The 57,671-nt window shown below is 63.4% G+C and carries 40 protein-coding genes and 1 tRNA gene (2 of these 41 cut by a window edge); 18 read left to right on the plus strand and 23 right to left on the minus strand.

Annotated elements, in window-relative coordinates:
- Both HB860_RS05085 and HB860_RS05090 read right to left on the minus strand, forming a co-directional pair.
- Positions 1 to 1,012 carry the 5' portion of a YdcF family protein gene (locus HB860_RS05085; protein ID WP_247625962.1) on the minus strand. The gene continues 92 nt to the left of window position 1, outside the view, so only the first 1,012 of its 1,104 coding nucleotides appear in the window; it begins with the start codon at positions 1,010 to 1,012; its stop codon lies off the left edge, out of view.
- Between the two features lie 149 nt (positions 1,013 to 1,161).
- Complete coding sequence (locus HB860_RS05090; RefSeq protein ID WP_247625934.1) at positions 1,162 to 2,055, minus strand: LysR family transcriptional regulator; 894 nt, start codon at positions 2,053 to 2,055, stop codon at positions 1,162 to 1,164.
- Positions 2,056 to 2,155: 100 nt separating this feature from the next.
- Here HB860_RS05090 and HB860_RS05095 point away from each other — a divergent pair, with 100 nt between their 5' ends.
- Positions 2,156 to 2,644 carry a DMT family transporter gene (locus tag HB860_RS05095; protein ID WP_247625935.1) on the plus strand — a complete coding sequence of 163 codons (489 nt, stop codon included), beginning with the start codon at positions 2,156 to 2,158 and terminating at the stop codon, positions 2,642 to 2,644.
- A gap of 10 nt (positions 2,645 to 2,654) precedes the next feature.
- Complete coding sequence (locus HB860_RS05100; protein WP_247625936.1) at positions 2,655 to 3,089, plus strand: DMT family transporter; 435 nt, start codon at positions 2,655 to 2,657, stop codon at positions 3,087 to 3,089.
- Positions 3,090 to 3,364: 275 nt separating this feature from the next.
- Here HB860_RS05100 and HB860_RS05105 read toward each other — a convergent pair whose 3' ends face one another.
- The 9 genes from HB860_RS05105 to HB860_RS05150 form a co-directional block, all read right to left on the minus strand.
- Positions 3,365 to 3,607, minus strand: a complete 243-nt coding sequence (locus HB860_RS05105) for a DUF3297 family protein (protein WP_005332143.1) — start codon at positions 3,605 to 3,607, stop codon at positions 3,365 to 3,367.
- Positions 3,608 to 3,765: 158 nt separating this feature from the next.
- Positions 3,766 to 4,026, minus strand: a complete 261-nt coding sequence (locus tag HB860_RS05110) for a hypothetical protein (RefSeq protein WP_161653670.1) — start codon at positions 4,024 to 4,026, stop codon at positions 3,766 to 3,768.
- 201 nt (positions 4,027 to 4,227) lie between these two features.
- A complete protein-coding gene (locus HB860_RS05115; RefSeq protein ID WP_247625937.1) occupies positions 4,228 to 5,565 on the minus strand; it encodes a hypothetical protein in 1,338 nt (445 codons plus the stop codon).
- A 1,153-nt stretch (positions 5,566 to 6,718) separates the two neighbouring features.
- The gene (trpA, locus tag HB860_RS05120) at positions 6,719 to 7,525 is read right to left on the minus strand and encodes a tryptophan synthase subunit alpha (protein WP_247625938.1); all 807 of its coding nucleotides are present in this window, start codon (positions 7,523 to 7,525) and stop codon (positions 6,719 to 6,721) included.
- Positions 7,522 to 8,715 (minus strand): tryptophan synthase subunit beta, encoded by a 1,194-nt coding sequence (gene trpB, locus HB860_RS05125; RefSeq protein WP_206220411.1) that lies wholly within the window; start codon positions 8,713 to 8,715, stop codon positions 7,522 to 7,524. Before trpB ends, trpA begins: the two co-directional genes overlap by 4 nt.
- Before the next feature lie 96 nt (positions 8,716 to 8,811).
- The gene (gene trpCF / locus HB860_RS05130; protein ID WP_247625939.1) at positions 8,812 to 10,299 is read right to left on the minus strand and encodes a bifunctional indole-3-glycerol-phosphate synthase TrpC/phosphoribosylanthranilate isomerase TrpF; all 1,488 of its coding nucleotides are present in this window, start codon (positions 10,297 to 10,299) and stop codon (positions 8,812 to 8,814) included.
- Positions 10,296 to 11,309, minus strand: a complete 1,014-nt coding sequence (gene trpD, locus HB860_RS05135; protein WP_247625940.1) for an anthranilate phosphoribosyltransferase — start codon at positions 11,307 to 11,309, stop codon at positions 10,296 to 10,298. Before trpD ends, trpCF begins: the two co-directional genes overlap by 4 nt.
- A 9-nt stretch (positions 11,310 to 11,318) precedes the next feature.
- Positions 11,319 to 11,918 (minus strand): aminodeoxychorismate/anthranilate synthase component II, encoded by a 600-nt coding sequence (locus tag HB860_RS05140; protein ID WP_005323478.1) that lies wholly within the window; start codon positions 11,916 to 11,918, stop codon positions 11,319 to 11,321.
- An 80-nt stretch (positions 11,919 to 11,998) separates the two neighbouring features.
- Positions 11,999 to 13,636: an anthranilate synthase component 1 gene (locus tag HB860_RS05150; protein ID WP_247625941.1), complete on the minus strand. Its 1,638-nt coding sequence runs from the start codon at positions 13,634 to 13,636 to the stop codon at positions 11,999 to 12,001.
- A 421-nt stretch (positions 13,637 to 14,057) separates the two neighbouring features.
- On the opposite strand from HB860_RS05150, the gene rnm reads away from it, so the two are divergent.
- From rnm to HB860_RS05185, 7 genes are all read left to right on the plus strand, one after another.
- Positions 14,058 to 14,939, plus strand: coding sequence for an RNase RNM (rnm, locus tag HB860_RS05155; RefSeq protein WP_247625942.1), 882 nt, complete (start codon positions 14,058 to 14,060; stop codon positions 14,937 to 14,939).
- Between the two features lie 129 nt (positions 14,940 to 15,068).
- Positions 15,069 to 15,689: an L-threonylcarbamoyladenylate synthase gene (locus HB860_RS05160; protein ID WP_010673702.1), complete on the plus strand. Its 621-nt coding sequence runs from the start codon at positions 15,069 to 15,071 to the stop codon at positions 15,687 to 15,689.
- Positions 15,682 to 16,563 (plus strand): segregation and condensation protein A, encoded by an 882-nt coding sequence (locus HB860_RS05165; protein WP_247625943.1) that lies wholly within the window; start codon positions 15,682 to 15,684, stop codon positions 16,561 to 16,563. The genes HB860_RS05160 and HB860_RS05165 overlap by 8 nt, the downstream gene beginning before the upstream one ends.
- 35 nt (positions 16,564 to 16,598) lie before the next feature.
- On the plus strand, positions 16,599 to 17,171 hold the full coding sequence (scpB, locus tag HB860_RS05170) for an SMC-Scp complex subunit ScpB (RefSeq protein ID WP_247625944.1): 573 nt from the start codon (positions 16,599 to 16,601) through the stop codon (positions 17,169 to 17,171).
- Positions 17,172 to 17,281: 110 nt separating this feature from the next.
- On the plus strand, positions 17,282 to 18,205 hold the full coding sequence (gene rluB, locus HB860_RS05175) for a 23S rRNA pseudouridine(2605) synthase RluB (RefSeq protein WP_139439557.1): 924 nt from the start codon (positions 17,282 to 17,284) through the stop codon (positions 18,203 to 18,205).
- A gap of 259 nt (positions 18,206 to 18,464) precedes the next feature.
- Entirely contained in the window at positions 18,465 to 19,337 is an 873-nt protein-coding gene (gene tesB / locus HB860_RS05180; protein ID WP_247625945.1) for an acyl-CoA thioesterase II, read from the plus strand.
- Between the two features lie 28 nt (positions 19,338 to 19,365).
- Positions 19,366 to 19,737, plus strand: coding sequence for a glyoxalase superfamily protein (locus HB860_RS05185; protein ID WP_247625946.1), 372 nt, complete (start codon positions 19,366 to 19,368; stop codon positions 19,735 to 19,737).
- 44 nt (positions 19,738 to 19,781) lie between these two features.
- On the opposite strand, the gene HB860_RS05190 is transcribed toward HB860_RS05185, so the two are convergent.
- The 3 genes from HB860_RS05190 to HB860_RS05200 form a co-directional block, all read right to left on the minus strand.
- Entirely contained in the window at positions 19,782 to 20,960 is a 1,179-nt protein-coding gene (locus tag HB860_RS05190) for a dicarboxylate/amino acid:cation symporter (protein WP_139439560.1), read from the minus strand.
- Positions 20,961 to 21,078: 118 nt separating this feature from the next.
- Positions 21,079 to 21,747: a class I SAM-dependent methyltransferase gene (locus tag HB860_RS05195; protein ID WP_247625947.1), complete on the minus strand. Its 669-nt coding sequence runs from the start codon at positions 21,745 to 21,747 to the stop codon at positions 21,079 to 21,081.
- A 99-nt stretch (positions 21,748 to 21,846) separates the two neighbouring features.
- The gene (locus HB860_RS05200) at positions 21,847 to 22,488 is read right to left on the minus strand and encodes a TetR family transcriptional regulator (protein ID WP_139434716.1); all 642 of its coding nucleotides are present in this window, start codon (positions 22,486 to 22,488) and stop codon (positions 21,847 to 21,849) included.
- A gap of 152 nt (positions 22,489 to 22,640) precedes the next feature.
- Here HB860_RS05200 and HB860_RS05205 point away from each other — a divergent pair, with 152 nt between their 5' ends.
- The 4 genes from HB860_RS05205 (at position 22,641) to HB860_RS05220 (ending at position 29,099) form a co-directional block, all read left to right on the plus strand.
- On the plus strand, positions 22,641 to 23,834 hold the full coding sequence (locus HB860_RS05205) for an efflux RND transporter periplasmic adaptor subunit (RefSeq protein ID WP_247625948.1): 1,194 nt from the start codon (positions 22,641 to 22,643) through the stop codon (positions 23,832 to 23,834).
- Between the two features lie 17 nt (positions 23,835 to 23,851).
- Positions 23,852 to 27,001: an efflux RND transporter permease subunit gene (locus HB860_RS05210; protein WP_202046698.1), complete on the plus strand. Its 3,150-nt coding sequence runs from the start codon at positions 23,852 to 23,854 to the stop codon at positions 26,999 to 27,001.
- The gene (locus HB860_RS05215) at positions 26,994 to 28,409 is read left to right on the plus strand and encodes an efflux transporter outer membrane subunit (protein WP_139434722.1); all 1,416 of its coding nucleotides are present in this window, start codon (positions 26,994 to 26,996) and stop codon (positions 28,407 to 28,409) included. The genes HB860_RS05210 and HB860_RS05215 overlap by 8 nt, the downstream gene beginning before the upstream one ends.
- Before the next feature lie 300 nt (positions 28,410 to 28,709).
- Entirely contained in the window at positions 28,710 to 29,099 is a 390-nt protein-coding gene (locus HB860_RS05220) for a hypothetical protein (RefSeq protein WP_247625949.1), read from the plus strand.
- A gap of 170 nt (positions 29,100 to 29,269) precedes the next feature.
- Here the strand turns inward: HB860_RS05220 and HB860_RS05225 are convergent.
- Positions 29,270 to 29,345 (minus strand) — tRNA-Thr (locus HB860_RS05225).
- Between the two features lie 86 nt (positions 29,346 to 29,431).
- On the minus strand, positions 29,432 to 30,172 hold the full coding sequence (locus tag HB860_RS05230; protein WP_139434773.1) for a phosphatase: 741 nt from the start codon (positions 30,170 to 30,172) through the stop codon (positions 29,432 to 29,434).
- A 463-nt stretch (positions 30,173 to 30,635) separates the two neighbouring features.
- Here HB860_RS05230 and HB860_RS05235 point away from each other — a divergent pair, with 463 nt between their 5' ends.
- From HB860_RS05235 to HB860_RS05250, 4 genes are all read left to right on the plus strand, one after another.
- Complete coding sequence (locus HB860_RS05235) at positions 30,636 to 31,289, plus strand: TetR/AcrR family transcriptional regulator (protein WP_025327582.1); 654 nt, start codon at positions 30,636 to 30,638, stop codon at positions 31,287 to 31,289.
- A gap of 47 nt (positions 31,290 to 31,336) precedes the next feature.
- Complete coding sequence (locus HB860_RS05240) at positions 31,337 to 33,661, plus strand: acyl-CoA dehydrogenase (protein WP_247625950.1); 2,325 nt, start codon at positions 31,337 to 31,339, stop codon at positions 33,659 to 33,661.
- Positions 33,662 to 33,824: 163 nt separating this feature from the next.
- Positions 33,825 to 36,887 carry an efflux RND transporter permease subunit gene (locus HB860_RS05245; RefSeq protein ID WP_247625951.1) on the plus strand — a complete coding sequence of 1,021 codons (3,063 nt, stop codon included), beginning with the start codon at positions 33,825 to 33,827 and terminating at the stop codon, positions 36,885 to 36,887.
- A gap of 15 nt (positions 36,888 to 36,902) precedes the next feature.
- Positions 36,903 to 37,946, plus strand: coding sequence for an efflux RND transporter periplasmic adaptor subunit (locus HB860_RS05250; RefSeq protein ID WP_247625952.1), 1,044 nt, complete (start codon positions 36,903 to 36,905; stop codon positions 37,944 to 37,946).
- 64 nt (positions 37,947 to 38,010) lie between these two features.
- Here HB860_RS05250 and pyk read toward each other — a convergent pair whose 3' ends face one another.
- Positions 38,011 to 39,450 (minus strand): pyruvate kinase, encoded by a 1,440-nt coding sequence (gene pyk, locus HB860_RS05255; protein ID WP_139744459.1) that lies wholly within the window; start codon positions 39,448 to 39,450, stop codon positions 38,011 to 38,013.
- Positions 39,451 to 39,611: 161 nt separating this feature from the next.
- Positions 39,612 to 40,466 carry a MurR/RpiR family transcriptional regulator gene (locus HB860_RS05260; RefSeq protein ID WP_167402227.1) on the minus strand — a complete coding sequence of 285 codons (855 nt, stop codon included), beginning with the start codon at positions 40,464 to 40,466 and terminating at the stop codon, positions 39,612 to 39,614.
- A gap of 348 nt (positions 40,467 to 40,814) precedes the next feature.
- On the opposite strand from HB860_RS05260, the gene glk reads away from it, so the two are divergent.
- Positions 40,815 to 41,783, plus strand: coding sequence for a glucokinase (glk, locus tag HB860_RS05265; RefSeq protein ID WP_139434784.1), 969 nt, complete (start codon positions 40,815 to 40,817; stop codon positions 41,781 to 41,783).
- A 203-nt stretch (positions 41,784 to 41,986) separates the two neighbouring features.
- On the opposite strand, the gene HB860_RS05270 is transcribed toward glk, so the two are convergent.
- The 5 genes in view from HB860_RS05270 to HB860_RS05290 are tightly spaced (at most 15 nt apart) and all read right to left on the minus strand, a layout consistent with a single transcriptional unit that may run on beyond the window.
- On the minus strand, positions 41,987 to 44,086 hold the full coding sequence (locus HB860_RS05270; protein WP_247625953.1) for an HlyD family efflux transporter periplasmic adaptor subunit: 2,100 nt from the start codon (positions 44,084 to 44,086) through the stop codon (positions 41,987 to 41,989).
- Positions 44,086 to 45,426, minus strand: a complete 1,341-nt coding sequence (locus HB860_RS05275; protein WP_247625954.1) for an efflux RND transporter periplasmic adaptor subunit — start codon at positions 45,424 to 45,426, stop codon at positions 44,086 to 44,088. Before HB860_RS05275 ends, HB860_RS05270 begins: the two co-directional genes overlap by 1 nt.
- Positions 45,419 to 46,189, minus strand: a complete 771-nt coding sequence (locus HB860_RS05280; RefSeq protein ID WP_247625955.1) for an efflux RND transporter periplasmic adaptor subunit — start codon at positions 46,187 to 46,189, stop codon at positions 45,419 to 45,421. Before HB860_RS05280 ends, HB860_RS05275 begins: the two co-directional genes overlap by 8 nt.
- Positions 46,173 to 47,702 carry a TolC family protein gene (locus HB860_RS05285; protein WP_247625956.1) on the minus strand — a complete coding sequence of 510 codons (1,530 nt, stop codon included), beginning with the start codon at positions 47,700 to 47,702 and terminating at the stop codon, positions 46,173 to 46,175. Before HB860_RS05285 ends, HB860_RS05280 begins: the two co-directional genes overlap by 17 nt.
- Positions 47,703 to 47,717: 15 nt before the next feature.
- Positions 47,718 to 57,671: the 3' portion of a VCBS domain-containing protein gene (locus HB860_RS05290; protein WP_247625957.1), read on the minus strand. It continues 1,194 nt past the right edge of the window; the window shows 9,954 of its 11,148 coding nt (coding positions 1,195–11,148); the start codon falls outside the window, past its right edge; it ends in the stop codon at positions 47,718 to 47,720.

A 57,671-nucleotide genomic window follows, 5' to 3' on the forward strand; every position in this document is an offset into this window, starting at 1 on the left:
CCTTGGCCAGGGCGGAGAGGGGCTTGTCCGGGTAGGCGACGCTGTCGATGCGGATATTGGCCGGGCCGCTCTGCCAGCAGGCGATTTCCAGCAGGGTCTGACCCCGGCGCACGTGGCTCGCCGAGCTCACCAGGGTGGCGTATTCAATCTCGTGGCGGGCGAGGGCATAGCCGCTGTAGAGGGCGTTCTCCACCGTGCTGGTGGCGTAGTTCTCCTCGATGATGCGGGAGCGGTCGATGCCCTTTTTCGCCAGCCAGTCCGCCATCAGCTTGCCCTCGGTCTGGCGGTTCTGGGGCACGCCGCCGGTGAGGATGACGAGGGCCGCCGGATCGGCCTGGGCCAGGGCGCGGGTGGTCTCGAGGCGCCCCAGCAGGATCTCGTGCATGGAGCCATCGGGATTGAGGGCATAGCCCAGGGTGACGATGGCGCGGCGCCCCTTCTTCTCGCCCCGTCCCTGACGCTCCTTGAGGGGGGTGGCGACCACCCGGTCCACGGTGGCGAACAGCCGCTGCAAGTCGGCGGCGCGACCGGCGTTGAGCTCGCCGACCCGCTTGAGGTAGCCATCGGACTTGGCCTGATCGCCCTTGAAGCGCTGCCAGGTGGCGAGATAGGTGTTGATGTCCAGATCGTCCGGCGCGGCGGTGAGGGCCTGCTCGAACAGGGCGATGGCCCTCTCCACGTTGCCGTTGTAGATCTGGGCGTTGGCCGCAGAGATGAGCAGATCGGTGCGATAGGGCTCGAGCTGGTGCGCCTCCAGCAGCAGGGTGGTCACCTGCTCCATGTTGCTCGGCATCTTGGCGGTGAAGCCCGCATCCGAGACCCGGGCGGGGGAGTGGAAGATGCGGGCGGCGTCCGCCAGCAGCTGATCCACCACCTGGCGCTTGCTGATGTACTGCTCGTAATTCTGCTCCTTTTGCAGGGAGCGCACCGGGGCGGCCCAGGCATCGGATGCGACAAAGAGTGGCAGCGCCAGCAGGCTGGTGAGGGTCAGGGCAATCGCGGTTTTCTTCATCATGGGGCTCCCCCTGGGGTGAGGGGCGCGATACCGTGGCTCGTCCCCTGAATGCTTTTCCAATAAAAACAGATGCTTGGTTTGCTGCCTACTCTACTCCCTTCCCGATGAAAAAAACGTGAACCCTTCCGGTTATCCCGATGGCGCCCTCAGCGCAACCCCAGCCGCTCCTGCAGGAAGGCCAGCCAGGCCTCCACCTTGGCGGGCAGGTGGCGGCGCCTGGGATAGACGCACCAGATGCCGTGCTCGGGCAGGGCATGGTCCGGCAGCACGGGCACCAGTCGGCCGGCGGCGAGATCCCGCGCCACGATGAAGTCCGGCATGTTGCCGATGCCGAGCCCCGCCAGCAGCGCGGTGTGGATGGCATCGCTGTTGTTGACCTCGAAATTGCCCCTGGGGGTGATGGCCACTTCCCCCTCGGGCCCGTGCAGCCGCCACTGGGTGCCGCCGCGAAACAGGGAGTAGAAGAGGCAGTTGTGGCGCTCGAGATCGGCCGGGGTGCGGGGCGTGCCGGCCTGCGCCAGGTAGGCAGGGGCGGCGCACAATGTGCTGAGACAGGGGGCGAGGCGGCGGGCGACCAGGCTCGAGTCCTCCAGCTCGCCGATGCGCACCGCCACGTCGAACCCCTCGGCCACCAGATCCTGCTGGGCATCGCTCATCTCGAGCTGCAACTGCACCTCGGGGTGGAGGGCGAGAAACTCGGGGACAAGGGGGGCGATGTGGCGCCGGCCATAGACCATGGGCACAGTCACCCGCAGCAGGCCGCGGGGGGCCGATTGCAGGGCGCCGATGGCATCTTCCCCGTCGCTGGCCAGGCGCACCGCATGGCGCACCGTCTCGAAGTAGCGCTCCCCCGCCTCGGTGAGGGTGAGGGAGCGGGTGGTGCGATAGAGGAGCTGGCAGCCGAGGGCCTGCTCGAGCTGGCTCACCTTCTTGCTCAGCACCGACTTGCTGAGACCGAGCTGGCGGGCGGCGCCGGAGAAACTGCCCGACTCCACCACGGCGACGAAGGCCGGGAGCAGGGCGAAGGCATCCTGGTTCATGCTGTTCTCAATATGGAAACAATGTTGTTCCAGCAGCGTAGATTATCCCCAAATCAAAAACAATTTACCCTGCTCGTCAGTTCAACCAAGGAACAACCCCATGATCCCCCCGCTTGTTGACCGCGGCCCTGGCCGCCCCGCCCTCGGCCAGACACTCGGCCAGAGCATAGGCGCCCTGGCCGCCTTCGCCGCCGGCCTGCTGCTGGCGCTGATGATCGCCCAGAACGGCGCCCTGGCCCGCGCCACCGACCCCTGGCTCGGGAGCTGGCTGGCCCACGGGGTCGGCAGCCTGGTGGCCGCGCTCTTGTGGTGGTTCTCCCCAAGGCCCCCGACGCCGGAGGCGGCCCCGCCCTGGGCCTGGCTCGGCGGTCTGCCGGGGGCGCTCACCGTGGTGCTGGCAGCCCTGTGCCTCAACTCGCCCCTGGGCATGGCGGGCACCCTGGCCCTGCTGCTGCTCGGCCAGCTGCTGTTTGGTGCCCTGTGCGATGGCCTCGGCTGGCTCGGACTGGCTCGCCGCCGCCCCTCGGGAAAAGACGCGCTCGCCGCCCTGCTGGTGATGGCCGGCGCCCTGCTCATCGTACTCGGTTAGGAGAAATACCATGACCCTATTGATCCTGCTGGGACTGCTGAACGGCGTGGCGGTGAGCCTGTCGCGCACCCTCAATGGCCGCCTCGCGAGCGCCCGGGGCGCCATGACGGCGTCGCTGGCCAACCACCTGCTCGGCTTTGGGCTGCTCGGCGCCCTGCTCATCCTCAAAGGGGCGCCCTGGGAGCGGCTCGCCGGGCTCGATCCCTGGCTGCTGCTCGGCGGCGTGCTGGGGGCGCTGTTCGTCGCCATCAGCAGCTGGGCCATAGGCCGGGTCGGCGCCCTGGCCTGCGCCCTGCTCATCGTCACGGGCCAGTTGGCGGGGGGCGCACTGCTCGATGCCCTGGCCGGACGGCTGGCAGCGAGCGATCTGCTCGGCATCCTGCTGGTGCTGGCGGGCGCCGCGCTGCAACGCTGGCAGGGCGGCAAGCCGCGCTCCCGAGGATGAGTGGTGCGGCGATGGCCTGGGTAAACCGGCAGGGATGACAAGAGCGCCACCCTTGCCTCGATCTCAAAGGTTGCCCGCCAGCCGGATCAGGGCTCTGGTGGAAGGGAAAAAGGCGAAAGAAAGGGAAAGGAAGAAAAAGGAAGGCAAAGGAGAACAAAGAAAGAGAGCCCACCTGTAATCCTGGGCTGCCCCCAAAACGCAGAACACCGGCGCAAGGCCGGTGTTCTGAATTAACAAGGTCGCGCCCTGCTCGGGGTATCGCGAGCATACGCAGCTTAGGCGTAGAAGGCCTCGACGGTGCCCTTGACGGTGATCAGCATGGCATTGCCGTAGCGATCCTTGGCCTTGGGGGAGGGGATCTTCACCCAACCTTCGCTGATGCAGTACTCCTCGACATTGGTGCGCTCCTTGCCGTTCACGCGAATGCCGATCTCGTGCTGGAAGCACTCTGCCACATGGTGCGGGCTGCGCGGGTTGGCCGCCAGACGGTCGGGCAGTGCAGGTTTGTTGTCGCTCATTTTATAGACCTGAGTTTGATAAAAAGTGGGTCATTGTAGGCAATGCCCGCCATGGGCTCAAGGCTGGGTTGCGTCCCATGGGGGTGGACAAGGCCAAGCTACAGTTGCAAGCTAGGCGTCCTAATTTTTAGCAATCAAACTTCTTGGCATGCATAGTTTCACCAGCTGACCTGTGTTGTGAAATGCGATTCGGTTGCTCCCACAAGCTTTACTGTAAAGCCACGTGATTCCAAAATTGCAATCGCTCCTTGTAGTTCTCCATCGTGCACGGATTCTTTGCTGAAAATATTTGTGGCAGAGGTGGCTCCAGTTTTAGATATTGCTTCAATCGTTTGGCTAATTTGTTGCGCGATTTCCTTTGCGCCGTAACTAGACGACTCTGCGTTTGCACGTGCTTGATCTGCAGTAATTTCGGACATACAAGGGCTCCTTAGTAATAGCTTACTCTAACGCCTCAATAATTGGCCACCGAAGGGAGGTTCAACCTTGAGGCTACATTAATTTAATAGTTATATCAAAACTGGGATACCCACCTTTTGTATGCTGGCTATGTAGCGTCTTGCTAAGAAAGGTGGGTGTCCTACTCCGAAGCATCAAAGTTTATAATTTCAGGCCCGCTATTAATGTTTTGGTTCTGCAGTTTCCTCCACATCAGATTTTTTTGTTTCTGCAATTTCACTCAACTTGCTTGAGTACTTATATCCGTACACTTTTTCATATCCTCTATAAAACTCTTTAGAATCACGAAACTCTCTAAATAATGGCCAGTCATGATATGAAAGTTCGGTTATTAATTCACCTTGCCTTCCAATTTTACACATAACTTTTTCTGCTTCTGAGTAATCACCTGTAAGAATAGAGTAGGCTAACTTAAAATCATAAGTGGTCGCTGACCAATCTTTCTTATCTAATATAGCCTTTGCTTCTTTTTTCTTATTAATAGAGCAAAGTGCAATAGCATGATTTACTGAAAATATCCTTTCCATTTCGTCTGTAGATATTTTTGGGAGATTTTGAGAAAATTTGCTAATCGATATGGCATTACTCCAGTGTTCCATATGTAAATAATCAAATACGATACTGCTAAGGTGGGCATCAGCTTTTTCTAGCTCATCCTCTAATGTCTTTCTCCAGAGAGTGTGCCCTAACATTGTTCCGACATAGGCTACCAACATACATGACTGAAAAAGATATTTTTCTCCTATTTCAAGTTGATAACCAACTTCCACCTCATCTTTTATCTTATAACCGACTTCTCTACAGATATCTAAATACTGCTTGCTTACAATACCATCACAGTGAGTAAACAGGTTCCTTCTCTGGGAAAGTTCAATGAAAGCTGGCCATTCATCGAATTTCGTAAGTTTTATCGAAAATTTTCCTTCAAGATCTTTAAATTGGTCAATGTAACCCTTCCTTCTTAGGGTTTCTATTTCTTTATCTAAAAAAACTTGGCGAAGATCATTCATTGACTCATATTTTAATACTTCTGATAATGATATCTCTTTATTTATGTTATTGTATAAGTTAGGGTTTTTACTATACAACACAGCTACTAAATCGCCAATAAACTTATCAAAAACAGATAGCAAACTTATAAATAAACTTCTTTCTAGAGTAGTGAAAGGTGAGGCTCTATTATGTCTTTCGATTTCTCTTATAGTTTTTCTAAGTAACTTCACAGTCAATACTCTAGCTGTTTCATCTTTTTCTTGTTTAAGCGATGTCACGTGTTTTTCAGCATCGGCTTTCAATTTCCTAGCATTGTCATTATAGGACGTAACCGAAGATGTTATATGTTCTTTAGCGCAATCTTCTATATCAAGTATTTTATGCAGAAAGGTATCAATAACGTCTTTAACGTCAAGTGAATACGATGGTTCTAATGGATTGTCATCACCGGTCACTGCCTTCTCTGGTTCATCTGTCATTGCTATAGTATCGGTATGACTATTCACTTAATTTTCTCCTTTATGATAAGGGATGGGAGCTGCACGTTCTAATTAAAATTATATTGAGGATAGTGTCAGATTTATAAAAACCACCCTAGTAAATTCACGCCACTCTCATCACTTCTTGGGTAAATAAATGTTAAATCATGTTATTACTTGTGTGCTATTGCATTTATCAATGCAGTCTGCAGCCTTGCGTTTTAATTAACCAAGATGAAAAGCAAATAATCAGACATGCATCAAAAATGCCTCTCGATGTCATTTTTAACAGACAAAGCTACCGCCCCTGAGTTCCAGCCCCCAGTGCGCTGCATTTAACCCGCGAGATAGCAACAATCGCTTTCATGACACGCTCCCGAGAGACGGATTGTTGTTGGCTATCTTAAGGGGCCGGATTGAGACATGGAAAGAGGAAGTTGATAGAAGTCTGAGCCGGTTCAACCAATTAGTGAGCAACAGCTGCTTTGAGTAGGTCGTTGGGTTAGCAGAAGAGCGAAAACTCCCCTCACCCCAGCCCTCTCCCGGAGGGAGAGGGAGCTTGTCTGCGGTTAGACGGGGGCTGTGGGCTGGCACGGTTTTGATCCCCCTCCAAACCGCCGAGTCGAACTCTGTGGGTCAGGAGCGCCGTCAGGGATGACGGCGCAGCCGCAGTTGGTACAGGGATGTACCATCTGCGGCGTTCCGTCCGACCCAGAGAGCGAGATGAGGGAAACCGCCGCAGGCGGGCGGCTTGGCGGGGTGGCCTTTCTTTTGGTGACTTTTCTTTGGCCACGCAAAGAAAAGTCACTCGCCCCGGCCCGAAGGGCGGGCGAAACCCCATCGAGGGCAGAGCCCTCGCGTTCCATGCGGCGAAGCCGCATCAGGGGGCCAACCGCTGGCTAGGGCGTTCGGATTAACTCCGCCCGGATCGCGAATGTCCGAATACGCTGCGCTATTCGAACCTACTGGCACACATCAAATCGATAACCTTCGGCGAACCCTGATCCCTCTCACCCTGGCCCTCTCCCGGAGGGAGAGGGCCAGGGTGAGAGGAAGCAAAAGAGATAAATAGAAAAGGGAGCCCAAGTGGGCTCCCTTTATGCTGGCTGGCTGGCTGGCTGGCTGGCTGGCTGGCTGGCTGGCTGGTCAGGGTCAACGGCATGTGACCCTATACCTGCCCCTACTTATTGGTTGCGGCCTTCATCCCTTCCACAAACTCCTTCAGGCGAGTGAGCATATGTTCCGGGTTCTGGTGGTGGGTCTCGATGATCTTGACCACGGCGGAGCCGGAGATGGCACCGGCGGCGCCGGCCTTGATGGCCTCGCGTACCTGGGCCGGTTCGCTGATGCCAAAACCGAGCAGGGCGGGGGGGGCATTGAACTCGCGCAGTGTATTGATGAGGCCATCCACCGGCATGCCTGCCTTGGTCTCGGCGCCGGTGACGCCAGCGCGGCTCACCAGATAGGTGTAACCAGAGCCCAGCTCGGCAACGGCCTTGAGCGTCTCGGTGTCACCGTTGGGCGGGGCGATAAAGATGCTGTCGATGCCGAACTTGTCGGCCGCCGCCTTGTAGGGTTCGCACATCTGCACCGGCACGTCCGCCACCAGCACGGAGTCCACCCCCGCCTGCTGGCACTTCTCGTAGAAGCCATCGATGTGGCGCACATAGACCAGGTTCGCGTAGACCAGCAGGCCAATGGGGAGCTCCGGGTACTTGGCGCGGATGCGAGCGAGCAGGGTGAAGCAGTCGTCCGGGGTGGTGTGGCTGGCAAAGGCCCGCAGGGCGGCACCCTGAATGGTGGGGCCGTCCGCCACCGGATCGGAGAAGGGAATGCCGAGCTCCAGGGCATCGGCGCCCCCTTCGACCAGGGCATCGATGATGGCCAGGGACAATTCGGGGGTGGGGTCACCCAGCATCACGAAGGGCACGAAGGCGCCCTGATTGGCCTTGTCCAGACGGGAGAAGAGTTGTGCGTAGCGATTCATGACAAGGTTCCTTCTTTCTCGAAAATGTCGGCAACGGTGAAGATGTCTTTGTCGCCACGGCCGGAGAGGTTGACGATGAGCACCTGCTCTTTCTCCGGTTCACTGCGGGCCATCTTGAGGGCGTGGGCCAGGGCGTGGGAGGATTCCAGCGCCGGTATGATGCCTTCGGATTTGGCCAGCTCCTGGAAGGCGTCCAGCGCCTCCTTGTCGGTCACCGAGGGGTACTCGGCGCGGCCGATGGCCGCCAGGTGGGCGTGCTGGGGGCCGACGGAGGGGAAGTCCAGACCCGCCGAGACGGAGTAGGACTCCTGAATTTGGCCCTGGTTGTCCTGCATCAGGTAGGAGTGCATACCAAAGAAGACCCCCTTGCTGCCGTGACCCAGCGGCGCGCCGTGCTCGCCGCTCTCGATACCGTGACCACCCGGCTCGACGCCGATCAGACGTACTTCAGGGTTGTCGATAAAGTCGGCAAACATGCCGATGGCGTTGGAGCCGCCGCCGACGCAGGCGATCACCGCATCGGGCAGGCGCTCTTCCTTCTCGAAGCACTGGGCCTTGGCCTCTTCCCCGATCATCTTCTGGAACTCCCGCACGATTGTGGGGAAGGGGTGGGGGCCGGCGGCGGTGCCGAGCAGGTAGTGGGCCGATTCATAGTTGGCAGCCCAGTCGCGCAGCGCCTCGTTGCAGGCATCCTTGAGGGTGCTGGAGCCGGAGTGCACTGGTATCACGGTGGCCCCCATCAACTTCATGCGAAACACGTTCGGCTTCTGGCGCTCGCAATCCTTGGCACCCATGTAGACCCGGCACTTGAGGCCGAGCAGGGCGCAGGCCAGCGCAGTGGCGACCCCGTGCTGACCGGCGCCGGTCTCGGCGATGATCTCTTTCTTGCCCATGCGCTTTGCGAGCAGGGCCTGGCCCAGCACCTGGTTGGTCTTGTGGGCGCCGCCGTGCAGCAGATCTTCACGCTTGAGGTAGAGCCGGGTCTTGGTCCCCTTGGTCAGGTTGCGGGTGAGGGTCAAGGGGGTCGGGCGACCGGCATACTCGGTCAGCAGGGTCTGAAACTCGGCAATGAAGGCCGGGTCATCCTTGGCATCGACGAAGGCCTTCTCCAGCTGGAGCAGGGCGGGGATGAGGATCTGGGGCACATACATGCCACCAAATTCACCGAAAAACGGATTGAGCAGGGTCATGATCTATTCCTTGTAGCTAAAAGCGAAATCGAAACGTCAATAGGGTGTCGCATCAGAGGGCGTACAGGGCACGCTTACCGTTGGCGCAGGGCACTCTTACAGTTGGCGCAGAGCGCCAAAGGCCGCCGCCAGCTTGTGCGCATCCTTCTGGCCCGGGGCACTCTCCACCCCGGAGTTGAAATCAAGGCCGAGGCAACCCACCCGGGCCGCCTGCAGGGCGTTGTCGGGGTTAAGGCCGCCCGCCAGCATCAGCCTGGCTTTATCGAGACTTCCCAGCAGGGCCCAGTCGAATGCCTGGCCGGTGCCGCCGCTCTGGCTGCCCACTTTGGTATCGAGCAGCAGGCGATCCGCCGGGTAGTCGAGGGAGGGCAGGGGCTCGCCGCTTGTGATGCCGACAGCTTTCCAGATCTGGCAGCCTGCCGGCAGCAGGGAGCGCAGGGTCTCGATATAGGCGGCGTCCTCGTCCCCGTGCAGTTGCACGGCGGCGAGGTTCAGGGCCTCCACCGTCTTGGCGATGGTGGCGGGCTGGGCATTGCGAAACACCCCCACATAGGAGAGCGGCGCACCCGCCATGACGGCGCGGGCGGCGGGAATGTCCACGTAGCGCGGGCTCTTGGCTACAAAAATCAGGCCACCGAATACGGCACCCGCCTGATGGGCGGCGGCGGCATCTTCGGGGCGAGTGAGGCCGCACACCTTGTTCTGGCCGAGCACCAGCTTGCGCACCGCCGCCTCCAGATCCGGTTCGCTCATCAGGGAGGAGCCCACCAGGAAGCCCTTGGCATGGGCGCGCAGCTCCGCCACCTGGGCGCGGTGGTTGATGCCGGACTCGCTGATGACCACCCGATCGGCGGGGATCTCGGCCGCCAGCTGTTGGGTGCGGGCAAGATCCACGCTCAAATCCCGCAGATCCCGGTTATTGATGCCAATCACGGGGGCGCCGAGGGCGACGGCGCGATCCCGCTCCTCTGCATTGCTCACCTCGGTGAGCACCCCTAGACCTAACTCTTTGGCCACCTTGAACAGGGCGCGATAGCCCTCGTCGGTGAGCACGGAGAGCATCAAGAGGATGGCGTCCGCCTGATAGTAGCGGGCCAGATAGACCTGATAGGGGTCAATCATGAAGTCCTTGCAGAGCACCGGCTGCTTGACCCGGCCACGCACCCTGGGCAGGAAGGCAAAATCCCCCTGGAAGAACTGCTCGTCCGTCAGCACAGAGATGGCTGTGGCATAGTTGCCATAGATGTCGGCGATGGCCTCCGGGCTGAAGTCGTCACGGATCAAGCCCTTGGAGGGGGAGGCCTTCTTGCATTCGAGAATGAAGCGGGTGGAGCCTGCCCGCAGGTCGCCCTCGAAGTCCCGATCGCTTGGCACCAGGGCGCCCTGGAAGCTCTCCAGGGGCTGGGCCAGCTTGCGGGCCGCGACCCACTCCTGCTTGGCGGCCACGATTTTGCCGAGAATGGTCTGGTTGATGGACGCCCGATTCAGGAAGGCATCGGGGGAGGAGAGGGGGTCGAGCATCTCGATATCCTTGCTAAGAGTGGTACTGCCTTGTTGGCTGCCGTGAGTACTGACTGACATCATGCCTCCTGATGGCTCAGGGTGGCGAGGGCCTGGGCGAGCAGGCGGGTTTCACCGCTTGCAAGCTTGGCCAGCACGTGTGCGGCCGCCTGCTTGAAGTCCGGGGCCTTGCCCGCCATCACCAGCAGCGGCGCCACGTTGGCGGCGATGGCGGCGTTGTGGGCCGCAGTGCCTTCCCCCGCCAGTATGGCGTCCGTGATGGCGCGGTTCTCTTCCGGCTCCCCCCCTTGAATGGCGCTGACCGGGTAGGTCTCGAGGCCAAAGTCGGCCGGGGTGAGCAGGTATTCGCGAATTTCGCCGTCACGGATCTCGGCCACCTGGGTCGGACCGTGAATGGCCACTTCGTCCAGCCCGGCGCCGTGTACCACCATACCGGTTTTCAGCCCCAGTGCCAGCAGGGTTTCGGCGATGGGACGCACCAGCTCGGGAGCATAGACCCCCATCAGCTGGTAGCTGGGGCGGGCGGGGTTGATAAGCGGCCCCAGGACGTTAAATAGCGTCCTGGTCTTCAAGGCCTGGCGCACCGGCATGGCGTGGCGCACCCCGGCGTGGTACTGGGGGGCGAACAGGAAGCAGATGCCGAGCTCGTCCAGACAGCGGCGAGCCTGGGCCGGGCTCATGTCGAGCTTGATCCCCATCTTGTCCAGCAGATCGCTCGAACCGGATTTGCTCGAGACGGAGCGGTTGCCGTGCTTGGCGACTTTCAGGCCGCAGGCGGCGGCCACCAGCGCCGAGGTGGTGGAGACGTTGATGGTGTTGAGGCCATCGCCACCTGTGCCGACGATGTCGCAGAACGCATAGTCCGGGCGCGGGAAGGGACGGGCCTCCGCCAGCAGGGCCTCGGCGGCGCCGGCGATCTCCTCCGGGGTCTCCCCCTTGAGCTTGAGGGCGGTGAGCAGGCTCGCGAGGACGATGGGATCCACTTCGCCACGGACCACCTGGCCGAAGGCGTCGCGGGCGGCGTCGCGGGTGAGAGACTGCCCCTGATAGAGGGTGTTGAGATGTTGATGCATGGGGTCTCCTTACCGCACGTGGCTTTCTGGACGGGTGATGTGGGCGAGCGCCTGGGTCAGCAGGCGGGCCCCTTCAGAGGTCATGATGGATTCCGGGTGGAACTGGAAGCCCAGCACCCGCTCGTCCCGTTGCTCTATGGCCATGGGCATGCCCTGATAGTGGGCAATCACCTGCAACTCCTCCGGCACATAGGTCGCCACCAGGGAGTGGTAGCGGGCCACCGGCAGCGGGCTCGGCAACCCCGCGAAGGCGCCGTGACCGTTGTGCTCAATCAGGGATCGCTTGCCGTGGACGATTTCCCCGGCCGCCCCGACTGTGCCGCCGTAGGCTTCGCACAGGGCCTGATGACCGAGGCAGATGCCGAGGATGGGCACCCGGCCGCGGGCTAGCTTGATGAGATCGATGAGGCAGCCCGCCTCGTGGGGGGCGCCCGGTCCCGGGGAGAGCACCAGCACGGCATCGCCGTCACAGGCTTCTATCTCCTGCATGATGCGGCTCGCCGGCAGGCTGTTGCGGTAGATGCGTACCGGGTAGCCCAGGGTGCGGAACTGATCCACGAGGTTGTAGGTAAACGAATCGAAGTTGTCGAGCAGGAAGATGTTAGTCATGGGTCTGCTCCTTCGAAGTGCGGAACTGATCGGCCAAGGCGTTGTAGGTAAACGAATCGAAGTTATCGAGCAGGAAGATGTTAGTCATGGCTCACGTCCTTATGTTGCTCCTGCTGGGCGCTCAGGGCTTGCAGGGAGGTGCCATGGCTGGCGGCGATGGCGGCCAGCACGGCGGCCGCCTTGGCGCGGGTCTCGTCCGCTTCGGCTTGGGGCTTGGAGTCATAGACCACGCCGGCACCGGCCTGGACATGGGCCAGACCCGCTTTCACGAAGGCGGAGCGGATGACGATGCAGGTGTCCATCTCCCCCGCGCCGTTGAGGTAGCCCACGGCGCCGCCGTAGCTGCCGCGGCGCTTGCCTTCCACCATGCGGATAAGCTCGCTGGCCCGCAGCTTGGGGGCGCCGGTCAGGGTGCCCATGTTCATGCAGGCCTGATAGGCGTGCAGGGCGTCAAGATCGGAGCGAAGGCGGCCCACCACCCGGGAGACCAGGTGCATCACGTGGCTGTAGCGATCCACTTTGAGCAGATCCTTCACGTAGCGGGTGCCGGGCTCGGAGATGCGGGCGATGTCGTTGCGACCGAGATCCACCAGCATCAGGTGCTCGGCCACCTCTTTCTCGTCCTGGCGCAGCTCCAGCTCGATGCGACCGTCGAGATCCAGATTGATGCTGCCATCGGGGTTGAGGCCGCGGCGGCGGGTACCGGCGATGGGGTACATCTCCACCTGGCGGCTGGCGGCGCAGAACTTGACCGCGCTCTCCGGGGAGGCGCCAAACAGGGTGAAGCCCTCGTCCTGCACATAGAACATGTAGGGGCTGGGGTTGGTCTGCTTGAGGCGGCGATAGGCGGCCAGCGGGTCGGGGCAGGGGAGGGAGAAGCTGCGGGACGGCACCACCTGGAAGATGTCGCCACGGCGGATGAAGCCCTTGAGCTTCTCCACCTCGGCGCAGAACTGCTTGTCGCTCTTGTCGATCTGGAGGTTGCCAGTGAGCGACTTGGCGCCCTGCGTCCCCGGTTGCGGCTGCTGGCAGGTCTGCTTGAAGGCCTCGAGGCGTGCGGTCAGCTGGGCGTAACGCTCATCGAGCTGGCGTTCGTCCTGCTCGCCGCCAAAGAGGCAGGCCAGCAGGGCCGTGCTCTGCTTGATGTGATCTATGGTGATCAGGGTCTCGGCCACATAGAAGCAGTAGTCGGGGCAGTCGTTGCTCCCTTCCGGCACCTCGGGCAAGTCTTCAAAGGAGGCGATGAGGTCGTAGGCGAAGCTGCCCCCCATGAAGAGGGCCTCTTTGCCCTGCGGGCATTGCAGCTCCCGTTGCAGGGTGCGCAGCACGTCCAGCACGCTGCTGCCCTTGAGGCGGCTGTCTTCGTCAAGGGTGCGGTCGGAGGCCGGGAAGTCGAGCTGCAGCTCGTCCGCCACCCGGGTCTGGGTGATGACGGCGGGGAGGCGCTGTTCGAGCAGGCGCTGCAGCGCGGCGCCGTTGCTGGTGAGGGCGCGAACCCGCACCGTGCGGCCACGGCACTCGATGCGCAGGCAGGCATCCACCAGCAGCAGGCTCTGGGTGCCGGCCTTGGAGTCGATCTCCACCGATTCCAGCAGCAGGTTGTTGGGCTTGTGCTGGCAGAGCTGGGTGTAGAGCGCCAGGGGATCTGTCACATAAGGGGCATTGAGCCGGATGGTGTCGAATTCGCCCAGGGGTAACCGGGTCTTGTTGCCTGTCATAATGCCTTCCCTTGCATGTGTTGTGTGTAACCGATGGTCATGGCGTTTCTCTCGAGTTGGGATTGGATTTTCGTCACGTCAGCGAGTTCGCCATCGCCATGTCAGTGCACTTGTCTGAATTGTCGGTTTCATCACAGGTCCATTTGCCGGATAATAAAAAAGCCCGCTGGGGTCAGCGGGCTTTTTCTTTGGGTTCTTAATTTGCTGTCAGATTACAGGTACAGCAACGACCACACGCCCGCATGTCAGGGAGTGTGCCACCACCAGATGGTCAGGATGGAAGTCGTTTGCATGATAGCGTCCTGTAAAAAGATGTTTGCAATGAAGTGCCTACAGAAAACGATAAAGCCGCGGCCAAGTCAAGTCGCTTTTTTGCCTTCTTTTTCCCAAGCAGGCCCCCTGATGAGAGCGAAACAAGCCGATGAGATTCGATCTTCACTGTCATACCACGGCCTCGGATGGCGTGCTGAGCCCTGCCGAACTGGTGCGCCGCGCCGCCGAGAAAGGGGTGGAGGTGTTAGCGGTCACTGACCACGACACCCTTGACGGGCTTGATGAAGTCCGTCAGACGATCCAGAACGAACAGTTGCCGCTGCGACTGGTGAGCGGGGTCGAGATCTCCACCGGGTGGGAGCACCACGAGATCCACATAGTGGCGCTCGGGGTGGATGAAAAAAATCCGCAGCTGGTCACCTTCCTGGCCGGTCAGCGGGCCCGCCGCGAGGCGCGCGCCCAGGAAATAGGGCGCCGTCTGGAAAAGTGCCTCATCCCGGGCACCTATGAAGAGGCCAAGCAGCTCGCGGGTGACGCCGCCGTGACCCGGGCCCATTTTGCCCGGGTGCTGGTGGCGCGCGGGGTGGCCGACAACATGCAAAAGGTATTCAAGAAGTACCTGAGCCGGGGCAACAAGGGCTATGTGCCCGCCGAGTGGCCCGAGATGGGAGAGGCCATCGCGGCCATTCATGCCGCGGGCGGGCTGGCGGTGCTGGCCCACCCGAGCCGCTACAGCCTCACCGCCAAGTGGATCAAGCGGCTGCTGGTGGCCTTCAAGGCGGCCGGTGGCGATGCCATGGAGGTCTCTCTGCCCCAGCAGAGCCCCCAGGAGCGGGCCAATCTCGGCCAGTGGGCCAAGGAGCACGATCTCTATATCTCGGTGGGGTCCGATTTTCACTTCCCCTCCAACTGGACCGAGCTGGGCCGCCATCTGTGGCTGCCCAAGGAGGGCATGCCGCTCTGGCTCGGGCACCCCGATCACTTCGGGCTCAGCCAGGAGCAGCATGCCAGCCTGCTGGCCAGCCGCTGAGCACAATGGGCGGGCACGGATCTTTGGTACGGGCGAGTCTGTGCCAAACAGGTTAAGGTAGTGTCATGGGCCAAGGGGCCCTTGACCATGAAGCGGGCACCCGGCGTGCCCCTATCGCGAGAAGAGCATATGAGTCAGCATTTTTACGTACATCCGGACAACCCCCAGGTTCGCCTCATCAGCCAGGCGGTGCAGATCCTGCAAAACGGCGGCGTCATCGTCTATCCCACCGACTCCGGTTACGCCCTGGGCTGCCAGATGGGCAACAAGGATGCCCTGGAGCGCATCTGCCGTATCCGCCGCATCGAGCCAAACCACGACTTCACCCTGGTGTGCCGGGATCTCTCGGAGATCTCCACCTACGCCAAGGTGGACAACACCGCCTTCCGGCTGGTGAAGAACAACACCCCAGGGCCCTACACCTTCATCTTCAAGGCCACCAAGGAGGTGCCGCGCCGCCTGATGAACGAGAAGAAGAAGACCATCGGCATCCGGGTGCCCGCCAACAATATCGCGCTCGCATTGCTGGAGGCGCTCGGTGAGCCGCTGCTCTCCACCACCCTGATCCTGCCGGGCTCCGAGATGGCGGAATTCGACCCCGAAGAGATCGCCGACAAGCTCGGCAAGCAGCTGGATCTGGTGGTCAACGGCGGCTATCTGGGCGAGCAGCCCACCACTGTGGTGGACTTCTCCGACGACGAGCCCGTGCTGCGCCGTCGCGGTGCCGGGGATCCGACGCCGTTTGAGTGATACTGCCGAGCCCGTACCCGAGGCGGTGATCGCGCCGGGTGCGACGGGGGAGGCCCTGCTTCCCCCGCCCATCGCGAAAGTACTGGGGCAGCCCTACCATGAGCTGCCCCAGGATTTGTTTATTCCGCCCGATGCGCTCGAGGTGTTTCTCGACACCTTCGAGGGGCCGCTGGATCTGCTGCTCTACCTCATCCGCCGTCAGCAGCTCGACATCCTGAACCTGCCGATCCTGCAGATCACCGCCCAGTACATGGAGTACGTGGAGCTGATGCAGGGGCTCAATCTGGAGCTGGCGGCGGAATACCTGCTGATGGCGGCCTGGCTCGCGGAGATAAAATCCCGCCTGCTGCTGCCCAAGGCGCCGGAGCTGGAGGACGAGGAGGAGGGGGAAGACCCCCGCGTCACCCTCATTCGCCGGCTGCAGGAGTACGAGCGCTACAAGCTGGGCGCAGAGCGGGTCAACGCCTTGCCGAGGCTGGAGCGGGAGATCTTTATCGCCTCGGCCCTGCCACCGGATTTTGGCGCCTTGAAGCCGCTGGCCCCCGATGTTTCACTGGTTGAGCTCGCCCTTTACATGCAAAGTGTGGTAAAACGCGCGACTCATTTTGAACATCACCAGATCCGCCGCGAGCAGATCCCGACCCGGGTGCGCATGGCGGAGATCCTCGCCATGTTGTCCCTGGGGCAGACCCTGCGACTGGAGCAGGTGCTGCGGGCCGAGGAGGGGCGCATGGGGGTGCTGGTGACCTTCCTGGCCCTGCTGGAGCTGTGCAAGGAGCAACTGATCTGGATCCTGCAGGCAGAACCCCTGGGGCCTATTCACTTTGCCCTGGCCAGCCTGCACGAGGAGAGCGAACGTGGCGCTGCCCACTGAACGACTCAAGACCCTGACTCAGGGAGGGATGCGTCATGGCGCTGCCGGCTGAACGGCTGAAGACCCTGATCGAGGCGGCGCTGTTTGTGGCCGGTCGTCCGCTCAATGTCAGCGAGCTGAAAAGCAGCGTGCTGGCGGATTACCCTGTCACCAGCCGCTATGTGCAGCTGCTGCTGGCGGAGCTCAGGCAGGACTACAGCGAGCGGGGGGTGGAGCTCAAGGAGGTCGCTTCCGGCTGGCGTTTCCAGGCCCGTCAGGAGTACGCCGAGGAGCTGTCGCGCCTGTGGAGCGAACGGGCGCCCCGATATTCGCGCGCCGTGTTGGAAACCCTGACGCTGATTGCCTATCGTCAGCCCATCACCCGGGCCGAGATAGAAGCCATCCGCGGGGTGGCGGTATCGAGCCAGATCATCAATACCCTGAAAGAGCGCGGCTGGGTGCGCAGCATAGGTCAAAAGGAGGTGGTGGGTCGCCCCGAGCTGCTCGCCACCACCCGAGAGTTTCTGGACTATTTCAATCTGCAGAGTCTGGAGCAGCTCCCCGAGCTGGATCCCGAACTGCACACCCCCTTGCCGGTCATGCTGGGCGAGGGGAGCGACGGTCAATAAGCGGCAGGCCGTCTTGAGAATGAACGTGGTGACGATGCCCGAGGGTGTGTCACAGGAGTCAATGTTGTCCGCTATGTCAGCGGGCAGCGATCAACAATCAGGTAAACCCGATGAGTGAAAAACTGCAAAAAGTATTGGCCCGCGCGGGTCAAGGCTCCCGTCGTGAGATGGAGGCCCTGATCACCGCAGGTCGGGTCAGCGTGGATGGCAAGGTCGCCATGCTGGGGGATCGCGTCGAAGTCAACGCCGTGATCCGGGTGGATGGTCACCAGGTCAAGACCCGTGCGGCCGAGGAGCAGATCTGCCGCGTGCTGGCGTACCACAAGCCCGAAGGGGAGATGTGTACCCGCCACGATCCGGAAGGTCGTCCCACCGTGTTTGATCGTCTGCCCAAGATGGACGGGGCCCGCTGGATTGCGGTGGGTCGCCTCGACGTCAACACCTCCGGCCTGCTGCTGTTCACCACCGACGGCGAGCTTGCCAACCGGCTGATGCACCCGAGCCACGAAGTGGAGCGGGAATACGCGGTGCGCGTCTTTGGCGAGATCACCGAAGCCATGCTGCAGCGCCTGCGCAAGGGCGTGCAGCTGGAAGACGGCATGGCCAAGTTCAACAAGATCAAGCCAGCCGGCGGTGAAGGGCTGAACCAGTGGTTCAACGTCACCCTGACCGAGGGGCGCAACCGTGAAGTGCGCCGCCTGTGGGAATCCCAGGAAGTGCAGGTGAGCCGCCTGATGCGGATTCGCTACGGTGACGTTACCCTGGATCGCGGCATCCCCCGCGGTGGCTGGCAGGAGCTCAAACTGCCCGAGGTGAACTACCTGCGCGGCCTGGTCAACCTGCCCAACGAGACCGAGTCCAAGGTCGACCTGCAGCAGGATGGCAAGAGCACCCGCCACAAGCAGGCCGCCCAGATCCGTCGCGCCGTCAAGCGCCACAAGGAGATGCAGGGCAAGGAGCCGCGAGCCCGTGCCACCACGGCCCGCCGCAAGCCGCAAGCCTCGACCCGCAACTCAGGCACCGGCAGCAAGTAAGCCGCCACCACGGGCCTCTCGCTCCGGACAAGCCACAAGCCCGCACCCCATGGTGCGGGCTTTTTTGTTGCCGGCGATTCTCCTCCCCTTGGTGAAGGGGGATGCAGCCAGAGTTGTCTCTGTGTGGGTTGGCGATCGCCATGCTCCTCCCCCTCAGAGAGGGGTCGGCCGGGAGGGGGGGCTGTGAGATGTGCATCAGGATGGTTGCCCTGCCGGGACTGGCTTGTTAGCCTTTCGCGCACAGATACAGGAGAAACCAATGAGCAAGGTACTGGATGAGCTGCTGGCACTGCTGGCGCTTGAGAAGATCGAGGAGGGCCTGTTTCGGGGCCAGAGCCAGGATCTCGGGTTGCGATCCGTGTTTGGCGGGCAGGTAATGGGGCAGGCCTTGTCAGCCGCCAAGCAGACGGTGGCCGGGGATCGCCAGGTCCACAGCTTCCACTCCTACTTCCTGCGTCCGGGGGATGCCAACAAGCCCATCGTCTACGACGTGGAGAACATCCGCGACGGCCAGACCGTCTCCACCCGCAGGGTCAAGGCCATCCAGGGCGGCAAGCCCATCTTCTACCTCAACGCCTCCTTCCAGGTGGAGGCCGAGGGCTTCGAGCATCAGGCCCAGATGCCCGAAGGCATCACGCCCCCCGAGCAGCTCAAGAGCGAGCTGGAGCTGGTGCGCCCCTACGAGCAACTGATCCCCCCGGCTTTGCGGGACAAGATCCTGTGCGAGAAGCCCCTGGAGATCCGCCCCGTGACCCTGGTCGACCCCATTCGTCCGGATGTGCACGAGCCCCTGCGCTACACCTGGTTCAAGGCCAACGGCACTGTGCCGGACGATCAGCGGGTTCACAACTACCTGCTGGCCTATGCCTCCGATTTCCACTTCCTGTTTGCCGCCCTGCAGCCCCACGGGGTGTCGTACTGGGAGCCGGACATGCAGGTGGCCACCATAGATCACTCCATGTGGTTCCACCGGGAGTTCCGGCTGGATGACTGGCTGCTCTACGTGGTGGACAGCCCGAGCGCCAGCGGCGGTCGTGGCCTGGTACGCGGCCAGTTCTTCACCCGCGACGGCGTGCTGGTGGCGAGCACCATGCAGGAAGGGGTGATCCGCCGCCGGGGCACTGGCGCATGAGCTGGCACCGAGACGGGGAGGTCCATCCATGATAGTGCCCATCTTGCGCAGCTTCGATGAAGGCAAGTTGCGCGCCTTCTACCTCGATTATCTGGGATTCGTCATCGACTGGGAGCACAGGTTCGGCCCGGACATGCCGCTCTACCTGCAGATCTCACGGGGGGACTGGGTTATCCACCTCTCCGAGCACCACGGGGATGCCTGTCCGGGGGCAGCTCTGCGCCTCTCCACTGACAAGCTCGACACCTTGTTTGCGGAGTGGCGGGCCAAGGGGTATCCCAATGCGAGACCCGCCATCGAGATCATGCCCTGGGGTTGCCGGGAGCTGCAGGTGCGGGATCCCTTCGGGAATCGACTGGTCTTTACCGAGCCGCTGCCACCGGCAGAAAACGCCTCATAAAAAACGGGAGCCACTGGCTCCCGTTTTTATTGTGGCGCAGGCCCTCAGGCGGCGTCCTGCTCCGGTGCGGCCAGGGGCGCTTCGCCCTGGGCGAAGCGGTCGGCCCAGAGGGCGATGACGCCATCCCCGGTGACGTTGCAGGCGGTGCCGAAGCTGTCCTGGGCCAGGTAGAGGGCGATCATCAGGGCGATGGAGGCCTCACCGAAGCCGAGCATGGAGGTGAGCAGGCCGAGTGCCGACATGACGCCGCCGCCGGGGGCGCCCGGCGCCGCAATCATGATGACGCCGAGCATCATGATGAAGGGCAGCATGGTGCCATAGCCCGGAATGGCCAGGTGCTCGGAGAGGAACATCACCGCGGTGGCGCAGGTCACCAAGGTGATGGTGGAGCCACAGAGGTGAATGGTGGCGCACAGGGGCACGGTGAAGTTGGCGATGCCGTCGCTCACGCCGTTGTTCTTGCTCGCCTGCAGGGCTACCGGGATGGTGGCGGCGCTGGACATGGTGCCAAGGGCGGTGAAGTAGGCGGGCAGCATGTTCTTGATCAGCATGGCGGGGGAGCGACCCAGCGCCAGCCCGGTGCCGATGAAGAGCAGGCTGAGCCAGAGCCAGTGCATGACGATGGCCATCACCAGCACCACGCCAAAGGTCTTGAGGGTGGCGAAGACGGTGCCTTCCACCGTCATCTCGACGAAGACGCCGGCGATGTAGAAGGGCAGCAGGGGAATGATCACGCGGGCCAGCAGGCGGTCGATGATGTCACGGCCCTGATCGGCGACCCGGCGCAGGTCGGTGGCCTGGGTGGCGCTGATGCCGATGCCGAACACGAAGGCGGCGGCCAGCGCCGACATCACCCCGAACAGCGGCGGGATCTCGAGGTTGATGTAGGAGCTGAGCTTGATGGCGGCTTGCGCCGTGGGCTCGGCGGCGGTGGTCAGCTGCGGGATCAGCTGGCTCGCCACCGTGAAGGCGAACAGGCCCGCCAGTATGGTGGAGCAATAGGAGAGGGCCACCGTCTTGCCGAGCAGCTTGCCGGAGTTCTTCGGCAGGCTGGCGATACCGCTCATGATGAAGAACAGGATGATGAGCGGAATGGTGAAGGTGATCAGCTGACCTATCACCGTCTTGGCCGTGAACAGCACCCGTGCGACCCATTCCGGGGCGTAGAGGCCGAGCAGGAGACCGGCGAGGATGCCGGCAATCAGATTGAGGACGAGTTTCATGGGGGGAATCCAGGTGTTGGTGTCTGTTTTGTTATTTAATCTTGATTTTAATGCCGCTTTTTAACACAAATGCCGCATCTTGTCTGCCATCACCTGGTTAACTCAGAGTTAAATATTGTTATCTGGATGCTGAATCACGTCGGGCACCCTGTCTGGAACGACGGCCGCGATATTGATTGATGGTGGCGGGATTGGGGTCGCGGATCAGCAGGGCATGGAGCCAGCGGCCGTGCACCGCATCGTCGCTGCACCAGCTCTGATGCAGCTCAAATGGCAGGGGGGCGATCAGCTGTTGCAAGCGGGCCTCATCGAGCCGGGTCAGCAGCGGGTAGTCGCCTTGTGAGGGGGGCAAGGGGCTGCCGGGGTCATTCTCGCCATAGGGGAAGGAGCAGTAGAGGGGGCCCTGGGGTTTGAGCAGGCCGGCGAGGTGCATCAGGGCGGGGGCCAGCTCATCCTCGGTGAGGCAGGGCAGCGAGCCGCTGGCCCAGATGCCGTCATAGGGCAGCACGTTGTGCATCTGCTCGAAGCGGCAGACCCGCACCGGCTGGCCGCACAGGCGCGAGGCGGAGCTGGCCTGGCTCAGGCTGGCATCGAAGGCGGTGACCATGAACCCCAGCTCCCGAAAATGGTGCAGATCCTCCCCCGCTCCGCAGCCGGCTTCCAGCAGGTGGGCGCCCGGCTGCAGGCGGGCCAGGAAGGGGGAGTGGGCCTGGCCGATGAGGGCGGGGCGGGGCGCCAGCGGAGCAGCGCTCTGGGTGCCTTGGGCGGGTGACTGTGGCAGTGGCATAGGGCTCGTCTCTTGGGTGGGCGGCTACTCTAGCAAATTTGCCCCCTGCTGTTCAGCTCTGCTGAGGATCCTCTATGGCCCTGCGCGCCATCAGCGCCATCAGGGGCGGCGCAAGAGCGAGGGAGAGGGGTTGGCGAGCAGACCGAACAGGGTGTCGAGCAGGAAGTCGGCCTCCCGAATCAGGTTGATGCGCTCCGGGAAGTGCAGCCAGTTGATGATGTAACCGTCCAGGGTGCAGTGCAGCAGGGTGGCGGCGCGGTGCAGATCCAGGTCGGCTGGCAGGTGGCCGAGGCGCACGGCGTTAGCCAGGGTGATCTCCAGATCCCGGAAGAAGTTGAATGATTGCACGCGCATGTGATCCCGCAGGGAGATGGCCTCTCCTTCCAGCGACTCCAGATTGAACATGATGGTGAACATCTGCTGGTGGGCGGGCTCGGTGCTGATCTTGTGCATCACCTCCTTGAGGAAGCTGCGCAGCTTGCCGAGGGGATCCGGCTCCTGCTCATCCACACAGGCGTCTAGCTGGTGGGAGAGGGGGGCGCACAGCTCCTCCCACAGGGTGACGAACAGCTCCTCCTTGTTCTTGAAGTGCCAGTAGATGGCGCCCCGGGTCAGGTCTGCCGCCTTGGCGATGTCGGTCAGGTTGGTCTTCGCCAATCCCTGTTGGCAGAACAGATTCAGGGCCGTGCTCATGATGTGGCAGCGGGTCTGCTGCGCTTCTTCTTTGGTTCTTCTGGCCATCGGATCTGTACCTGTTAAAAGGGGAAAAAGTTACTTACATACATTTATGAATGTATGTATATTGCCTCATCTTCGCAGTTTTACCAACAGGGGCCCTATAAACCCTGTGGTTTTGTGGTTTTTTTTGTTTGAAACAGAGGCTCAGAAACTCCATGCATAAACACATTCTCGCACGTTCGGTGGGCCTTGCCTTGTTGGCAAGCGGCCTGCTGGCTGGTTGTGGCGACAAGGGCGAGGCCGGGCAAGGGGCGGGCGAGATGCCGCCTGCCGCCGTGGACGTGGTCACCCTCCATGCCGCACCGCTGCAACTCATGTCCGAGCTCACCGGCCGCACCGCCCCCCTGCGGGTGGCCGAGGTACGTCCCCAGGTGAATGGTATCATCCTCAAGCGCCTGTTCACCGAAGGCAGCGACGTCAAGGCCGGCCAGCTGCTGTACCAGATCGATCCCGCCGTCTATCAGGCTGCCGTCGCCAGTGCCAAGGCCAATCTGGCCAAGGCGCAGGCCAACGAGCAGAGCGCCCGCCTCAAGGCCCAGCGTTATGCCGAGCTGGTGAAGGTGAAAGCCATCAGCCGTCAGGAGTATGACGACGCCGACGCGGCCTGGAAGCAGCAGGTTGCCGAGATCGGGGCCGCCAAGGCCGCCCTGCAGAGCGCCAACATCAACCTGGCTTATACCAGGATCACCGCCCCCATCAGCGGCCGCATCGGCAAGTCTGCGGTGACCGAGGGTGCCCTGGTCACCGCCCAGCAGGCGGACAGCCTCACCTCCATCTCCCAGCTCGATCCCATGTATGTGGACGTGCGTCAGTCCACCGCCGATCTGCTGCGCCTCAAGCGCCAGGTTGCCGCCGGCAAGCTGACCCAGGGCCAGCAGGAGGGCGCCAAGGTCAGCTTCCAGCTGGAAGATGGCAGCCAGTACGGCGAGCAGGGGACCCTGCAGTTCTCCGACGTGACAGTGGACGAGACCACCGGCATGGTGACCCTGCGGGTTCTGGTCCCGAACCCCCATGATCTGCTGCTGCCCGGCATGTTCATGCGCGCCACCCTGCAGGAAGGCGAGCGCCCGCAAGGCCTGCTGGTGCCCCAGACCGCCGTGACCCGCACACCGAAAGGCGGTGCCACCGTCATGGTGGTGACCGCGGACAACAAGGTCGAGCTGCGGGAAGTGCAGCTCAGCCGCGTGGTTGGCGACAGCTGGGTGGTGGAGTCCGGCCTCGATGCTGGCGAGAAGGTGATAGTGGCCGGTCTGCAGAAGGTCAAACCCGGTGCCCTGGTGGCGCCCGCTGAGCGCACCAGCACCACCACGACAGCACAAGTCGATCAGACCCAGGTCACCAAGCAGTAGGATGGAGTAGTCGCCTCATGGCACGATTTTTCATAGACAGACCCATTTTCGCCTGGGTGATTGCCCTGGTGATCATGTTGGCCGGGGCCATGGCCATCATAGGCCTGCCGGTCGCCCAGTACCCGACCATAGCCCCGCCGGCCGTCGGCATTTCCGCCAGCTACCCGGGGGCGTCCGCCAAGACGGTGGAAGACTCGGTGACCCAGATCATCGAGCAGAACATGACGGGGCTGGATCACCTGCTCTACATGTCTGCCCAGTCGGATTCTTCCGGCAACGTCAGCGTGACCCTCACCTTCAAGCCGGGTACCGATCCCGACATCGCCCAGGTGCAGGTACAGAACAAGCTGCAACAGGCCATGTCGCTCCTGCCCCAAGAGGTGCAGCAGCAGGGCGTGCGGGTCCAGAAGACCTCCAGCAGCTTCCTGATGGTGGCCGCCTTCATCTCCACCGACGGCACCATGACCAACGATGACCTGGCGGACTATGTGGTGGCCAACATCAAGGAGCCCCTGAGCCGTCTGGACGGGGTGGGTGACATCACCTTGTTTGGCAGCCAGTACTCCATGCGCGTCTGGCTCGATCCCCACAAGCTCAACCGGGTGCAGATGACCCCGGCCGACGTACAGGCCGCCATCCAGGCCCAGAACGCTCAGGTGGCCTTCGGCAAGCTGGGTGGCACCCCTGCGGTGAGCGATCAGCAATTTACCGCCACCATCATGGGCCAGACCCGGCTCTCCACCGTGGAGGAGTTCAACAACATACTGCTGCGGGTGAACCAGGACGGCTCCAAGGTGCTGCTCAAGGACGTGGCCCGGGTCGAGCTCGCCGGTGAAAACTACGACGCGACCGCGCTCTACAACGGTCAGGCCACGGCGGCGGTAGCGATCAAGCTGGCGACCGGTGCCAACGCCCTGGACACCGCCGAGCATGTCCGGGCCAAGCTGGGTGAGCTCTCCGAGTACTTCCCGGCCAACATGGAGATCGTCTACCCCTACGACACCACGCCGTTCGTGAAGATCTCCATCGAGGAGGTGGTGCAGACGCTGATCGAGGCCATCTTCCTGGTGTTCTGCGTCATGTATCTGTTCCTGCAGAACTTCCGGGCGACCCTGATCCCGACCATAGCGGTGCCCGTGGTACTGCTCGGTACCTTCGGGGTCATGGCGGCCTTCGGCTTCTCCATCAACACCCTGACCATGTTCGGTCTGGTGCTGGCCATCGGCTTGCTGGTGGATGACGCCATCGTGGTGGTGGAGAACGTGGAGCGGCTGATGAGCGAGGAGGGGCTCTCCCCGCTGGAGGCGACCCGCAAGTCCATGACCCAGATCACCGGCGCCCTGGTGGGCATCGCCCTGGTGCTGTCGGCGGTGTTCGTGCCCATGGCCTTCTTCGGCGGCTCGACCGGTGCCATCTATCGCCAGTTCTCCCTCACCATAGTCTCGGCCATGGTGCTCTCAGTGTTGGTGGCGCTGATCCTGACCCCGGCGCTCTGTGCCACCCTGCTCAAGCCCATGAAACACGGGGAGTTCGGTGCCCAGCGAGGCTTCTTCGGCTGGTTCAACCGCTTCTTCGACACCAATGCCAACCGTTACCAGAACGGCGTGCGCAAGGTGATCAAGCAGGGGACCCGTTACAGCATCATCTACCTGGCCATGCTGGCGGTGCTGGCGGTGCTCTTCATGCGCCTGCCCACCTCCTTCCTGCCGGAAGAGGATCAGGGGGTCATCATGTCCATGGTGCAGCTGCCGGTGGGGGCCACCAAGGAGCGTACCGAGGTGGTGCTGGCCGACATGCGCGACTACTTCCTGAAAAACGAGAAGGAGAACGTCGACTCCGTGCTGACGGTGGCGGGCTTCAGCTTCGCCGGTAGCGGCCAGAACAGCGGCATGGCCTTCATCAAGTTGAAGGACTGGAGCGAGCGTCAGGGGGAAGAGCGCAGTGCCAATGCCATCATAGGCCGCGCCATGGGCTATCTGTTCAGCATCAAGGAGGCGCAGGTGTTCGCCTTCAACCTGCCTCCCATACCGGAACTCGGCACGGCCACCGGCTTCGACTTCTTCCTGCAGGACCGCGGTGGTCTGGGGCACGAGAAGCTGATGCAGGCCCGTAACCAGTTGCTCGGCATGGCGGCGCAGGATCCCAACCTGGTGCGGGTACGCCCGAACGGGATGGAAGACACCCCCCAGCTCGACATCAAGATAGATTACGAGAAGGCGCTGGCCCAGGGGCTCTCCATCAGCGACATCAACAACACCCTGTCGGCGGCCTGGGGCTCCTCCTATGTGAACGACTTCGTCGACAGAGGCCGGGTCAAGAAGGTCTACCTGCAGGCGGATGCCCCCTTCCGGATGAACCCGGAGGATCTGAAGCTGTGGTATGTGCGCAACAGCGCGGGCCAGATGGTGCCCTTCTCCGCCTTCGCCAGCACCGAGTGGAGCTTCGGCTCGCCCCGTCTTGAGCGTTACAACGGCGTCTCCGCCATGGAGATAGTCGGTGAAGCGGCGCCGGGCAAGAGTACGGGTGACGCCATGGCGGCCATAGAACAGATGGTGAAACAGCTGCCGGAAGGCATCGGCATCGAGTGGACCGGGCTCTCCTTCCAGGAGCGTCAGGCGGGTTCCCAGGCGCCGGCGCTCTACGCCATCTCCCTGCTGGTGGTCTTCCTCTGTCTGGCGGCCCTGTACGAGAGCTGGAGCATTCCGTTCTCCGTCATGCTGGTGGTGCCGCTCGGGGTACTGGGCGCCATACTGGCGGCTACCCTGCGCGGGCTTGAGAACGACGTTTACTTCCAGGTGGGCCTGCTCACCACTATCGGGCTCTCGGCCAAGAACGCCATCCTGATCGTGGAGTTCGCCAAGGAGCTCCATGACAAGGGGATGAAGCTCGGCGATGCGGTGGTGGAAGCCTCCCGTCAGCGTCTGCGTCCGATCCTGATGACCTCCCTCGCCTTCATCCTCGGCGTCTTGCCGCTGGTGATAAGCACAGGTGCCGGCGCCAGCAGCCGCAACGCCATCGGCACCGGCGTCATGGGGGGGATGATCACCGCGACCGTGCTGGCCATCTTCTTCGTGCCGCTCTTCTTCGTGCTGGTGATGCGTTACTTCACCAAGCAGAGTTCAGCCGAGGAGCGCGCCGCGCTGACCAAGGAGACCCAACATGACTAAGACCCTGGTCGCCCTGAGTGTGACGCTGCTGCTGGGGGCCTGCTCCATGGCCCCGGATTACCAACGCCCCGAGGTGCCGCAAGGCGCCTCCTGGCAAGAGAACCTCGCCACCCAGGGGGCGCTGGCGCCCTGGCAGCAACAGTTCCTGGACCCGGCGCTGCAAAAGCTGATCGACACCGCCCTGGAGAACAACCGGGATCTGCGGCTCGCGGCCCTCAACGTCGAGGCCTATGAGGCCAGATACCGGATCCAGCGGGCGGCCCAGTTGCCGACCCTGGCCGCCAGTGGCTCCGGCACCCGTCAGCAGGGATCCGACGATCTCAGCAGCACGGGGCAGGGGAGCATCAGCAGCCAGTACGGCGCCGACATCGGCATCACCGCCTATGAGCTGGATCTGTTTGGCCGGATCCAGAGCCTGAAAGATCAGGCGCTGGAGAACTACCTGGCGCAAATCGAGACCCAGCGCAGCACCCAGATAGCGCTGATCGCCTCGGTGGCGAATGCCTACCTCACCCTGCTGGCGGATCAGGAGCTGCTGGCCCTGAGCCAGGCGACGCTGGCGACCGAGCAGGAGAGCTATGCCCTGACCCAGCACAAGTACCGGCTGGGGGCGGCTTCCGAGATGGAGCTGGCGCAGGGGCGCACCGCGCTCGAGAACGCCCGGGTCAGCCAGGCGCAATACCAGCGTCAGGTGAAACAGGACAGAAACGGTCTGGCCCTGCTGCTCGGCACAGAAGTGCCGGTGCTGGAAGGGCAACCGGCGACCCTGGCCGAGGTGAAGCTGGCGCCGATCCCGGTGGGGGCCCCCTCCAGCCTGCTGCAACAGCGGCCCGACATACTGGCGGCGGAGCACAGCCTGAAGGCGGCCAACGCCAACATAGGCGCGGCCCGTGCTGCCTTCTTCCCGACCATCTCGCTCACCGCGACGGCGGGCACCGCCAGCAACCAGCTGAGCGGGCTGTTTGACGGCGGCACCGGCACCTGGACCTTCATGCCCCAGATAAACCTGCCCATCTTCGACGGTGGCAAGCGCGTGGCGGATCTGGACGTGGCCGAGGTCGGCACCAAACAGGCGGTGGCGAGCTACGAGAAGAGCATCCAGACCGCCTTCAAGGAGGTCGCGGATACCCTTGGCGCCCAGGCGGACTACCAGCAGCAGCTGCAGGCCCAGCAGGATCTGGTGGATGCCAACCAGACCTACTTCAAGCTGGCGGAGTTCCGCTACGAGCAGGGGGTGGACAGCTATCTGACGAGGCTGGATGCCCAGCGCTCCCTGTTCAGCGCGAGGCAGGGGCTCATCAGCACCCGCCTGGCCCAGCTCAGCAACCAGGTCGCCCTCTACAAGGCGGTCGGCGGTGGCTGGCAGGCCCCCAAGGAGGCCCCGGCGGCCTCCGAAGGGCAGGGCTAGTCTCTCTCGCTGACAGCGTGACAGCCACAGGGCGAACCATCTGGTTCGCCCTGTTTTTTTGTATGTCATGCCGTCAGGCCAGATCGCGGCGGGCGACAACGGAGCTCCTTGCCCTGAGTAGGGAGCAAGCTACTAGTGCCTAGCGGGCACAAGTTAAAGCCGCGCAATCGTTAACACTAATGAAATACTCCCTGCGGGGCTCAAATTGGCCTTGTAAGTCGGTATTATAACGACAGGGTTACAGCTGGACGAACGATACAATAGCTGCATGATCGCCAGCACGGTGGGAGTTTGGGGAAAATGAAGAGAATTATTCTAGGGGCTGTTTTGGCGGTGTGTGCTGGTACTGTCTGGGGGCAGCAACTGAGCAACAAATACCCTAACGGCATTGATTACGTGGAGTCCTATGATGCCCGCGATTGCTCAATGGTGGCGCATCAAGCGAACATCACGATGAAGCTACGCTTGTTCTATGGTGAGCCCCGCGCTAAAGCGCTTGAGACTGCACGTAGAGAAATTGATTGGTCTGCTGAATCAGGGGAGTATCTCGCAGCTACAAACGGTTTAATTAGAGTCAGACTCATTCATGAGGCTTACCAAAAGTCCATTCCAGACAGCGATGAAGGCAAGTCACAACTGGTAAATGAATTTGAGTCCTCTGTGATGAAAAGGTGTTTGGGCCGCTCCTAGCCTTGGCTTGTACCCCAACGTTACCCCAAAGAAGCCCACCCAAGTATGATGGGCTTTTTGTTACTCAAGCGGGAGGGGTAGCAAATCGAAAAGGAGGGGTATGCGGAGGGGGACGGAACAATAAAGCACAAAGGGTTAGCTTCATTTCGATGCTAACCCTTTGTTTTTACTGGTGCCGGAAACAGGAGTCGAACCTGCGACCTTCGCATTACGAATGCGCTGCTCTACCAACTGAGCTACACCGGCTTGTCCCTAGATTCCCGAAAATGTGCAGGCAAGTCAATGAGCCCGGATTGTTTTTATGAGCCTGCTCATGGAGTTACGGGCACACCTCAGAGATCGACGAATTCCGGAATGTGGGCGCGGCCACGGCTCTCGAGAAACGCGAGCAGGGCGCGGGGGGAGCGTGCCAGGATCCGCTCCTCGGGGAAGCCGGCCTCGGTCACCAGCCGGTGGCAGTGGTCGAAATCCCCCAGGCTGAAGGCCACGTGGGAGTCTGAGCCGAAGGTGAGATAGGCTCCGAGGTCGCGTGCCGCCTCGACGATGGCGCGGCAGTTGCCTTCACTGCCCGGACGGGAGTGACTGAAGGAGGAGTTGTTGATCTCCAGCGCCACCCGGTATTCGGCGGCGGCCCTGACCACGGCCTGGATGTCGATGGGAAAAGCCGGGTTGCCCGGGTGGCTTATCATGTCGACCCGGCCGCTCTTGATGGCGTTGATCATGGCCTGGGTATGGGTTGCCTGATCGCAGGGGGGAAACACGGGTTCATGAAAGCCAGCCATGATCATGTCGAGGCGCGACTCGTAGCGCTCGGGGAAGTCGATTTCGCCGTCTATGTTCTTGATGTTGGCCTCGATGCCGCGCAGTATGCCGACCCCGTCCACCACCCGCGGCAGCACGTGCAGGTTGACGAAGTGCCAGAAGTGAGGGGCATCGGCCATGTCGGGGCCGTGATCCGTGGTGGCGAACAGCTTGATCCCCTTGGCCCTGGCAATGGGCAGGTAATCGTGAATGGTGCTGTAGGCGTGGGTGCTGGCGACGGTGTGCGTGTGGGTATCGACCGTATACTTCATCTTCTCTCCCCTCTGGCATGAGGCGCCAGCATAGCAAAATTGGCGAACTCGGGCCATGTGGCGGCTTGCCATACTTTGTCACAAATTACGCCAGGACTGACAAAGTCTGACCACCTTTGTCTGCGAGCATAGCCCCATCGATGCAAGCCTGAACTCTCATCGATGAGTCGAAACTGGATGATTCGACTCACTTTTCCCCACCGTCGCCCCTGCGACGGTTTTTTTTCGCCCGCAATCTTCGCCGCCATCCGGATAAAAAAATGCCCAACTAGCATGGCGCAAGTTGGGCGAGACTTAATGTTTAATTGCAGTGGCATAGATATAGAGTCCGGCCTGGCCGCTAAGTTCCCATCTTGTTCCCGCTTTTTTGGTTGAAAACATTTCGCCAACACCTGTTCACATTCTCTTGACATGGCTGGGCGTGAAACGTACTTTTTAAACATTCGTTTAAGTGAGGTGTCCAGTGAGTAAAATCGATACCAAAAACCGTATTCTCGATGCTGCCGAGGTGCTGTTTGCCGAGCGGGGATTCGCCGATACCTCGTTGCGTCTGATCACCAGCGAGGCAGATGTGAACCTGGCCTCGGTCAACTACCACTTCGGCTCCAAAAAGGAGCTGATCCAGGCGGTGCTCGATCGTTACCTGAGTATCTTCATGCCGGCGCTGGATGCGCGGCTGCAGACCCTGATGGTGCAGGAGCAGCTGACCCTGCTGCAGGTGTTCGAGAGCTTCGTCGATCCCCTGATGAAGCTGGTGGCGGTGCGGGCCAACGGCCCGGCGCTCTTCATGCAGCTGCTGGGGCGCGGCTACATCGACAGTCAGGGCCACCTGCGCCGTTTCATCACCACCCACTACGGGGCGACCCTGCACGGGATCACCCAGGCGATTTCCAAGGCCAACCCGGCCCTGTCGCCGGCGGATCTGTTCTGGCGCCTGCACTTCACCCTGGGCACAGTCGTGTTCACCATGGCTTCCGCCGATGCCCTGCGTGACATCGCCCAGGCCGATTTTGGCCAGCAGCTCGATGTGGAAGGGCTGGTGCGCAACGTTATTCCTTATCTGGCGTCCGGTGTCGGGGCGCCCGTGGAGTCGACCAGGCTCTCCCTGGCCGTGTAACACCTAACAATAATCAACGGAAACAGTGAAATAGAAGGAACTTCGGTATGATCACATTGCTTGTCCTGCTGGTGCTGGCGATAGCCGTGGTGCTCGGCGTGCCCGCCATCCGTAAAAAGGTGGTAACCCGTCCCGTGTTCGGCATCTTCAAGAAGATACTGCCGCCCTTGTCGGCCACCGAGCGGGAGGCCATGGAAGCCGGCTCCGTCTGGTGGGATGGCGAGCTGTTTCGCGGCAACCCGGACTGGAAGAAACTGCATGGTTACGGCAAGGCGACCCTGAGCGCCGAGGAGCAGGCCTTCATCGACAATCAGGTCGAGACCCTGCTCGCCATGGTGGACGACTTCAAGATCGTCAACGAGACCAAGGACCTGCCCGAGCCGGTCTGGGACTATCTGAAGAAGGAAGGCTTCTTCGCCCTGATCATCCCGAAATCCTACGGCGGCCGCGAGTTCTCGGCCATTGCCAACTCCACCATAGTCACTCGCATTGCCACCAAGAGCCTGAGCGTGGCGGTCACCGTCATGGTGCCCAATTCCCTCGGCCCGGGTGAACTGCTGATGCACTACGGCACCCAGGCCCAGAAGGACTTCTGGTTGCCGGGGCTGGCCAACGGAAAGGAAGTACCCTGCTTCGCCCTGACCGGTCCGGAAGCGGGCTCGGACGCGGGCGCCATCCCGGACAAGGGGATCGTCTGCAAGGGCATGTACAAGGGGGAGGAGGTCCTCGGGCTTCGCCTGAACTGGAACAAGCGCTACATCACCCTGGCGCCCCGTGCCACCGTGCTGGGTCTGGCGTTCAAGATGTACGATCCGGACAAGTTGCTGGGTGACAAGGAAGAGATCGGCATCACCTGTGCCCTGATCCCCACCAACCACCCGGGTGTGCGGGTCGGCGATCGCCACTACCCCATGGGGCTGGCGTTCCTGAACGGTCCGACCTTCGGCAAGGATGTGTTCATTCCGCTCGACTGGATCATCGGCGGCCCTGAATACGCCGGCCGCGGCTGGCGCATGCTGGTGGAGTGCCTCTCCGCCGGTCGCGGCATCTCGCTGCCTGCCCTGGGCACCGCCTGCGGTCACATGGCGAGCCGCACCGTGGGTGCCTACTCCTATGTGCGCAAGCAGTTCGGCATGTCCATCGGCAAGTTTGAAGGGGTACAGGAAGCGCTGGCCCGCATCGGTGGTCTCACCTATCAGCTGGAAGGGGCCCGTCGCATGACGGCAGGTTCCCTGGATCTCGGTCAGGCGCCCGCCATCGTTACCGCGATTTCCAAGTACCACATGACCGAAATGGCGCGCCAGATCATGGATGACTCCATGGACATCCACGCCGGTCGCGCCATTCAGCTCGGCCCGAAAAATTACACCGGCTACGCCTACATGGGCATTCCGGTCGCCATCACGGTGGAGGGGGCCAACATACTGACCCGCAACCTGATGATCTTCGGGCAGGGTGCCACTCGCTGCCACCCCTACGTGTTTGCCGAGCTGGAAGCGGCCGCCGACACCGACGTGGAGCGCGGTCTCGAGAAGTTTGACGCCCTGCTGATGAAGCACATCGCGTTCGGTACCGGCAACTTCTTCGGCGCCCTGTTCCAGGGGCTGACCCTGGGGCAGTTCAACAATGCCCCCGTGGGAGGGGAAACCGCCCGCTACTACAAGCAACTCTCTCGCATGAGCAAGGGGCTGGCCCTGTGCGCCGACGTCTCCATGCTGATGCTGGGTGGCGATCTCAAGCGCAAGGAGATGATCTCCGCCCGTCTTGGTGACGTGCTGAGCCACCTCTATCTGGCCTCCGCCACCCTCAAGCACTACGAGGATCAGGGCCGCATGGTCTCGGATCTGCCGTTCGTGCAGTACGCGGTGGAGCGCAACCTCTACCTCATCGGCAAGGCGTTCGAGGGCTTCTTCCAGAACTTCCCGAACAAGGTGGTGGGCGCCGTGCTCAAACGGGTGGTGTTCCCGTTCGGCGTGGGCTACAAGATGCCGGCAGACGAGCGTTGCCACGCCATCTGTCTGGCCATGATGACGCCGGGCGAGTTCCGCGACCGCCTGACCGCGCTCTGCTACGTGGGCAAGGACGACGTTGACCCTGTCGGTCTGATGGAGCGCGCCTTCCAGGCCATGGTGGCGGTGCAGCCCATCGAGAAGAAGCTGGTGCAGGCCCAGAAAGAGGGCAAGCTGCCTCGCAAGATGGCCCTGCCGGAGCTGGTGGCCGCGGCCCTGTCCCAGTCCATCCTCGGCAAGGAGGAGGCCGACAAGCTGCTGGCCGCCGATGCCCTGCGATACGAGGCGATCCAGGTGGACAACTTCGCCCCGGGCGAGCTGGAAGGCCTGTCTCAACCGAACCCGGTCGTGCACGCCGCCTGACCCCGAGAGTGAACCGACAACCGGCCCATATGGCCGGTTTTTTTGTTTGTTAACCAGGCATTTACAACCTCGATTAATTCCAGTTAAATGCAATGGCCCCCACCCTTGGGGCAGGAAGCAAGGCCAGCGGAATGGCCCACAACAACAAACTCAGGAAGAGTGAATGAACCTCGCCAAAACGGCGATCGAACGCCCCATCTGGGTGGCGGTCTCGGTCGTGCTGATTTTTTTGCTGGGCCTGCTCAGCATCCGGGGACTGCCAGTCCAGCTGTTTCCCGACATTGACCGTCCTCACCTCAACATCTCGGTGGACTGGCGCTCGGCCTCGCCCCAGGAGATGGAGTCGGAGATAACCGACCCCATCGAGCAGGAGATGCAGGGGGTACAGGGGCTCAAGAGCCTCACCAGCAACAGCTACCCCGGCTTCACCGAGATCGACATGGAGTTTGCCCTCGGCACCGACATGCAGCGGGCCCAGCTCGACGTCATCTCGCGCCTGAACCGGGTCTCCGGCCTGCCGGACAACATCGGCGGTCCCTACGTCAACAACTACAGCAGCAACGACACACTCACCTTCTTCTTCATCCAGCAGTTGCCTGGCGCCAAGGGGGAGATAGACGATCACCAGGCGCTGATCGAGGCGAGGGTCAAGCCTGAGCTTGAGCGCATTCCAGGGGTATCGACCGTGGAGGTGGAGGGGATCAACGAGCGCCAGATCCAGATCCGCTTCGACCCCTATCGCGCCGCCGAGCTGGGGGTGGAGATACCCGTGCTCGCCAGCCGGGCAACCACCGACTGGGATGTCTCTGCCGGTACCCTCGACATCGGCCGCTGGGAGTACAAGCTGCGCTTCGCCGGTCGCTACGATGTGACAACCCTGGGGGACAAGGTGGTGGACTGGCGGGACGGCCTGCCCATCTACCTGCGGGATGTGGCCGAGGTGAGGCTGGCCCGGGAAGAGAACCCTGTGCTGCGCATCCAGAACGGCAACACCGCCATCGCGGCGCAGATCTTCAAGGAGAGCGGGGCCAATGCCCTGGCGGCGCTGGAGGGGATCAAGGCCAAGGTGGAGGAGCTCAACCGGGAGGTGCTGGAGCCGGTCGGGCTGCACATGGAGCAGTCGTTCGATGCCTCCCTCTACATCAACCGGGCGGTGGGCATGGTGACCGCGAACCTGGGACTCGGCGTGCTGCTCTCCTGCGCCATCCTCTGGGTCTTCCTGCGCCAGCTCAAGGCGACCCTGATGATAGCGATCGCCATCCCCATCAGCATCATGCTCACCTTCTGCCTGCTCAAGGTGATGGGCCGCACCCTCAACATCATCTCCCTGGCGGGGATCGCCTTCGCCGTCGGCATGGTGCTCGATGCCGCCATCGTGGTGCTGGAGAGCATCTATCGGCGCCACGAGCGGGGGGATTTGAACAAGGCCGAGGCGGCGCTGGCGGGCACCCGGCAGGTGTGGACCGCCCTGGTGGCCTCCACCCTGACCACGGTCGCCATCTTCCTGCCGGTACTCTTGCTCAACGACGTGGAGGGGCAGCTGTTCGCAGACCTTGCGCTCACCATCGCCTGCGCCGTCACCGTCTCCATGGTGGTGGCGGTGACAGTGCTGCCGGCGGTGGCGGCGCGCTGGATGGGGTCTGAGCGGCTGCTGGATCCCTATGACAACCAGTGGCAGCGCATCACCCGCCACCTGATCCGCTGGACCGGCACGGCCCCCCGGCGCTGGGCCATCATCGCCCTGATGATGACGGGGCCAGTGCTGGCCAGCTGGCTGCTGCTGCCCAAGATGAACTACCTGCCGGACGTGAAGCGTGACGCCATCGATGTGTGGATGAGCTTCACCCCAGGGGTCAACCTCAAGGCCCAGCGCGAAGAGGTGATAGACACCCTGATAGCCCGCCTCGACCCCTACATGAAGGGGGAGAAGGAGCCGGCCCTCAAGAACTACTACATACTGCGCTACCCGGGCGGTGCCCAGATCGGGGTGCGGCCAAAAGAGGAGAGTCAGATCAAGGTGCTGGAGCAGCTCCTGATGAAACAGCTGCTGGTGGGGATCCCCGATACCCGGGCCTTCGGCGGTCAGGGCTCCCTGTTTGGCGGCTTCGACAGCGAGAACGGCATCTCACTGCTGATCCAGGGGGGCGAGTTGCCGGCGCTCTATCAGGCGGCGCGGCAGAGCATGGCCATAGTGCAGCGTGACTTGCCGGGGGCCCAGATAAGGCCTGAGCCCGGGCTCGATTTCACCGCCCCCGAATTGCGGCTGGTGCCCCAGGACAGGCGTCTGGCCGAGGTGGGCTGGGATCGCAGCCCCATGCCCGCCATCATCCAGACCTTCGGCGACGGCCTGCGGGTCGGCGAGTATTTCGACGGGGAGGAGCGGCTCGACATCCTGCTGATGGGCCAGGCCTCCGCCAACCCGGACGAGCTGAAGGCGGTGCCGCTCGCGACGCCGTCCGGGCGCATCGTCCCCCTCGGCGAGCTGCTGCGGGTGGAGCCCGGCCTCGGGCCTGAGAGCATCTTTCGGGCCGACGGGCGGCGCAGCATCAGCCTGCAGATCACCCCGCCTGAGGGGATGAGCATGGAGCAGGTGCTGGAGACCCTGCAGACCAAGAGCTTTGCCGCCATCCGGCCGCTGCTGCCCGCTGGTGGCGAGCTGAGGGTCGCCGGCAATGCCGACAGCCTGCAGCAGGCGCTGGACAACCTGGGGAGCATCTTCCTGTTTGCGGTGATGATACTGCTCATCTTGCTGTGGGGGGTCTTCGCCTCCCTCAAGGATGCCGTGCTGGTGCTGCTCACCCTGCCGCTCGCCTCGGTGGGCGGCGTGCTGGCGCTGCATCTGAGCGGCCTCCTGGTGCCGCTGCCGATGGATCTCTTGACCATCATCGGCTTCGTCATCCTGCTGGGGCTGGTGGTCAACAACGCCATCCTGCTGGTGCACCAGACCCGCATGGCCGAGCGGGACGGCCTGAGCCGCCAGTCGGCGGTGGCCGATGCCCTGCAAAGCCGGATGAGGCCCATCGCCATGACCAGCCTCACCAGCATCTTCGGCATGCTGCCCCTGATGCTGAGCCCGAGCGAGGGGAGCGAAATCTACCGGGGGCTCGCCACCGTCATCGTCGGCGGCATGAGTTGCAGCACCCTGTTCACCCTGATCCTGTTACCCGCTTTCCTCCGTCTCGGGGAGCAGGCGGAGATCCCACAACCCCTGCGCCAGCGGGCCTGAGCAAGGAGCTTATCGATGACGCATATGTTCACAAGGATGATGGTGGGGGCCCTGCTGCTGGCAGGGGGGCTGCCCGCGCTGGCACAAGACAAGATGGTGACCCTGGCGGATGTAACCCAGGGGGAGGCGGGGGCCAGCATCTGGGTCAGCGGCACTGTGGCGAGCCGCCAGCAGGCGGCGCTCAGCGCCGAGGTGAGCGGCCGGGTGGAGTGGATTGCCGAGTTCGGCAGCCGGGTGAAGGCGGGGGACGAGCTGCTGCGCCTGGACAGCGCGACCCTGCGCCTCTCCCTGGAGCAGTCCCGGGCCGAGCAGGCGAGAGAAGGGAGCAACCTGCGCTACGCCCGCGCCGAGTTCCAGCGCCTGGATCGGTTGCACCAGCAGAAGAGTGCCTCCCAAAGCCAGTACGACAAGGCGCGCTATGACGTGGAGCAGGCGGAGCTGGCCGAGCAGCTGGCCCGGGTACAAGTGCGCCAGATCGAGGCGCAGTTGCAAAGGACCCACATCTTCGCCCCCTTCGACGGTGTGGTGAACGAGCACTTCATCCAGCCGGGGGAGCACGTGGACGCGGGCGAGCGGGCGCTGGAGCTGGTCAACCCGGCGCAGCCTGACATCCGGCTGCGGGCACCCATCGTCTGGGCCAGCCAGCTGGAAGCAAAGGCCAGGTTACGGGTGGAAGGGGAGCAGCTCAGCGGCCACGCCGTCTATTACCAGCGGGCGGCGAGCGCCGATCCCAAGTCGCGCCTCATCGAGCTGCGCCTCAGGCCAGAGCCGGGCCGCTTCATCATAGGCTCGCCGGTGCGGGTGGCGTTGCCCCTGGGAGAGCAGCAGACCATGCTGCTGCCGCGGGATGCACTGGTGCTCGGCACCGAGGGGAGCGTGGTCTATCAGGTGGAGCAGCGCGGCGAGGCGCTGACCGTGAACCGGGTGCCGGTCACAGTGCTGTTTGGCGACAGCCGGCAGGTGGCGGTGAGCGGCGCCATCAAGCAGGGGGACAGGGTGGTGGTGCGCGGTGCCGGCAGCCTGCAGGATGGCGACAAGGTGGCGCTGTTTCGTGGCTGAACCGGGTTTGGCGCCATAAAAAACGGCTCCCGCGGGAGCCGTTTTTGGTGCCGGTGAAGAGAAATTACTCGACCATCATCACCTTGCAGGTGTTGGTACTGCCCACGGTCTCCATCTTGTCGCCGTGGGTCAGCAGCACCATGTCGCCGCTCTGGACCAGGCCCTTGGCCTTGAGCACGTCCAGTGCCTCGCGGCACACCTCGTAGACAGGTTTGCTCTCGTCCCCGTCGAACAGCACAGGGGTGACGCCGCGATAGAGGTTGGTCCAGGCCAGCGTCTTGTTGTGGGGGGACATGGCGAAGATCGGCAGGCCGGAGCTGATGCGGGACATCAGCAGCGGGGTGGTGCCGGACTCGGTCAGTGCCACTATCGCCTTGACCCCTTCCAGGTGGTTGGCGGCATACATGGTGGACATGGCCACGGCCTCTTCCACCGAGGTGAAGGTGTAGCTCATGCGGTGGTTGGAGACGTTCAGGCTCGGATGCTTCTCGGCGCCCACGCAGACGCTGGCCATGGAGGTGACCGTCTCGATGGGGAACTGGCCGGCGGCGGTCTCGGCGGAGAGCATCACCGCATCTGTACCGTCCAGTACGGCGTTGGCCACGTCCATGACTTCGGCACGGGTCGGCAGCGGCGCGTTGATCATGGACTCCATCATCTGGGTCGCGGTGATGACCACGCGGTTCAGGCGGCGGGAGTGGCGAATGAGCTTCTTCTGCACGCCCACCAGCTCGGGATCGCCTATCTCGACGCCGAGATCACCCCGGGCCACCATGACGGCGTCGGAGCCGAGGATGATGTCTTCCATCGCCTCGTCGCTGGCGACGGTCTCGGCGCGCTCGACCTTGGCCACTATCTTGGCGTTGGAGCCGGCTTCGCGGGCCAGCTCGCGGGCGTAGCGCAGATCATCGCCGCTGCGGGGGAAGGAGACCGCCAGGTAGTCCACATTCATGCGGGCGGCGGTCTTGATGTCTTCCTTGTCCTTCTCGGTCAGGGCCGGTGCGGAGAGACCGCCCCCTTTCTTGTTGATGCCCTTGTTGTTGGAGAGGGGGCCCGCCACCGTCACTGTGGTGTGGATGCGGGTGCCTTCGACCTGCTCGACTTTCAGTTGTACGCGGCCATCGTCCAACAACAGGATGTCGCCGGCCACCACGTCGTTTGGCAGGCTCTTGTAGTCGATGCCGACCTGCTCCTGGCAGCCTTCGCCCTTGCCGAGGGCGGCATCGAGGATGAACTTGTCACCGATGGCGAGATAGACCTTGCCATCCTTGAAGGTGGAAACGCGGATCTTGGGGCCTTGCAGGTCCCCCATGATGGCCACATGACGGCCCAGCTTGGCGGCGATTTCACGCACCTGGTTGGCGCGCAGGATATGATCTTCAGGAGTGCCGTGAGAGAAGTTCATCCGCACCATGTCGGCCCCGGCGCGAATGATCCCCTCGAGGATGCCGTCGCGATCGGTCGCCGGACCGAGTGTGGTTACAATCTTTGTACGTCTTGGCATGAAAGACTCCGATGTGAAGTTGATATGACTTGAAATACTGCCCCGTCAAGCATGTGGCATGGCGCCTGCTTGCAGGCCATCTGAGTGGCCTTGTGTTATTAAATTACGATACTACACCAAGCCCGGTGGCATAGACAGTCGGGGGCGGACCCCCGAATGATTCAGGAATTATGCGGGGTATCAAAGCGGGATTCGCGCAAACCTTCTTTGACTTTCTTCAGGTTTTCGCGAAATTTCATGCCACGGCGCAGGGTGAAGCCGGTTGCCAGCACGTCCACCAGGGCGAGCTGGGCGATGCGCGACGCCATGGGCATGTAGACGTCGGTGTCTTCCGGCACGTCCATGGAGAGCACCAGGTTGCACTCGCGGGCCAGGGGGGAATCCTTGGCGGTCATGCCGATGACGGTGGCATCGTTTTCACGGGCCAGGGCCGCGATTTCCACCAGCGCCTTGGTGCGGCCGGTGTGGGAGATCAGCACCACCACATCCCCTTCGCTGCTGTTGATGCAGCTCATGCGCATCATGACGATGTCGTCGAAACTCACCACGGGGATGTTGAAGCGGAAGAACTTGTTCTGGGCATCCCGGGCCACGGCGGAAGAGGCGCCGAGGCCGAAGAAGCTGATCTTCTTGGACTGGGTCAGGATGTCGACGCAGCGGTTGATGGCGGAGATGTCCAGGCTGTTCTTGGCGGCATCGAGGCAGGCCATGGTGGATTCGAAGATCTTGGCGGTATAGGTGTCGGGCCCGTCTTCCGCTTCCACGTGGCGGTTCACATAGGGGGTGCCGTTGGCCAGGCTCTGGGCCAGGTGCAGCTTGAAGTCGGGGAAGCCCTTGGTATCGAGACGACGGCAGAAGCGATTGACGGTCGGTTCGCTGACATCGGCCAGCTTGGCGAGGGTGGCAATGCTGGAGTGAATGGCGGTCTGGGGCGACGCCAGGATCACTTCAGCCACCTTACGCTCTGATTTACTGAAACTTTCCAAATTGTTCGTAATTTTATCGAGGGTATTCATCATTACCACCAGGCATTTTTGTAATTTAACTTCAGTGTCTGTGCACTAAATTCACAGCTCAAGCAGGTTTCCAATCTACTTGATGACTATACAAGACAAGCGCTTATCGGAACTAATCTCGTCCCTACAAAGTATGACTCATGTCTAATTATTTCGTGCTTTTGGTTACAAACTTCCATCTGTCCCTTGAAAACGCTTACAAATGTTGCAAAGCAACAACACTGTGAGCGGGCGCACAGTTGCATTCATCCGACGAGCCGCAAGGGAAGGGGCTCGGGTAGTATTGCAACCAAATAATTATGTCGGGACGGTAAGGGCCGCCCCGAGTCGGTAACGAAGGAGTTTGTTATGCAGCATACCCATGCGCTGGTGGGCGACGTAGGCGGTACCAATGCCCGGCTGGCCCTGTGCGAGCTGGCGACCGGCGCCATTTCCCAGGCAAAGACCTATTCCGGGCTGGCCCACCCGAGCCTCGAGGCCGTGGTGCGCCTCTATCTGGAGGAGCATGGCGTCAAGGTGGGCGAGGCCTGCATCGCCATCGCCTGTCCCATCAACGGTGACTGGGTCGCCATGACCAACCACAGCTGGGAGTTCTCCATCCGCGAGATGCAGACCAACCTCGGCCTGGATCGCCTGCAGGTGATCAACGATTTCACCGCCGTCTCCATGGCGGTGCCCGTGCTCGGTGAGAGTGACCGCATCCAGCTGGGGGGCGCGGCGCCCGTGGCCGGCAAGCCCATCGCCATCTATGGCGCAGGCACCGGCCTTGGGGTGGCGCACCTGGTGCAGGCCGGCGAGCAGTGGCTCAGTCTGCCGGGGGAGGGCGGCCACGTGGACTTCGCCGCCAACACGGAAGAGGAAGATGCGGTGCTGCAGGTGATGCGTGGCGAACTGGGCCATGTGTCGGCGGAGCGTTTCCTCTCGGGCCCTGGACTGGTCAATCTCTATCGCGGCCTGGTCAAATCCGACGGCCGTGAACCCGAGCCCTTTGCCCCCAAGGACATCACAGAGCGGGCGCTGGCGGGGGATTGCCTCGATTGCCGCCGCACCCTGAGCCTGTTCTGCGTGCTCATGGGCCGCTTTGCCGGCAACCTGGCCCTCAACATGGGCACCTTCGGCGGCGTCTACATCGCCGGCGGCATAGTGCCCCGCTTCCAGGAGTTCTTCATCGGCTCAGGTTTTCGGGTCGCCTTCGAGGACAAGGGGCGCTTCAAGCCTTATCTCAAAGAGATTCCGGTGTTCCTCATCACCCATGAAGGCCCGGGGCTGCTCGGGGCGGGGGCCTATCTGCGCCAGTCCCTCGGGATCCGCCTCTGAGGCGGATAAAGAATGCGCAATGGTTCAGTCCCGATTCAGTGACCCTGGCGTAGAGTGACATCACGTACTCAAGAGGACAGGGTTTCACAGGGAATTGGAAGCTGTCTTCATCCGCTGGGTGCGAATTGTCACCTGACAAGCCTGAACTGTTTCACCGGCCCTTGCGGCCGGTTTTTTTATGTCCGCCATTTCATCCATGAGGCCTAGAAGCCGCTTTCCCGCAGCAGCACGGCGAGCAGCCAGGTGCTCCCCTCGGCCAGCAGGCTGCGTCGGCTCCCCTCCAGCACCAGGGTGCCGCGGGTCTCTCGCAGGGTGGCCGGCGCCTCGTCCAGCCGGATCCGCACCAGGAACAGGGGATGGGCAGGTTGCAGCTCCTCCCCTTGCGGGCTGGTGGTGATGGGGCCCCCGAAGCGGGCGCTCAGCATGGGGTGCTTGAGCTTGGCGACCCGGGTGGTGCCCAGATCGACCAGGGTGCCATGGAGGGGCGACAGGGCGCCGTCCGGATAGAAGCGTACCGGATCGCCGACGCGCAGACGGGCTATCTCATCCGCCGCCACATAGGCATCGACCTGCCACTGGCCGGGATCGATCAGGACGCCGACGGGGTGCTGGCTGTTGAGCCACTGGCCGGGCTGCTGCTCGGGATCCACATCCAGCCAGAGACCGCTGAAAGGGGCCGCCAGCCTGAGCCTGTCTATCTCGGCCCGCGTCGCATTCGCCTCCCTGTATTGCACCCTGAGCCGCTCCCGGGTCGCTATCTGTTCACTGAGCCCGAAGGGGTCATCCAGCATGCCGCCCAGGCGCGCTCCGTAGGTCTGGATGCTCTGGGTGTTGCCCTGCACCTTCCAGTCGAGATCGGGATCCACCAGTTGCAGCAGGGATTCCCCCGCCTTGACGGGCCCGGCGGCCCGCAGGCTCTCGAGGCGGGCGGGGAAGGGGGTGAACACCTGCAGCTGGCGCTCCGCCCGCGCGACCCCGACCCCCTTGATCTGGCTGTGCCAGGGCAGGGCCAGCAGGATGAGCAGGGCGAGCAGCCCCAGCGCGAGTCCGACCCGGCGTGGACGGGTCACCTTGGCGCGAGCCTGCCACCAATGGCTCAGCTCCCGCCAGACGGGAAGCAGGAGGAACCAGCCGATTTCGACCATGAACAGGAGTATCCCCAGCAGTTTGAAGAACAGAAAGTAGACGGCGACCGCGATGCCGAGGAACAGCACCAGGCGGTAGAGCCAGGTCAGGATGGCAAAGCCGATGAGCGCCCGGCGCTGGCGCACCGCAAAGGGCTCGGGCCAGGGCTCCATCAGGCCGAGCAGGGAGCGGCGCAGGGCCACCCTGGCCAGGGCCGAGGCCCGCTCGTGCAGGTTCGGGAAGTTGAGCAGATCCGAGAGGATGAAGTAGCCATCGAAGCGCATGAAGGGGCTGGCATTGAGGGCGAGGGAGAGGATCCAGCTGGTGGTGGCGAGGTAGAGCAGGCCGTTGCGCAGTGCCCCGTCCGCGCACAGCGCCCAGCCCAGGGTGGCCAGCCCGGCCAGGGCCAGCTCGGTCAGTATGCCGGCGCTGGCGATGGCGAGCCGCTGGCGGGAGCGGGCCAGCTTCCAGCTCTCGCTGGTATCCGTGTAGAGCATGGGCCAGAGCACCACGAAGGCGACTCCCATGTGGGCCACCCGCACCCCGAGCCGGGTGGCGACCAGGGCATGGCCCAGCTCATGGAGCGTCTTGGCCAGGATCAGGGCGAGGGCGAAGCTCAGCAGGCCGTCGAGGGAGAAGGACTCCACCACGGCATGGGTGAAGCTGTCCCACTGCTGCAGGGTCAGCAGTATGCCGAGCAGGCTGGCCCCCGCCACCAGCCAGGCGGTGAGGGGGCTGAACAGCCAGTCAAGCCGTGCCGCCAGCCGCCGGAGATGGCGCTGGGGGCGCAGCAGGGGAATGCGGAAAAACAAGTAGTGGTGCAACCACCACTGTCCCTTCAGCCAGGCCCGGCCTTCGCTCGCCTGGCGCAGCCTGTCTACCGCGAGGGGGCCGGGACGTACCAGCTGATGGCGCTCGAGAAACTGGCAGAAGGCGAGGATCTGCTCCACCTCGGGATGCAGGGCCGTCTCGTGCTGCAGCGCCTGCTGCAGGCGGCGGGGCGTCTGCCCGGCCCAGCGCACCAGACACTCGAACTCGAACCAGCCGATGCGATAGAAGCGGTTGATCACCATGTCCTGAATGAGCCAGGCCGGCTCGCCGTTGGCGGTTCTGTCCGCCGGGCAGAGTCGCAGATCATCGCGCAGGCTCGGCAGGGGCAGATCGGCGGGATCCTGCATCAGAGGCCGCTCCAGGCGCGCAGGGCCGCCAGGGGGCGGCGCAGCAGATAGTAGCCGAGCAGCACGCGCTCGCCATAGAGCTTGGCGGTGCCATGCAGGCCGAGACGGGCATGGGGGGGCGGCGACTCTATGGTGGCGAGCAGCCGGTAGGCGACCACGCCGTCGGCCCCCGGCTGGGCCTGATAGCTGGTCTCCAGGATCTTGCCACGCAGGGGATCCAGGGGATAGGCGCTCAGGAACAGGGTGACGTCGGCCCCGGGTTCGAGGGCAATGGCATCGGCCACCGGCAGCAAGATGCGCATGGCGGGCTGGTGAGGATCGGCCAGCTGCATGATGCGCTCCCCGGTCACCACAGGCTTGCCGAGCCAGTCGTTGGCGTCGCTGAAGACGGCGACCCCGTCCCGGGGGGCCGTCACCTGACTGCGGGACAGCTGCAGCTCGACCCCCGCCAGCTCGGCACGCTTTTGCTGGGCCCGGCCGGTGAGCAGGGTCAGCTCGCGCCGGCTCTGGGGATTGTCGAAGGCGCGCTGGCTGGCGGCGAGCAGCTCGGCATCGGCCACGGCCACCTCCTGGGTCAGCACCTCGGCCCGGTTGCGCAGCGTGGTTTCATCCAGGCGAAACAGGGGGGCGCCCGCGGCCACCGCCTGATTCGGGCGCACCGCCATCTGCTCTATGACACCGGCGAGGGGGCTGCTGATCACCAGGCTGGTGCGGGAGACCACTTCGGCCGGGGCCAGGGCGCTCTGGCGGATGGGGATGAGCAGCATGACGCCGGCCGCCAGGGCCAGCAGGATCAGCTGGCGCCGGCTGGGTCGCCAAGCGAGCAGGGGTGGCTTGTGGGTCAGGCTGTGCCAGCAATAGGCCCAGGTCTGCCAGAGACCTTGCAGCAGGGGCAGCAGGGGGGCGGGGGGCTCGCTCTCGCGCAGCAGGCAGAAGAGGCCGAGCCGCTCGCCCTCGTCGTGCTGGATGGGGACGCAGAACACCCCCTCCGGCCACCACTCGGCCCAGCCTTCGGCCAGATCCTCCGGCAGGAAGAGGGTTTCGCGCGCCAGCCAGACGGGATCATGACCCGAGAGCTGGGCATCGAGCCAGCGGCTCATCCGGTCGAGCCAGATGAGATAGGGGGAGTCTTCGCTGGGCCTGGCCAGCCCGGAGACGCAGAGCAGCTCCTGGGCCTGGCCATGGCGGGCAAACACCAGGGCCTGATGAAACGGCAGCAATTGATAGAGATCGTTGGCCATGGAGAAGGCGAGGGCATTGAGACTTCGGGCGGCCAGAGCCCGGTCACGCAGGGCATGCAAGGCCAGCAGCACCTGAGGCGGCGGGAGCGATTCAGTCATGGGACTCCAGAATGCGGGCCACGCCACTCATGCCCGCGACCAGTTCGGGATAAGGGGCGTCGAGTCTGGCCTCCAGCTCGACGGTCTGGGCCACGGCGTCGACCCGGGCATTGATGTGGCTGATCCTGGCCTGGTAGGGCTTGCCGGTCTCCAGCACGTTGATCTCGAGGGCCTGCCCCTGTTGCAGTCCGGAGAGCAGCCGGGAAGGGACGTTGAGGCGGACCTTGAGGGGGCCGTCACTGACCAGATCGAACAGGGGGGTGCCGGCGGTCATGGTCTGGTAGGGCTTGGCCTGTACCTGGGCGATGCGCCCCGCGAAGGGGGCCCGTACGTCGCAGTAGCTGGTGCGCGCCTGGGCCAGGGCATGGGCCCCCTCGGCTTTTTGTACCCCGGTGGCGGCGATGGCCACCTCGAGATCGCCCACCGCATCGAGCTTGCGCAGGTTGCGCTTGGCGGCGAGATCCTGGCGGGCCATCTGCAACTCCGCCTGGGCGACGCGGGCCTGGGCCTCGCCTTCCCGGCAGTCGAAACGGGCGAGCAGGGCCCCCTGCTTGACGGGCTGGCCGAGGCTGGCCTGCAGTTTGCCCAGGGTGCCGCTCATCTGGCTGGAGAGGGTCGTCTCCAGGTTGGCGGTCAGCAGGATGCGAATGGCATTGGGATCGTCCTGCAAGGCGCCTGTGGCTGGTGTCGGGGCAGGAGTGGCCTGCGCGGTCAGCGGCAGCAGCAGAAGCCACCAGGGGCTGGCGTTAGTTGGGAAGGGCATAGGGCACTCCGCCATTGGAAGTCAGCAAGGCCTGGTTCTCCTGTTTCTTGATGGTGTGTTCGATGGCTTTCGCCAGGGTCTGGACGTCGTGCTGGGCGATGGCCTCAGGCTGCACGTCCAGGCCGACCGAGTTGTAGAGCCGGCCCCAGGCGGCCTGGGCCTGGGAGTAGGCGGCCTCGCGCTGGTAGCGGGAGAGCAGGTAGCGCCCTTCGGTACGGATGACCTCGAGCTCGGACCCCTGATCGCTGGTGCGGGCGGCCTGGGCATAGCGCAGCAGGCTCTCGTCGACCCTCAGGCTCTCGTCGGCGAAGGCCACTTCCTGGGCGGCCAGGTTGTAGCGCAGCACCCCGACCCTGACCTGGGTCAGCACGGCCATGGAGAGGGCGACGCGCCTGGCATCATCCGTGACCTTCTGGGAGACCTCCATGTTCTGGATGGCGGGCAGCCGCAGGAACTTGAGCAGGTTGATGGAGACCTGCAACCCTGTCTCGGACCAGTGGTTGTTGTAAAGGTACTGGTTGGAGTCGTAGTTGTAGCCCCAGTTCAGGCTCACGTTGGGCCAGAGCTCGGCCTTGGCTATCTTGATGTCCTGCTGGTTGGCGCGTTTGCGATACCACTCCTCCATGATCTCGGGGCGGTTTTCCAGCGCCATCAGCTCCAGGTTGTCGATGCTCTGGGCCAGGGTCGGCAGTCGGGGTTCGGGGGTATCATCGGCCAGCACCATCTTGCTGCCGGAGGGCAGGGAGATGAGGGCGGCGAGCTCGGCACGGGCGAACTCGAGATCCTGGCGGCGTTGATTGAGCAGGGAGACGGAATCGATGAGGGCGCGCTGGTAGGCCAGCGCCTGCTGGCGCGGCAACAAGCCTTGCGTCTCGGCCTGGCGGGCGGAATCGAGCGCCACCCGGGTTCTGGCCAGCAGCTTGTCGACCTCGGGCAGCAGGCGCTGGGCCCCCAGGGCACGCCAGTAGGCGCTGCGCACATCCTGCAGTACGTTCTGGGCCACCTTGCGACGGCGCTCTTCGGCCATCAGCACCTGGTCTCCCTTCTGCTGATTGCGGTAATAGGCGACGCCGAAATCGAGCAGGCTCCAGCTCAGCCCCAGACCGCTCAGATCGCGGTAGCGCTCCTGGGAGGTCGAGGCGCGCAGGCTCTCCTCACCGTCCTCTATCCCGACCGAGGTGCCGCCCGATTCGTTGCTGCGTCCGGCCAGCCCGGCGGAGGCGACCAGCTGGGGCAGCATCTCGTGGCTGGAGAGATCCCGCAGATCCGCCGCGAGCGCGCCCTCCATCAGTTTGAGGCGGTAGTCCAGGTTGTATTTGAGGGCCCTGGCCGCCGCTTCATAGAAGGTGAGGGGGTGGATCACGGGCTCTTGCTGATCGTACATCAGCTGACGATCGAAGCGGATCCGGTCGGTCTTGTCCTGCTCCGTGTAGGTCTCGGGTGGCAGAGCGCTGCAGGCACAGAGCAGCAGGCTGGAAGTCAGGGTCAAGGGGCGGGGAGCGAGTCTGGGCATCATCTGTCCTTAGAATCAAGTGCCGGATTTGGTGGCAACTGTGGTCGTGCGCGCTATGGCTGTCATGGCGCGGCCTGCCGCATCTTGCAGTTGCCTGGTAAAACTGCTGGCCTTGCCAGCGGGGTCAGGGGCGCCCTGGGGCCGCATATCCTGTGGCGTCATGGCAAACACCGACGCATCGCTGAGCAGGCCGTCGGCGCTGAGGCTGACCCGGCCGTGACGACCGAGGAAGCTGGCCAGATCCTGTTCCTGGGCCTGCCAGCTCTCCTGCACGCTTTGGCTGACGAAGGTCCCCTCAAGCTGGCCCAGGCCCTGGCCTATGCTCTGGCTGTGGATCTCCGGGGTCAGGCCAAAGAACAGCAGGCTGCCGTCCGAGCGCTCTGAACTGGCGCCGAGCAGCCTGTTGATGTTCTGCACCACAGGGGTGATGAAGATGGCCGGGACGGGATCGGGGTAAGCGTCGATCGTGCCGGTGCTTGCGGCTGCGTCGTCAGCATGGGGCCCGATGGGCCCATTTTCGGGCGGCGGGACATAGGGGGCCGAGATGTCCAGGTGGATCACCAGCTGGGCCAGATCGGTGGCATCGCTGCCATCCCCCAGGGTGTAGGTAAACACGTCCTGCAGCACCAGGCCGAGGCCGGCGGCGGCCAGCACGTCCGGGTTGGTCAGATCCATGGTGTAGCTATAGCTGCCATCCTGGTTGAGGGTGAGCCAGCCGTAGCGCCCGGCGAGCGGCTGGCCGAGGGTGCCCGCATTGCCGCTGCCGTCCTCGGTGCCGCTGCGCACCCCGGTGACGCGCAAGGGATCATCGGCATCGACGTCACCGTCGTTGGGCAACACCTGACCAGAGACATGGGGGGCCTGCACCTGATCGCTGGCCACCGCGCTGTCATCCCGGGCGACCGGGTTGTCGTTGGCCCCCTGGATGACGACGGTCAGGCGGGCCTCGGAGAGGGCTCCCCCCTGATCGCGCATGCGGTAGCCGAACACCTCGGTGAGGGTCTGGCTGGCCAGTCGCAGCGCCTCGACCTCGGGGTTGTCATTGTCAATCAGGTACTGGTAGCTGCCATCGGCATTGAGGATGAGCTGACCATAGCGCCCCTGCAGAACCTGACCCGCATTGACGCTGTTGCCGAGTGCGTCGCTGACGGTGAGCACTCTCCTGGTCTCGCCGTTGGCCTGGCTGTCCACGTCGCTGTCGTTGTCCAGCACATTGCCGACGGGATCCCGCCCCGCCGCCGTGTTGCGAATGCCACCGGCTTCGATGGCATCGGCCTTGTCATCCACGGCAACGGGGGTGTCGTTGCTGCCGCGGATGGTCAGGGTGAGCGTGCTGGCGCTGGTGGCGCCCCAGAGATCCGCGATCTGGTAGTTGAAGAGTTCGGTCAGGGTCTGGTCAGGCCCGCGCAGGGCCTGCACCTCGGGGAGGCTGTTGTCCAGGCGATAGTGCCAGCTGCCATCGGCATTCATCACCAGCTCGCCATAGCGGCCCTGCAGCACAGTTCCCAGGGCGGCACTCTGGCCATCGGCATGCTGAACGCCCGTCACCCTCAGGGCATCGCCCTCCAGATCGCTGTCATTGCCGAGCACATTGCCAGCGGGATCCAGGCCGGGCTGCCCGTTATTGAGTCCGCCCGCCTCGATCGCCTGGGCCTGATCCGGGTTGGCGACCGGGGCATCGTTGAGCCCCCGTATGATGATGGTGAGCTGGGCGAGATCGACGGCGCCAGCCAGATCTTGTGCCTGGTAGGTAAAATAGTCTCTCAGGGTCTGCAAGGGCCCCAGCCCCTGAACGGCGGCATTGCCAGTGTCGAGGGCATATTGGTAACTGCCGTCGGCCTCCAGAGTCAAAGTGCCATACAGCCCGACCAGCACCAGGGCGTTGCCAGGGGGAACGGTATCGAGTGGACCTCCGGCCCCTTCCTCACCGGGGCGGCCTGCGGTCAGGGTCCGGCTGTCGCCGCTGTCCACATCGCTGTCATTGGTGAGCAGGTTGCCACTGGGATTGACGGGAGTACCGACACCATTGTCGGCCACGGCAATGCCGGTGTTGTTTTGGGCCAGGGGGGCGTCGTTGGCCCCCTGGATGCGAATGGTCAGGGTGGCTGAGCTGCTGGCACCATTGGCGTCTGTCATGCCGTAGCCGAAGCTGTCGGTCAGTGTGTCGGCACTGGTCCGCAGGGCCTGGACCGCGGCCAGACTGTTGTCGATCACATAGGTGTAGCTGCCATCCCCGCCGAGGGTGAGCCAGCCATAGCTGCCTCTCAGCGGGCTGCCGAGAGTGCCGGCTGTGCCGGTGCCGGTACGCACTGTGCTGACCGTCTTGCCCTCGTTGGGGTTGCCCGATTCGGGATCCGTGTCGTTGCCGAGCACGTTGCCGGTGGCGTTGCTGCCCAGGGTGGTGTTGTTGACGCCCCCCGCCTCGACGGCGGTGCCGTTGTCGGCGACCGCCACCGGGGTGTCATTGCGCCCCTGTATGGTGATGGTCAGAGTCTCGGCACTGACGAGCCCCCCGAGATCCGTTATCTGGTAATCGAACTGCTCGGTGAGGGTTTCCCCCGGCAGCAGTCGCTGCACTGCGGCATTGGCATTGTCCAGCACATAGCGGTAGCTGCCGTCGGCGTTGAGGGTGAGGGTGCCATAGAGGCCGTTGAGCCCGCTGCCGATGGTGCCACTGGTGGCGCCTGTGCTGACCCCGGTGACGGTGAGTTGCTCCCCGTTGCGATCGGGGTCCGTGTCGTTGGTGAGCAGGTTGCCGGTGGGGTCTGTCCCCAGGAGGCCGTTGTTCAGGCCGCCGGCCTCAAGGGCGGTGGCGGTATCGGCCGTGGCGACGGGGGCATCGTTGGCTCCCTGGAGGGTGATGGTGACGCTGGCCTGGCTGGTCGCGCCATTGGCATCCTGCATGGTGTAGCCGAAGCTGTCGGTCAGGGTATGGCTGCTCAGGCGCAGGGCCTGAACCGCCGCCAGGCTGTTGTCCACCACATAGGTGTAGCTGCCATCCCCGTTGAGGGTGAGCCAGCCGTAGTTGCCTCTCAGCTGGCTGCCCAGGGTGCCTGCGGTGCCGGTGCCTGTGCGCACTGCACTGACCGTCTTGCCCTCGTCGGGGTTGCCCGACTCGGGATCCGTGTCATTGCCGAGCACGTTGCCGGTGGCATTGCTGCCGAGGGTGCTGTTGTTGGCTCCCCCCGCCTCGACGGCGGTGCCAGTGTCCGCTACCGCCAGCGGGGTGTCGTTGCGCCCCTGGATGGTGATGGTCAGGGTCTGGGGGCTGGCGAGGCCGCCGAGGTCGCGCATCTGATAGTCAAAGGCGTCGGTCAGGCTCTCGCCGGGCAGCAGTTGCTGCACAGTGGCATTGGCATTGTCCAGCACATAGGTGTAGCTGCCGTCGGCGTTGAGGGTGAGGGTGCCATAGAAGCCGCTTATTGCACTGCCAACGGTGCCGCTGGTGGCCCCGACGCTGACACCGGTGACGGTGAACTGCTCCCCGTTGCGATCGGGATCCGTGTCGTTGGTGAGGACGTTGCCGCTCGGGTTGGTGCCGTTTGCCTGATCGATGCCTTCGATGGCGATGGCCGCATCCGGGAGGGCGGTGGGGGCATCATTGGCCCCCTGGATGGTGATGGTGATGGTGGCCAGGCTGCTGGCGCCGGCGGCATCCACCAGGGAGTAGGTGAAGCTGTCGGCCAGGGTATCGGTCGCCAGACGCAGGGCCTGAACCGCTGCCAGGTCGTTGTCGACCACATAGGTGTAGCTGCCATCCCCATTGAGCAGCAGCCAGCCATAGTCGCCCCGCAACTGGGAGCCCAGGGTACCTGAGGTGCCCGTGCCTCCTGTGGTGCCGGTGCGGACAGTGGCGACACGCCGGGTTTCATCGGGGTTGCTGGCGTCGGGATCGCCGTCGTTGGCGAGCACGTTGCCGGTGGCATTGCTGCCAAGGGTGGTGTTGCCGAGCCCCCCGGCCTCGACGGCAGTGCCCGTGTCATCCGCCGCAACAGGGGCATCATTGCTGCCGTTGATGGTGATCACCAGGGCGGCGATGTCGTGGAAGTCGCCCAGATCCGTGACTCTGTAGCTGAAGGTCTCGGTGAGGGTGTCCCCCTGCCTCAGGGCCTGGACTGTGGCATTGCCGTTGTCCACCACATAGCGATAGCTGCCGTCGGCCCCCAGGGTCAGGGTGCCGTAGCGCCCGACAATGACGGCGCCATTGGCGCTGGTACTGGCATCTGGGACGTCGAGGATCTGGTTGGGATCGGTGACGGGGCCGAGAGCCGCCTTGTCGACCCGCTTGCCGTCTCCTGCATCGATATCAGTGTCGTTGGCGAGCACATTGCCGATGGCGTCCGTACCCGCCTGGCCGGCCCCCTGCTCGGTGGCGCTGCCCAGATCGTTGCTGCCCACGGGGGCGTCGTTGGCGCCCTCTATGGTCACGATGAGCTGTGCCTGACTGCTGGCCCCCTGGCTGTCTATCAACTGGTAGCTGAACTGCTCGGTCAGGGTCTGGCTGGCAAGACGAAGCGCTTCCACATCCGGGTTGCTGTTGTCGACTTCATAGCGGTAGCCCCCGCCCGTCAGAAGGTAGAGGGTGCCATATCTGCCCGTCACTGTGGCGGGAATGTCGGCGGAGCCCGGGGTCGTGCTGTTGCCGGTGGCCACGCTGGTGACCAGCCCCAGATGCAGGCTGTCACCATTGGTGGCGATGTCGACATCCCTGTCATTGGTCAGCAGATTCCCCTGCGGATTGTTACCCGGCAGGTCGTTATCTGTGCCTCCGGCCTCTGTGGCGGTGACAGTGTCGTTCTGCCCTGTGGGGGCGTCATTGACCGGCTGGACCGTGATGACGATGGTCGTCGCCGCGGTCAGCGCATCTTCGGCATTGCCGGGAATGCCGTCGCCCCCCGGCTTGTCACCGAACTGGCCGTTGTCGTTGATGAGCACCGAGAGGGTGTCGCCGCCGTTGTAATCCTGGTTGCCACGGTAGTTGAGGGTCAGCAGGGCGGCATTGAGGGCGGCCAGATTGCCGGTCAAGACCAGCTGGCCACCGCCGTTGTTGGTGACCACCGTCAGGCCGGTTGCGCTCCCCAGGGAGAGCACGCCCTGGGTCACCGTCAGGGTGAGGGTGAGGGTGAGAGCACCGCTGCCCGCGTCCATGTCGGCCACCGAGAGCCCGACCAGCTGGAGATCCCTATCTTCATCCACGCTCTGTGCCGGGGTCGTGTTGCCCAGGGTGGGCGCATCGTTGAGCTCCACATAGCCGATGTTGGCACCGGCTTCGTACTGGCCTGCATCGATGCCGGCCTCGGTGAGCACTAGCCCTATCTGCCCCAGGGTGCTGGCGTCGCTGTCGATGCGAACCTGCAAGGTGCCATAGCCTGCATCCGTGATGGTGCTCCCCGCCGGCCCATCGAGTCGATAGACGCCCGCCGGCAAGATGCCAAAGGAGAAGCGGCCACTGCCGTCCGTGGTGGTGGTGAAGCTCTGGTTGTCCCCTGTGGTGGTGAGGTCCCCATCCAGCCCGCCCCAGACCAGGGTGACCGTCTGCCCCGCGAGCCCGGGCCCATCCGGCTGGGTGCTGGTGGTGGCGCTGGCGGTGTCGTTCCACAGGGTGCCGCTGACGAGGCCAAGCCCGGCTGTGCTGGCGAGCACATAGTTGTTGAGGGTGTTGCCCTGGCCATCCTGGCCGGTGCGTTCGCCGCTGGCGCTGCCGTCCGTGCCGACGGTGGAGCCGCCCCAGCCGCTGAAGTCTTCCGGCAGGCTGGACCAGGTCAGGGTGGCGTCGGTGCCGGCAATGGTGGCGCCATTGGGCAGATCGACGGCATAGACCAGGGTCACCTCTGCGCCTCCATCGAGTCGGGAGAAGTCGACCGCAAAGCTGCTGCCCTGGGTGACGATGACGGTGACGCCCGGCGGCAGGCCATAGTTGTTGGCGCTGTCGCCACTGTCGTAGGTATAGAGGGTTCCCCCCAGGTTGATGGTCAGGCTGGTCAGCGCATAGTTGCTGCCGCCGGGGAAACCGTCGGTCAGACGCGGCTCGAAGGCGGCCATGCCCCCTGACTGCGCGAAGCTTATCCGGACCTGGGCGCGGCCGGTGTTGTTGTCGATGGCCCTGGGATCGAAGGAGACCACCGTTTTGTCCAGGCCGCCCAGGCTGGGCTCCATGATGTCCTGATAGAGGGTCTGGCTGGCCCCGCGCTGGATCAGATTGTCCGGGTCGGCGCCCACATAATCCTTGGCGAAGACCCCGAGCTGGGCGCCGGCCTGATTGCCCGCACTGTTGTCGACCCGCACGTTGAACTCGATGGCAATGCCCTCGAGGTCGCCGTCCGCATCCAGGTTGGTGATATCCCCCAGCCGGAAGATGATGGTCTGGTTGCCATTGGCATCGGTCACTATCTCGATCCGGGCCGCGTCGAGCAGGCCCTGCAAGCCGTTGGCCAGGGTCGGCGAGATGGCCAGGGCGGCGCTGCTGGTCTCGTTGCCCGCCACATCGGCGCCCGTGATGGCGCCACCGCTCAGGCTGCTGCTCAGCCCCCCGTTGGAGATGAGGGCGAGACGCACCTGCTCCTTGTCGAGGAAGCTGAGTCCACTGGGCAGGCTGATCCTCAGCTCATAGTTGGCGTTATCCCCCTCGGGGATCAGGGCCACCACCTTGTAGCGGATGATCTCGCCGACAGTGACCTGCCCATGGCTGGCATCGGTGGCGCCGCCCCCGGTGTCGGCCACGCCGCCGACCCGGGAGATGAGGATGCCGCTGGCGATGGGGATCAGCGACTGATTGATGGCGCGGTAGTCGTTGAGCACCTGGCTGGCGGGCAGGCCGTCGGCACCGGTGCGTTCACCGGCGGGATCGGCCGCGGTGCCGAGGTTGCCGTTCAGGCTGGTCCACTGTACCTCGGCCTGGTTGGTCAGCTGGGCGAGGTTGGTGGCGCTGGCATTGACCACTCCGCTTAGCACCAGGGTCAGCTGCTTGCCCACGGCGATATCCAGGTTGGCATCGGCCCTGGTCTGCAACTGATTGCCCACCAGTTCGAACTGGCTGCTGACATCGACGCCATCGTAGATGACGGACACCAGGTTGTAGCCACTCAGCTGGCCGGGCAGCAGATCGCTTAGCCGGATGTCGAAGGCGTCGAGGGGGCCGTTGTTGCTGATCACTATGTTGAAGCTGACCGCATCCCCTTCTTCAAAGCCGTAGGGGGGCGGGGTCGTGATGAGGTTCTGGGCTATGGTGAGCACCGGCTCCTGGATAAAGGCGGAGGGGGCGGGGGCCGTAGTGACCTCTCGCGTCAGGGCACTGCCGCCGGCGACGTCACCGTCGGGATCCTGGTAGTGCAGGGTGGCGCCATTGCCGAGACTGGTGCCGGCCTGGTTGGACGCGACATTGTCGGCGACCAGGCGCAGCCGCAGGGTGAAGCCGTTGTTGCCCTCATTGTTGTCGGCGTTGGCACCGCTTGCGCTGAAGCTGAAGAGGGCGTCCGCGCCATTGGTGCCGACCCCGGCGCCCCCCAGGCTGGGCTCGCTGATGCTGCCGGCAAAGCCGGTGGTGATGAGCTCATAGCCCTTGCCGCCGTTGAAGCCGGTGTCGAGCCTGAAACCGGGGGGAATGAGATCGCTGATGTTGAGCTGCTGGGTGCTCCCCTCCGGCAGTGTCACCCGGATGTCGTAGCCCATGCTCTCGCCAATCACCAGATTGGCCCCCGCGGTATGGCCCGCACTGGAGGCGGAAGCGGCATCGCCATTGCTGAAGTCGATGGTGAGGGCCGGGGCGGCGATCTGCGCGCTCCCCTTGTCGGTCAGATCGACGGGGGTGAAGTCCTGCCCGCTGTTGACGCTGGCGTAGTTGCTGAGGGTGGCGCTGGTCTCCAGCGTGCTGCTGGCCCGGATGTCGGCGGCGACTTCTACCTCATAGGTGATGACGATGAGATTGCTGCCCGCATTGGCCGCCGTCGAGCCATCCCGTCCCGGCAACAGGGTCGCCACATTGCCGGCATCCAGGAAGCTGATGGTGTTGCCGCTCACCTGGTAGTCGGTCCCCAGCAGCAGCGGGGTACCATCGCCGCGATAAATCTGCAGGTTGGCCGCGGCCAGCGAACCGTTCAGGAAAGAGAGGCCGGCGGGCAGGGTGATGCTGGTGACCACATCGTAGGCCCCGCCGCCCCCCCGGTTCTCGATGGCCGTCGCCAGGCGCAGCCTGTCAGCGCCATCTATGTCGGTGACGCTGCCATTCACCGCATTTATGTCGGTGAGCGGGCCGGTGAAGGGGATCCCGCCGCTGCCCGGTGCCTGCCAGCTGCCGGTGGTGCCGGTCACTGTGCCGTTGCTCGATGAGACGACCCCGTGTCCGATGGCGAGATCCGGCTCGGCGATGGAGGTGATGACGGTGATGTCAGAACTGCTGAGCTGAGTCTTGTCGAGGGTGGTTACCTGGCTCGATTGCGCCAGCACGTCCAGAGTGCGCTGATCGGCGAAGGGTTGATCGCCGACCCTGAGGGTGAACTCCACCTCGATGCGGCTGCCCCCCGATACGCTGGTGGCATAGCTGCCGAAATCGAAGATGAGTGAGTTGCCGGGACCGTTGCCGATGCTGACCAGAGCGCCGAGATTGGTGTCGCCGCTGCCGAAGTGCCATTGGCCGACGCCGCTTCCTTCGCTCCAGTTGATGCCCGTCAGATCGAACAGTGGCAAGGGCAGATAAGCCGTCAGCCTGAACTGTTCATAGTCTCCGGTGACCAGATCGTAACTGAGCCGGAAGGTCACCTGATCCCCCGGGCGCAGCTCGATGGCGCCCCCCGGGCTGCCGACCCCATTGACGTTGGTCAGTGCGATGTCGACCTGGCTGGTGGGGATGCGCGTCGTGGTCTGGGAGCTGTCGGAGGCGGTACCGCCGGTCAGGTTGGTGCCGTTTTCAAGGACGCTGGCGGTGACGCCGGCGCTGTTGCCGATGGCATCCCCCTCGTTGATCTCGCTCTGGGGGTTGCCGGCCGGCGGGGTGTAGCTCTGGCTTATCAGGGCGCTGTAGCTCAGCAGCGCCAGGGTGGCCCCTTGCTGGTCGTCATCGAAGGCCAGATCCCCGGCAAGCCGGCTCAGTAAGGGGAAGGCGTTGGCCAGGGACTGGCCGATGTCGAAGCTGATGCTGGTGGAGCCGTCGGCATTGACCATGGTCGTGTAGACCAGGGCTATGGTCTCGCTCGCGCCATTGCGCGTCAGGGTCAGGGTGGGCGTGCCGGTCAGGATCTGGCCGTCCCCCAGGGTGTCGGAGACGACGAACTGGCCCTCGCCAAACAGATTCTTGCCGAAGGCGAAGTAGTCGGAGAGGGTCATCTTGATGCTGTAATCCAGGGTATCGCCCGGCGAGATCCCGGCCTTGCCGCCGTCGATGGCGAGGCTGACCTCTTTTTGCAGGGCGATGGCGCGGGCGGTGAAGCCGATGGGGTCACCCTGGCCGGCGAAGTCGATGCTGGTGGCGGGGGGCGTCAGATCCCGGCTGTCGAGCGGGGTCCACTCACCGCTGGCGGTGGGTGCCGCGATCGTGATCTGTACCGCATCGCCGCTGTTGGGGTTGATCACCTGCTGACCGTTGGCATCGGCCTCGGGGACATAGAACTTGACCAGAGTATCGGTGGCGGCGGCGAGGCTGCTGTAGGTCACGGTAAAAGCCTGGATGAACAGGCTGTCGCTGTTGATGGCCGCCGTGATGAGCGCCGGGTTGGTGAGGACGCGGCCATCCGAGAGGGTGACTGAGGTGAGGATGCCATTCTGCCCCGGGGTGATGGCCGTGACCTGAATCGCGGCGGGCAGGGTCTGGCTGATGACGACGTTGTTCAGGGTCTGGCCATCGGCCGGGATGGCCGTCAGGACCAGGGTGTGGTTGAAGTTGGGCCCGGTCGCCGTTTCGCCTTCGGGCATGTCGAGGCTGTGTTCGAAGCGGATGACGGTCGGCTTGACCACGAAACTGTGCAGATCCCCTTCGAC

Source organism: Aeromonas genomosp. paramedia, from assembly GCF_023093515.1.
Lineage (GTDB): Bacteria > Pseudomonadota > Gammaproteobacteria > Enterobacterales > Aeromonadaceae > Aeromonas.

Excerpts from the sequence above, each read along its gene's own strand:
- HB860_RS05090 (WP_247625934.1), bottom strand. The coding sequence starts at position 2,055 with ATGAACCAGGATGCCTTCGCCCTGCTCCCGGCCTTCGTCGCCGTGGTG.
- HB860_RS05095 (WP_247625935.1), top strand. The coding sequence starts at position 2,156 with ATGATCCCCCCGCTTGTTGACCGCGGCCCTGGCCGCCCCGCCCTCGGC.
- HB860_RS05100 (WP_247625936.1), top strand. The coding sequence starts at position 2,655 with ATGACCCTATTGATCCTGCTGGGACTGCTGAACGGCGTGGCGGTGAGC.
- HB860_RS05105 (WP_005332143.1), bottom strand. The coding sequence starts at position 3,607 with ATGAGCGACAACAAACCTGCACTGCCCGACCGTCTGGCGGCCAACCCG.
- HB860_RS05110 (WP_161653670.1), bottom strand. The coding sequence starts at position 4,026 with ATGTCCGAAATTACTGCAGATCAAGCACGTGCAAACGCAGAGTCGTCT.
- trpA (WP_247625938.1), bottom strand. The coding sequence starts at position 7,525 with ATGAATCGCTACGCACAACTCTTCTCCCGTCTGGACAAGGCCAATCAG.
- trpB (WP_206220411.1), bottom strand. The coding sequence starts at position 8,715 with ATGACCCTGCTCAATCCGTTTTTCGGTGAATTTGGTGGCATGTATGTG.
- trpCF (WP_247625939.1), bottom strand. The coding sequence starts at position 10,299 with ATGATGTCAGTCAGTACTCACGGCAGCCAACAAGGCAGTACCACTCTT.
- trpD (WP_247625940.1), bottom strand. The coding sequence starts at position 11,309 with ATGCATCAACATCTCAACACCCTCTATCAGGGGCAGTCTCTCACCCGC.
- HB860_RS05140 (WP_005323478.1), bottom strand. The coding sequence starts at position 11,918 with ATGACTAACATCTTCCTGCTCGACAACTTCGATTCGTTTACCTACAAC.
- HB860_RS05150 (WP_247625941.1), bottom strand. The coding sequence starts at position 13,636 with ATGACAGGCAACAAGACCCGGTTACCCCTGGGCGAATTCGACACCATC.
- rnm (WP_247625942.1), top strand. The coding sequence starts at position 14,058 with ATGAGATTCGATCTTCACTGTCATACCACGGCCTCGGATGGCGTGCTG.
- HB860_RS05160 (WP_010673702.1), top strand. The coding sequence starts at position 15,069 with ATGAGTCAGCATTTTTACGTACATCCGGACAACCCCCAGGTTCGCCTC.
- scpB (WP_247625944.1), top strand. The coding sequence starts at position 16,599 with ATGGCGCTGCCGGCTGAACGGCTGAAGACCCTGATCGAGGCGGCGCTG.
- rluB (WP_139439557.1), top strand. The coding sequence starts at position 17,282 with ATGAGTGAAAAACTGCAAAAAGTATTGGCCCGCGCGGGTCAAGGCTCC.
- tesB (WP_247625945.1), top strand. The coding sequence starts at position 18,465 with ATGAGCAAGGTACTGGATGAGCTGCTGGCACTGCTGGCGCTTGAGAAG.
- HB860_RS05185 (WP_247625946.1), top strand. The coding sequence starts at position 19,366 with ATGATAGTGCCCATCTTGCGCAGCTTCGATGAAGGCAAGTTGCGCGCC.
- HB860_RS05190 (WP_139439560.1), bottom strand. The coding sequence starts at position 20,960 with ATGAAACTCGTCCTCAATCTGATTGCCGGCATCCTCGCCGGTCTCCTG.
- HB860_RS05195 (WP_247625947.1), bottom strand. The coding sequence starts at position 21,747 with ATGCCACTGCCACAGTCACCCGCCCAAGGCACCCAGAGCGCTGCTCCG.
- HB860_RS05200 (WP_139434716.1), bottom strand. The coding sequence starts at position 22,488 with ATGGCCAGAAGAACCAAAGAAGAAGCGCAGCAGACCCGCTGCCACATC.
- HB860_RS05205 (WP_247625948.1), top strand. The coding sequence starts at position 22,641 with ATGCATAAACACATTCTCGCACGTTCGGTGGGCCTTGCCTTGTTGGCA.
- HB860_RS05210 (WP_202046698.1), top strand. The coding sequence starts at position 23,852 with ATGGCACGATTTTTCATAGACAGACCCATTTTCGCCTGGGTGATTGCC.
- HB860_RS05215 (WP_139434722.1), top strand. The coding sequence starts at position 26,994 with ATGACTAAGACCCTGGTCGCCCTGAGTGTGACGCTGCTGCTGGGGGCC.
- HB860_RS05220 (WP_247625949.1), top strand. The coding sequence starts at position 28,710 with ATGAAGAGAATTATTCTAGGGGCTGTTTTGGCGGTGTGTGCTGGTACT.
- HB860_RS05230 (WP_139434773.1), bottom strand. The coding sequence starts at position 30,172 with ATGAAGTATACGGTCGATACCCACACGCACACCGTCGCCAGCACCCAC.
- HB860_RS05240 (WP_247625950.1), top strand. The coding sequence starts at position 31,337 with ATGATCACATTGCTTGTCCTGCTGGTGCTGGCGATAGCCGTGGTGCTC.
- HB860_RS05245 (WP_247625951.1), top strand. The coding sequence starts at position 33,825 with ATGAACCTCGCCAAAACGGCGATCGAACGCCCCATCTGGGTGGCGGTC.
- HB860_RS05250 (WP_247625952.1), top strand. The coding sequence starts at position 36,903 with ATGACGCATATGTTCACAAGGATGATGGTGGGGGCCCTGCTGCTGGCA.
- pyk (WP_139744459.1), bottom strand. The coding sequence starts at position 39,450 with ATGCCAAGACGTACAAAGATTGTAACCACACTCGGTCCGGCGACCGAT.
- HB860_RS05260 (WP_167402227.1), bottom strand. The coding sequence starts at position 40,466 with ATGAATACCCTCGATAAAATTACGAACAATTTGGAAAGTTTCAGTAAA.
- glk (WP_139434784.1), top strand. The coding sequence starts at position 40,815 with ATGCAGCATACCCATGCGCTGGTGGGCGACGTAGGCGGTACCAATGCC.
- HB860_RS05270 (WP_247625953.1), bottom strand. The coding sequence starts at position 44,086 with ATGCAGGATCCCGCCGATCTGCCCCTGCCGAGCCTGCGCGATGATCTG.
- HB860_RS05275 (WP_247625954.1), bottom strand. The coding sequence starts at position 45,426 with ATGACTGAATCGCTCCCGCCGCCTCAGGTGCTGCTGGCCTTGCATGCC.
- HB860_RS05280 (WP_247625955.1), bottom strand. The coding sequence starts at position 46,189 with ATGCCCTTCCCAACTAACGCCAGCCCCTGGTGGCTTCTGCTGCTGCCG.
- HB860_RS05285 (WP_247625956.1), bottom strand. The coding sequence starts at position 47,702 with ATGCCCAGACTCGCTCCCCGCCCCTTGACCCTGACTTCCAGCCTGCTG.